This window comes from Pseudomonas sp. NPDC090755 (assembly GCF_044769005.1).
In the GTDB taxonomy this organism is placed as follows: Bacteria; Pseudomonadota; Gammaproteobacteria; order Pseudomonadales; family Pseudomonadaceae; genus Aquipseudomonas.
The window spans coordinates 1-55051 of record NZ_JBIVXC010000026.1 but is presented as its reverse complement, the minus strand read 5'-3'; the positions used below and the strand labels follow the sequence as shown (position 1 = coordinate 55051).

At 64.8% G+C, this 55051-nt stretch carries 44 protein-coding genes and 1 tRNA gene; 29 read left to right on the top strand and 16 right to left on the bottom strand.

Features of this window, described 5'->3' with window-relative positions; genetic code table 11:
- Window positions 1-280: 280 nt before the first annotated feature.
- From ACIQUS_RS25245 to paaN, 6 genes are all read right to left on the bottom strand, one after another.
- Window positions 281-1768, bottom strand: coding sequence for an aldehyde dehydrogenase family protein (locus ACIQUS_RS25245; RefSeq protein ID WP_403053235.1), 1488 nt, complete (start codon window positions 1766-1768; stop codon window positions 281-283).
- Between the two features lie 35 nt (window positions 1769-1803).
- Window positions 1804-2199: a c-type cytochrome gene (locus ACIQUS_RS25240; protein WP_403053232.1), complete on the bottom strand. Its 396-nt coding sequence runs from the start codon at window positions 2197-2199 to the stop codon at window positions 1804-1806.
- 248 nt (window positions 2200-2447) lie between these two features.
- Entirely contained in the window at window positions 2448-3365 is a 918-nt protein-coding gene (gene feaR, locus ACIQUS_RS25235) for a transcriptional regulator FeaR (RefSeq protein ID WP_403053228.1), read from the bottom strand.
- Between the two features lie 77 nt (window positions 3366-3442).
- The gene (gene paaX, locus ACIQUS_RS25230; protein ID WP_403053225.1) at window positions 3443-4366 is read right to left on the bottom strand and encodes a phenylacetic acid degradation operon negative regulatory protein PaaX; all 924 of its coding nucleotides are present in this window, start codon (window positions 4364-4366) and stop codon (window positions 3443-3445) included.
- 83 nt (window positions 4367-4449) lie between these two features.
- Window positions 4450-5046 (bottom strand): phenylacetic acid degradation protein PaaY, encoded by a 597-nt coding sequence (gene paaY, locus ACIQUS_RS25225; protein ID WP_403053222.1) that lies wholly within the window; start codon window positions 5044-5046, stop codon window positions 4450-4452.
- A 19-nt stretch (window positions 5047-5065) separates the two neighbouring features.
- The gene (paaN, locus tag ACIQUS_RS25220) at window positions 5066-6751 is read right to left on the bottom strand and encodes a phenylacetic acid degradation protein PaaN (protein ID WP_403053219.1); all 1686 of its coding nucleotides are present in this window, start codon (window positions 6749-6751) and stop codon (window positions 5066-5068) included.
- A gap of 391 nt (window positions 6752-7142) precedes the next feature.
- Here paaN and paaF point away from each other — a divergent pair, with 391 nt between their 5' ends.
- The 15 genes from paaF to paaZ all read left to right on the top strand — a co-directional run bounded on the left by paaF (window position 7143) and on the right by paaZ (window position 22689).
- Complete coding sequence (gene paaF, locus ACIQUS_RS25215; RefSeq protein WP_403053216.1) at window positions 7143-7916, top strand: 2,3-dehydroadipyl-CoA hydratase PaaF; 774 nt, start codon at window positions 7143-7145, stop codon at window positions 7914-7916.
- Window positions 7917-7959: 43 nt separating this feature from the next.
- Window positions 7960-8751, top strand: a complete 792-nt coding sequence (paaG, locus tag ACIQUS_RS25210) for a 2-(1,2-epoxy-1,2-dihydrophenyl)acetyl-CoA isomerase PaaG (RefSeq protein ID WP_403053213.1) — start codon at window positions 7960-7962, stop codon at window positions 8749-8751.
- A 3-nt stretch (window positions 8752-8754) separates the two neighbouring features.
- Window positions 8755-10272 carry a 3-hydroxyacyl-CoA dehydrogenase PaaH gene (gene paaH, locus ACIQUS_RS25205; protein WP_403053210.1) on the top strand — a complete coding sequence of 506 codons (1518 nt, stop codon included), beginning with the start codon at window positions 8755-8757 and terminating at the stop codon, window positions 10270-10272.
- Window positions 10265-10714: a hydroxyphenylacetyl-CoA thioesterase PaaI gene (paaI, locus tag ACIQUS_RS25200; protein WP_403053207.1), complete on the top strand. Its 450-nt coding sequence runs from the start codon at window positions 10265-10267 to the stop codon at window positions 10712-10714. The genes paaH and paaI overlap by 8 nt, the downstream gene beginning before the upstream one ends.
- Window positions 10707-11912, top strand: coding sequence for a 3-oxoadipyl-CoA thiolase (pcaF, locus tag ACIQUS_RS25195; protein WP_403053204.1), 1206 nt, complete (start codon window positions 10707-10709; stop codon window positions 11910-11912). Before paaI ends, pcaF begins: the two co-directional genes overlap by 8 nt.
- An 86-nt stretch (window positions 11913-11998) precedes the next feature.
- Window positions 11999-13312 (top strand): phenylacetate--CoA ligase PaaK, encoded by a 1314-nt coding sequence (paaK, locus tag ACIQUS_RS25190; protein WP_403053201.1) that lies wholly within the window; start codon window positions 11999-12001, stop codon window positions 13310-13312.
- Between the two features lie 253 nt (window positions 13313-13565).
- Complete coding sequence (gene paaA, locus ACIQUS_RS25185; protein WP_403053198.1) at window positions 13566-14558, top strand: 1,2-phenylacetyl-CoA epoxidase subunit PaaA; 993 nt, start codon at window positions 13566-13568, stop codon at window positions 14556-14558.
- Window positions 14559-14585: 27 nt separating this feature from the next.
- Complete coding sequence (paaB, locus tag ACIQUS_RS25180; RefSeq protein ID WP_128324817.1) at window positions 14586-14867, top strand: 1,2-phenylacetyl-CoA epoxidase subunit PaaB; 282 nt, start codon at window positions 14586-14588, stop codon at window positions 14865-14867.
- Between the two features lie 10 nt (window positions 14868-14877).
- A complete protein-coding gene (paaC, locus tag ACIQUS_RS25175; protein ID WP_403053193.1) occupies window positions 14878-15639 on the top strand; it encodes a 1,2-phenylacetyl-CoA epoxidase subunit PaaC in 762 nt (253 codons plus the stop codon).
- Window positions 15626-16159, top strand: coding sequence for a 1,2-phenylacetyl-CoA epoxidase subunit PaaD (paaD, locus tag ACIQUS_RS25170; RefSeq protein ID WP_403053190.1), 534 nt, complete (start codon window positions 15626-15628; stop codon window positions 16157-16159). Before paaC ends, paaD begins: the two co-directional genes overlap by 14 nt.
- Before the next feature lie 25 nt (window positions 16160-16184).
- Window positions 16185-17261: a 1,2-phenylacetyl-CoA epoxidase subunit PaaE gene (gene paaE / locus ACIQUS_RS25165; protein ID WP_403053187.1), complete on the top strand. Its 1077-nt coding sequence runs from the start codon at window positions 16185-16187 to the stop codon at window positions 17259-17261.
- Window positions 17262-17368: 107 nt separating this feature from the next.
- Complete coding sequence (locus tag ACIQUS_RS25160; protein WP_403053184.1) at window positions 17369-17677, top strand: DUF485 domain-containing protein; 309 nt, start codon at window positions 17369-17371, stop codon at window positions 17675-17677.
- Window positions 17674-19320, top strand: a complete 1647-nt coding sequence (locus ACIQUS_RS25155) for a cation acetate symporter (RefSeq protein ID WP_403053181.1) — start codon at window positions 17674-17676, stop codon at window positions 19318-19320. Before ACIQUS_RS25160 ends, ACIQUS_RS25155 begins: the two co-directional genes overlap by 4 nt.
- 21 nt (window positions 19321-19341) lie before the next feature.
- A complete protein-coding gene (locus ACIQUS_RS25150) occupies window positions 19342-20577 on the top strand; it encodes an OprD family porin (RefSeq protein ID WP_403053178.1) in 1236 nt (411 codons plus the stop codon).
- A 57-nt stretch (window positions 20578-20634) separates the two neighbouring features.
- Entirely contained in the window at window positions 20635-22689 is a 2055-nt protein-coding gene (gene paaZ, locus ACIQUS_RS25145) for a phenylacetic acid degradation bifunctional protein PaaZ (RefSeq protein WP_403053175.1), read from the top strand.
- Between the two features lie 112 nt (window positions 22690-22801).
- Here paaZ and ACIQUS_RS25140 read toward each other — a convergent pair whose 3' ends face one another.
- A complete protein-coding gene (locus tag ACIQUS_RS25140) occupies window positions 22802-23230 on the bottom strand; it encodes a hypothetical protein (RefSeq protein ID WP_403053172.1) in 429 nt (142 codons plus the stop codon).
- A 177-nt stretch (window positions 23231-23407) separates the two neighbouring features.
- Window positions 23408-23484, bottom strand: a tRNA-Val gene (locus ACIQUS_RS25135).
- Window positions 23485-23671: 187 nt separating this feature from the next.
- Here ACIQUS_RS25135 and ACIQUS_RS25130 point away from each other — a divergent pair.
- Entirely contained in the window at window positions 23672-24955 is a 1284-nt protein-coding gene (locus ACIQUS_RS25130; RefSeq protein WP_403053169.1) for an NAD(P)/FAD-dependent oxidoreductase, read from the top strand.
- 21 nt (window positions 24956-24976) lie between these two features.
- Here ACIQUS_RS25130 and ACIQUS_RS25125 read toward each other — a convergent pair whose 3' ends face one another.
- Window positions 24977-25711 carry a peptidase C39 family protein gene (locus ACIQUS_RS25125; RefSeq protein ID WP_403053166.1) on the bottom strand — a complete coding sequence of 245 codons (735 nt, stop codon included), beginning with the start codon at window positions 25709-25711 and terminating at the stop codon, window positions 24977-24979.
- Window positions 25712-25872: 161 nt separating this feature from the next.
- Here ACIQUS_RS25125 and ACIQUS_RS25120 point away from each other — a divergent pair, with 161 nt between their 5' ends.
- Entirely contained in the window at window positions 25873-26049 is a 177-nt protein-coding gene (locus tag ACIQUS_RS25120) for a hypothetical protein (protein WP_403053163.1), read from the top strand.
- Window positions 26050-26121: 72 nt separating this feature from the next.
- Here ACIQUS_RS25120 and ACIQUS_RS25115 read toward each other — a convergent pair whose 3' ends face one another.
- Both ACIQUS_RS25115 and ACIQUS_RS25110 read right to left on the bottom strand, forming a co-directional pair.
- Window positions 26122-26871, bottom strand: coding sequence for a TerC family protein (locus ACIQUS_RS25115; RefSeq protein ID WP_403053160.1), 750 nt, complete (start codon window positions 26869-26871; stop codon window positions 26122-26124).
- Window positions 26872-26901: 30 nt separating this feature from the next.
- Window positions 26902-27144: a hypothetical protein gene (locus ACIQUS_RS25110; protein WP_403053157.1), complete on the bottom strand. Its 243-nt coding sequence runs from the start codon at window positions 27142-27144 to the stop codon at window positions 26902-26904.
- A gap of 135 nt (window positions 27145-27279) precedes the next feature.
- Between ACIQUS_RS25110 and nhaR the strand changes: the two genes are divergently transcribed.
- Window positions 27280-28176 carry a transcriptional activator NhaR gene (gene nhaR, locus ACIQUS_RS25105; protein ID WP_403053154.1) on the top strand — a complete coding sequence of 299 codons (897 nt, stop codon included), beginning with the start codon at window positions 27280-27282 and terminating at the stop codon, window positions 28174-28176.
- Here the strand turns inward: nhaR and ACIQUS_RS25100 are convergent.
- Entirely contained in the window at window positions 28139-29305 is a 1167-nt protein-coding gene (locus ACIQUS_RS25100; RefSeq protein WP_403053151.1) for an MFS transporter, read from the bottom strand. The two genes, nhaR and ACIQUS_RS25100, sit on opposite strands and share 38 nt — an antisense overlap.
- A 217-nt stretch (window positions 29306-29522) precedes the next feature.
- Here ACIQUS_RS25100 and sstT point away from each other — a divergent pair, with 217 nt between their 5' ends.
- Window positions 29523-30734 carry a serine/threonine transporter SstT gene (gene sstT, locus ACIQUS_RS25095; protein WP_403053148.1) on the top strand — a complete coding sequence of 404 codons (1212 nt, stop codon included), beginning with the start codon at window positions 29523-29525 and terminating at the stop codon, window positions 30732-30734.
- A 96-nt stretch (window positions 30735-30830) separates the two neighbouring features.
- Window positions 30831-31475 carry a YceH family protein gene (locus tag ACIQUS_RS25090; RefSeq protein ID WP_403053145.1) on the top strand — a complete coding sequence of 215 codons (645 nt, stop codon included), beginning with the start codon at window positions 30831-30833 and terminating at the stop codon, window positions 31473-31475.
- Between the two features lie 90 nt (window positions 31476-31565).
- On the opposite strand, the gene ACIQUS_RS25085 is transcribed toward ACIQUS_RS25090, so the two are convergent.
- On the bottom strand, window positions 31566-32384 hold the full coding sequence (locus ACIQUS_RS25085) for a shikimate 5-dehydrogenase (protein WP_403053142.1): 819 nt from the start codon (window positions 32382-32384) through the stop codon (window positions 31566-31568).
- A 160-nt stretch (window positions 32385-32544) separates the two neighbouring features.
- On the opposite strand from ACIQUS_RS25085, the gene ACIQUS_RS25080 reads away from it, so the two are divergent.
- Entirely contained in the window at window positions 32545-32907 is a 363-nt protein-coding gene (locus tag ACIQUS_RS25080) for a hypothetical protein (RefSeq protein ID WP_403053139.1), read from the top strand.
- A 99-nt stretch (window positions 32908-33006) separates the two neighbouring features.
- A complete protein-coding gene (locus ACIQUS_RS25075) occupies window positions 33007-33189 on the top strand; it encodes a hypothetical protein (protein WP_403053136.1) in 183 nt (60 codons plus the stop codon).
- Window positions 33190-33310: 121 nt separating this feature from the next.
- Here the strand turns inward: ACIQUS_RS25075 and ACIQUS_RS25070 are convergent, their stop codons facing one another.
- A complete protein-coding gene (locus tag ACIQUS_RS25070) occupies window positions 33311-34246 on the bottom strand; it encodes a universal stress protein (protein ID WP_403053133.1) in 936 nt (311 codons plus the stop codon).
- 717 nt (window positions 34247-34963) lie between these two features.
- Between ACIQUS_RS25070 and pbpG the strand changes: the two genes are divergently transcribed.
- Entirely contained in the window at window positions 34964-35887 is a 924-nt protein-coding gene (gene pbpG / locus ACIQUS_RS25065) for a D-alanyl-D-alanine endopeptidase (RefSeq protein WP_403053130.1), read from the top strand.
- Between the two features lie 36 nt (window positions 35888-35923).
- Here the strand turns inward: pbpG and ACIQUS_RS25060 are convergent, their stop codons facing one another.
- Window positions 35924-36439 (bottom strand): hypothetical protein, encoded by a 516-nt coding sequence (locus tag ACIQUS_RS25060; protein ID WP_403053127.1) that lies wholly within the window; start codon window positions 36437-36439, stop codon window positions 35924-35926.
- A 718-nt stretch (window positions 36440-37157) separates the two neighbouring features.
- Here ACIQUS_RS25060 and pvdM point away from each other — a divergent pair.
- From pvdM to ACIQUS_RS25030, 6 genes are all read left to right on the top strand, one after another.
- Window positions 37158-38513 carry a pyoverdine-tailoring dipeptidase-like protein PvdM gene (gene pvdM / locus ACIQUS_RS25055; protein ID WP_403053124.1) on the top strand — a complete coding sequence of 452 codons (1356 nt, stop codon included), beginning with the start codon at window positions 37158-37160 and terminating at the stop codon, window positions 38511-38513.
- Between the two features lie 18 nt (window positions 38514-38531).
- Window positions 38532-39806 carry an aminotransferase class V-fold PLP-dependent enzyme gene (locus tag ACIQUS_RS25050; RefSeq protein WP_403053121.1) on the top strand — a complete coding sequence of 425 codons (1275 nt, stop codon included), beginning with the start codon at window positions 38532-38534 and terminating at the stop codon, window positions 39804-39806.
- Window positions 39807-39912: 106 nt separating this feature from the next.
- Entirely contained in the window at window positions 39913-41253 is a 1341-nt protein-coding gene (locus ACIQUS_RS25045) for a lysine N(6)-hydroxylase/L-ornithine N(5)-oxygenase family protein (RefSeq protein WP_403053118.1), read from the top strand.
- The gene (locus ACIQUS_RS25040; protein WP_403053115.1) at window positions 41250-42899 is read left to right on the top strand and encodes a cyclic peptide export ABC transporter; all 1650 of its coding nucleotides are present in this window, start codon (window positions 41250-41252) and stop codon (window positions 42897-42899) included. The genes ACIQUS_RS25045 and ACIQUS_RS25040 overlap by 4 nt, the downstream gene beginning before the upstream one ends.
- A gap of 15 nt (window positions 42900-42914) precedes the next feature.
- Window positions 42915-43766, top strand: a complete 852-nt coding sequence (locus tag ACIQUS_RS25035) for a formylglycine-generating enzyme family protein (RefSeq protein WP_403053112.1) — start codon at window positions 42915-42917, stop codon at window positions 43764-43766.
- Window positions 43767-43874: 108 nt separating this feature from the next.
- On the top strand, window positions 43875-51962 hold the full coding sequence (locus ACIQUS_RS25030) for an amino acid adenylation domain-containing protein (RefSeq protein ID WP_403053109.1): 8088 nt from the start codon (window positions 43875-43877) through the stop codon (window positions 51960-51962).
- 233 nt (window positions 51963-52195) lie between these two features.
- Here the strand turns inward: ACIQUS_RS25030 and ACIQUS_RS25025 are convergent, their stop codons facing one another.
- Window positions 52196-54661: a TonB-dependent siderophore receptor gene (locus tag ACIQUS_RS25025; protein WP_403053106.1), complete on the bottom strand. Its 2466-nt coding sequence runs from the start codon at window positions 54659-54661 to the stop codon at window positions 52196-52198.
- Window positions 54662-55051: the final 390 nt, after the last annotated feature.

The following is a 55051-nucleotide window of genomic DNA, read 5'->3' as shown; positions in this document are numbered from 1 at the left end:
TGCGTAGCACCTTCGGCGTAGCCGAAGAGCGCGAGCCGTAGACTTGGCGAAGCAAGTCGTAGGCCGCGTGGCCCCGGAAGACACCGGAGCGAAGGAACCCGAAGCGAAGCGTAGGGCCGTATGTAGGAGCAGGCGGTTTTGCCTACTTTTTCCAAGAAAAAAGTAGGCCGCCGTAAAGGCGGAAGGCGCCGGCAGCGTCGCTGCAAGAAATGGATAAGCACACAGCCTCACCCCCCAAAAAAAGGCAGACCCGAGGCCTGCCAAGAGGAGCAAAAAACGATCAGTGGGCAATACACACCGACTTGATTTCGGTATACGCCTCGACCACCGCACGCCCAAACTCACGCCCCATGCCAGATTGCTTGACCCCACCGAACGGCATGTTCGGGTCCAGCAACACATGAGCGTTGACCCACACCGTACCGGCCTCGATACGCGGCACCAGGTTCATCGCCTTGGTCAGGTCATTGGTCCACAGACTGGCAGCCAGGCCGTATTCACTGTCGTTGGCCATGGCGATCGCCTGATCCTCGTCGTCGAAGACAATGACCGAAAGCACCGGACCGAAGACCTCGGCACGGGCCACCGCCATGCTGTGGTCGACATCGGCAAGCACCGTCGGCTGCACGTAGAAACCGGCACTCTCCACCAGCTCCCCCCCCGTGACCACGCGAGCGCCTTCCTGCTTGGCCGTCTCGATATGCTTGAGCACACTCTGCTGCTGCTTGCGCGACACCAGCGGATTGACCGCCGCAGTGGTGTCCATGCCCGCACCGATCGACATGCCGGAAACCGCCGCAGCGAGGCCAGCAACGAAATCATCGTAACGCGAGCGGTGCACATAGAAGCGCGAGGCCGCGGCGCACACCTGGCCGTTGTTGAGCAGCCCGCCCAGCAGCGCACCCTGCACGGCTTTGTCGATATCGGCATCGGCGAGGATGATCATCGGGTTCTTGCCACCCAGCTCAAGCGCGAAGCGGGTCATGTTCTGCACGGCGACGCCGCCGACGATCTTGCCCACCGCCGTCGAACCGGTGAACGACACCTTGTCGATCTTCTTGTGCGAGGCGAGCGCCTGGCCGACATTGCCAGCCCCGGTCACCAGGTTGAACACCCCGGCGGGAATGCCCGCCTCGATCGCCAGCTCAGCCAGGCGCAGGGCGGTCAGCGGCGTTTCCGGCGATGGCTTGATCACTACCGTGCAGCCGGTGGCCAGCGCCGGCATCAGCTTCCAGGCAGTGATCATCAACGGGAAGTTCCACGGCACGATGCCGGCGACCACGCCGACCGGTTCACGGCGGGCAAACGCCGTATAACGCGCCCCTTCCGGCAGCGGGATGGACACATCGAGGGTCTGCCCTTCGATCTTGGTCGCCCAGCCGGACATATAGCGCATGAACTCAACGGTGGCGCCGACATCCAGCATCCGCGCCATGTTGATCGATTTACCCTGGCACAGGGTTTCCAGCTGCGCCAGCTCCTCGCCGTGCGCTTGCACCAGGGCCGTGAAACGCAACAGGATGCGCTCGCGATCCGCCGGGCGCAGCCCCGACCAGACTCGCTCCTCGTGCGCCTTGCGCGCCGACAACACAGCACGTTCGACCAACTCCATACTGGCGTCGGCCACCTGGGCGATGGTTTCGCCGGTCGCCGGGTTCAGCACCGGCGAGGTGGACCCTTGCGGCACAACCCACTGGCCATCGATGAAGCAGCCGTGCCGACGCTGCAGAAAAGCGGCCACCTGGGGCAGTACATCAACCTTGCTCATTCTCTTTCCTCATCATTGATGGAGTCGACCCGGGCTCACTGCTGGCTCAGGAAGCAGGCAACCGCCGCGCTGTCTGCAGCGGCCATGCCCATGTAGGGCATGTAGGTGCCCGGCACGAAGGCCTGCGGCTGGGTAATGAAGGCCTGGAGGTTTTCGGTCTTCCAGGGCACGGCCTTGTCCTTCATCGCCTGGGAATAGCTGAAACCCGGGAACGTGCCCGAGGTGCGACCGGCCACCCCGTGCAGGTTGACCCCCATCATGCCCTTCACGTCTTTCTGTACGGTGTGGCACACCGAGCATTCCTGGGCGAACAACTGGCTACCCTTCTCCACCGACGCGGGTACACAGGCTGCGGCCTGCACCTGGGTGACCGCAAGCAATGCCAGCAGCGAGCAACCGGCCAGGCACTGGCGAATCTTGTTGTTATGCATGGAGCTGAAACCTCTGACCTGGGCATCCGCACTGCCCGCTGAAACTCCTACCCTGGGGAGACCATCGACCGCACAGCACGGACGATGGCCTTTGACAGGTCGATTTAAACCGCTGTGGCCGAAGACCGTTTTTTTCTGCATGCCAGTCGTATTGGCCGTTCTGCCAATTCGACGGGCATTGATGGGCAAGGCGCACTATTGGCGCTTGCGGGGAGACAACCCGTCACGCGGGTTGTGCCAGGTGGGAATCAGTGCTGGTAACGCTTGCGGTATTCGCCCGGCGATACGCCAAAACGGGCTTTGAAGGCGGTGGAGAAATAGCTGGCATCGGAGAACCCCCAGGAATAACCCAGGGCCGACAGTTTCTGCTGCTCTGCACTGTGGCGCAACGACTCGGCGCAGAAGTCCAGACGACGGTTCTTGATGTACTGGGCCACCACCAGGCCCTTCTTCGAGAACATCCGGTACAAGCCCCGAACCGACACACCGACTTCACGGGCCAGCAGTTCCGGACACAGCTCTTCACTGCGAATGTGTTCATCAATGAAGGCAATGGTCTTGCGAAACAGCCGTTCATGCACATCCGGATCCGCCTCGGCATTGCCGATGACCGGGCGCAACAAACTGACGATAGCCTCCAGGGTCGCTTCGCTCTCCTGCAGGCTGAGCGTGTCCTGGTGGGTCGCTTCCACGACCAGTCGATGGGTCAACATCGCAATGGGCGAGCGGCCGTCGATGCGCTGGGCGCAGCGGATCGTGCTGAAGCGCTGGCTGTGCTCGACCACATGACGAGGCAGGATCAATGACAGCTGGCGTGAGTTGTCGCTGTAGGTGAAATCGCTGGGCAAGGTCGCATCGATCAGCGTGATATCGCCAGGACCAAGTGCGGCCCGCTTGCCGTCCTGTTCCATTGCAGCCTGACCTTGCAACTGGAACACCGCGAAGAAATGCCTGCTTTCGCTCTGCTCGACCTCACGCCCGGTGCGATAGAGACGGGCTTGAGCGACATCCACGAAACTCAGCTTGATCGCACCGGCCTTGTGTTCCCTTACCGCGCCGGAAAACTCAGGCCCCAGGGTCTTGGCGCAAAAACGGCCGCAGGCCTGGTTGATACTCTCCAGCCATTCATCAAAACGGTCTGCCCTGAGTGCACTTGCAGTCATCATGATGTTACCGGCCTCACTGCTATTTTTATTATTGGCCAGGCACAGAGCGCCTCTGTGCCCGGATTACCGCATAACGACTACTTCAGTCCGCCGAAGCGCAGGTAGAAACTTTCCCCGACCTCCGGCAACGGACCGTCGGCAGTTTCCAGCGCGCTGCTCAGGTACTCTTCGCCTTTGGCATGGACCAGACGGTAGATGTTGCGGCACAGCTGACGGGCCGCCCGCCCTTCCCAGTCGCCGGGGAGCAGCTCGTCGGGCAACTGCGGGTCGCGCAACAGCAGTTTGCGGTATTCATGGATCAGCAGCGTGCGGGCCAGGAAACAGTCCATCGGCTGCAACTCATCCTGCTCGCGCAGCGCTTGCCACAACGGACGGAACAGCTGGATGAACTCGCTGTACTGCCCGGCCAATGCCTCGATGTTCCAGCTCTCGCGCACCTGCATGCGTAGCGCCTTGGAGGCCAGCACATCCTGCGCGGTGGTTTCGAAGAGAATGGTGTCTTCCAGTACCTCAAGATCCTGCAGGGTGGCCACCACATCGGCGCGCTCACAGCGCGGGCACGCCAGCATCACCGGCGAAATCGCGCCGAAACCTTGCCACTCCAGTTCCTCGCGCACCTGTTTGCGCTTGTCCTGGGGCAATTGCGAAAGCAGGACCAGGGTCCAGGAACCATCCCAGGCCGGCAGCGCAGAACTGTAGACGCGCTTGAACGCCTTCTCGAAACGTCGACGACCGGTCCCCGTCAAGCTGTAGTAGCTGCGGCGGCCGACCTTCTCGGCGCTCAACCAGCCTTCCTTGGTCAGGCGGAAAATAGAAGTACGGATCAACCGCTCGTTGATGCCGATGGGTTCGAGCAACTGGATCAGGCTACCGAGCCAGACCGTTCCACCATGCGGTTCGATGGCATCACCGTAGAGGGTGATGATCAGCGAGCTGGCACGCAGCGGCGTCTGCTGCTGGAAACGGGTAATCAACTGATTGAGGGGAGCAAGGGACGTCATGGGAGAACCGGGCAGGAGGTTACTGCGAAATATACCCGCTGAGCGCCCGTCATGACCATTGGCGGGCACCTTGGCCGCACTGCTCATTGCCCCTCCCCTTTGGGCCGCAAGGTGCTGGCACTGATCCGCGGGCGAGCCGCCTCGACCTCGCTCAGCGGCTCGCAAGCGACCATCCCCTGGATGCAGCGCTGGGCAAGGCGCTGGTACTCCGCCGTGCCCGCCTGTTTCCAGGCCACCTCCTCATCACTGAGGCGACGCTTGACCGCCGCCGGAGCACCGAGCACCAGCGACTGCGCATCGCAGCGAAAGCCCGCCTTGACGAAAGTCGTGGCCGCAATGAACGAGCGCGGGCCGATCTCGGCGTTGTCCATGACCACGGCGTTCATGCCGACCAGCACGTCCTCGCCGATGCGGCAGCCGTGCAGTACCGCGCCATGGCCGATGTGGCCGTTGCGCCCCACCACCGTGTCGCTCTCGGGAAAGCCGTGCATCACGCAGGTGTCCTGGATATTGGCACCCTCTTCCAGGACGATGCGTCCGAAGTCGCCGCGCAGGCTGGCCAACGGGCCGACATAGCAGCCGGCACCGATGATCACGTCGCCGATCAGCACCGCGCTGGGGTGCACATAGGCGCTGGGGTGTACGACCGGGGTCAGGCCGTCGAGGCTGTAGCACGTCATGGCAATGTCCTCGTTGTTCTTAGTGGGCCGCGTGGCGGCGACTCTGGACGATGACGAAGCGTCGGCTGACGAAAGCAGCGTCGCTGATCGAGGCATTCGCCGCCGGATTGGCGCCAGTGGCATGGAAGTCGCTGAAGGCCGCCGACTGGTTGACGAACACGCCGCCGTCGAGGTTCACCGACAACGCCACAGCGACATCCTGGGCCAGCGCCTGGGCCTGGTCGATAAAGCGCTCGTCGGTGGAGTACACACCAAGGGTCATGGCGCCCTTGGCGGCGATCACCTCGCGGGCGACCTGCAGGCTGTGCGCGCTGTCGTCGGTGGCAATGATGAAGGCGATGGGGCCAAAGCGTTCCTGGGTATAAGCGTCGCGCTGGGCCGCGTCGACCTTCAGCAGCAGCGGCGTGCATACCCGCGCGCCAGGGAACTGCGGATGCTCGCGCACTTCGCTGTCGAGCAGTACTTCGCCAAGCCCGCGGCAGGCGTCGATACGTGCAACCGTCGCCGGCGACTGGATGGCGCCAAGCACGGCGCAGGCGCGATCATTGTCGCAGAGCAAACCGTTGATGGCAGCGGCCAGGGCATCGGCAACCTGGGCGAAGCTGAGCTGTTCGTCACCGTTGCGAATGCCGCCGCGTGGCACATAAATGGCCTGGGTGGTGGTGCACATCTGCCCGGAATAGAGGCTGAGGGAGAACGCCAGGTTCTTCGCCACCGCCTTGAGATCGCGGGTGCTGTCGATGATCACGGTGTTGATGCCGGCCTTCTCGGTGAACACCTGGGCCTGCAGTGCGTGGCGCTCCAGCCACTCGCCGAAGGCATTGGAGCCGGTGAAATCGACCAGCTTGACCCGCGGATCGAGCGCCAGTTGCTGCGCCACCGGTGCCTCTGGCGTATCGACCACCAGGCTGACCAGCGCCGGGTCGAAGCCCAGCTCGGCGAGCACCTCTTGTGCCACCTTGACGCTCATCGCCACCGGCAGGATCGCCCCCGGGTGCGCCTTGACCAGCACCGGGTTGCCGGTGGCCAGGCTGGCGAACAGGCCCGGGTAGGTGTTCCAGGTCGGGAAGGTCGAACAGGCGACCACCAGCGACAGGCCGCGCGGCACGATGTGCCAGCGCTTGTCCAGTTGCAGCGGGTCGAGCTTGCCTTGCGGCTTGACCCACTGCGCCGCCTGCGGCACCTCGGCCATTGCCCGCCAGGCATAGGCCACGGCTTCCAGACCACGATCCTGGGCATGCGCGCCGCCAGCCTGGAAGGCCATCATGAAGGCCTGGCCAGTGGTGTGCATCACCGCATGGGCCAGGGTCGGGCTCAGCGCATTGAGGCGGCTGAGGATTTCCAGGCAGGCGCCGACCCGCGCCTGCGGGCCGGCATCGCGCCAGGCCGGCAGCGCCTGCTGCTGGCGCGCAAGCAACTGTTCGGCGTCGTACCGATCGTAGCTGACCCCGAGGTCGAAGCCGTAGGGCGAACGCTCGGCACCGACGCGCCCCACCGCGGCCGGACCCTGCAGCGCGAACGGCCGGTTGAGCAGCGCCTCGAAGGCGGCTTGCGCGCCCTCTACCGCTGCTGCCGGGTACTGCTTGAGCTGCTCGCTGTAGGGCGACCAGTAGCCGCGTTCGGCAATGGCCTGCAGCGCGCGGTCGAGCGTGGCGCGGTGGTGGTCGAACAGTTCCAGGGCAGCGCGGGTGGCGGTGGACGGCATGGCGTATTTCCTCGAGAAACCGGCGGCAAGGGCACAAAGCTACGAAAAGCGATGCGTCATTCGATATTTTTTGTATCACAACGCTTTTTGACAGATAAGTAAAGAGATCTGTATCGGAATGTCATGACCGAGCAGCAGGCCATCCCTGCCGTCAGCCGGCTAGCACGCGTATCCGCGCTATATTTGGCAGCCATAATCCCAAGACAAGGGCCGGAAGAGCACCAAAACATAAGACACAAAATAATTATTTTGCATTGTTGTTTTGTATCACTTTGTGCGTATACTCGAAAAAAGTCGGCCCGCCAGGCGCCCTCGTCGGTGCCCGTCCAAACGCCGCAACATCCAAAACCTGCCGGCCACCAAGCCGCGCGTGCAGCCAGAGGAGCGCTCGATGCCTCGCACCCTTGCCGTTCTTGCCCCCGAAGCGGGCGTACGCCTGATCACCCTGCAGCGCCCGCAAGCGCTGAACGCCCTGAACACCGAGTTGCTCGGTGAGCTGGCAGCCGAACTGGAGCAGGCCGAACGCGATCCCGACACCCGCGCCGTGGTCATCACCGGCAGCCGCAAGGCGTTCGCAGCCGGCGCCGACATCAAGGAAATGGCCGAACGCGACCTGGTCGGCATCCTCAACGATCCGCGCGTCGCCCACTGGCAGCGCATCGCCGCCTTCTCCAAACCGCTGATCGCCGCGGTCAACGGCTTTTGCCTGGGCGGCGGCTGCGAACTGGCCATGCACGCCGACATCCTCATCGCCGGCGAAGACGCCCGCTTCGGCCAGCCGGAAATCAACCTCGGCATCATGCCCGGCGCCGGCGGCACCCAACGCCTGCTGCGCGCGGTCGGCAAGTCGCTGGCCATGCAGATGGTGCTCACCGGCGAGGCCATCGATGCGCGCTTCGCCCAGCGTGCCGGCCTGGTCAGTGAAGTGACCCAGCCCGAGTTCACCGTCGATCGCGCCATCGCCATCGCCCGCGTGATCGCGCAGAAAGCGCCGTTGGCGGTACGCCTGGCCAAGGAAGCACTGCTCAAGGCCCAGGACACGGACCTGGCCAGCGGCCTGCGCTTCGAGCGCCATGCCTTCACCGTGCTGGCCGGCACCGCCGACCGCAATGAAGGTATCGCCGCCTTCCAGGCCAAGCGCCGCCCTGAATTCACCGGCCAGTAAGCCTGGCTGCCCCTTCCCTGTTTATCCCTGGAGCGCCCCTTCGATGAATTTCCAGCACATCCTGTTTGCCATTGAGGACGGCGTCGCCACCCTCAGCCTCAATCGCCCGGATCAACTCAACAGCTTCAACGCACTGATGCACACGGAAGTGCGCGAAGCACTCAAACAGGTGCGGCAGAACCCCGAGGTGCGTGTCCTGTTGCTCTGTGGCGAAGGCCGTGGCTTTTGCGCAGGCCAGGACCTTGGCGACCGCAATGTCGCCCCCGGCGCCGCCGCGCCAGACCTGGGCGAGTCCATCGAGCAGTTCTACAACCCACTGATCCGCGCCCTGCGCGATCTGCCGTTGCCGGTGATCTGCGCGGTCAACGGCGTTGCCGCCGGCGCCGGGGCGAACATTCCGCTGGCGTGCGACCTGGTCCTGGCGGCCCGCTCGGCAAGCTTTATCCAGGCGTTCTGCAAGATCGGCCTGATCCCCGATTCCGGCGGCACCTGGACCCTGCCGCGCCTGGTCGGCACCGCCCGCGCCAAGGCCCTGATGCTGCTCGGCGAGCGCCTGAGCGCCGAGCAGGCCGAGCAGTGGGGGCTGATCTACCGGGTGGTCGACGACGCCGAGCTGCGCGATGAAGCGCTCAAGCTGGCGCGCCACCTGGCCAGCCAGCCGACCTACGGCCTGGCGCTGATCAAGCGCAGCCTGAACGCCAGCCTGAACAACAGTTTCGACGAACAACTGGACCTTGAGCGCGACCTGCAGCGCCTGGCCGGTCGCAGCGAGGACTACCGCGAAGGCGTCAGTGCCTTCATGGCCAAACGCACCCCAACCTTCAAGGGACGCTGAGTGATGAGCGCACTGAACCAGAGCACCGTCGTCGCCGTGATCGGCGCCGGCGCCATGGGGGCCGGCATCGCCCAGGTGGCGGCGCAGGCCGGCCATCCGGTGAAACTGCACGACACCCGTCCCGGCGCCGCCGCCCAGGCCATCGACGGCATCGACCGGCAGCTCGGCAAGCTGGTGGAAAAAGGCAAGCTCAGCGCCGAGGCGCGCGCCGCCACCGTGGCCCGCCTGCAACCGGCCGACGCCATCGAGGCGCTGGCCGATGCGGGCCTGGTGATCGAGGCGATCGTCGAGAACCTTGAGGTCAAGCGTGGCCTGCTGCGTCAGCTGGAGGCGCTGTGCAGCGCCGACTGTATCCTCGCCAGCAACACCTCGTCGCTGTCGATCACAAGCCTTGCCGCGGGTCTGGCCCACCCCGAGCGGGTGATCGGCATGCATTTCTTCAACCCGGCGCCGCTGATGGCCCTGGTCGAGATCGTTTCCGGCCTGGCCACGCCACGGGTGCTGGCCGAGCAGCTGTACGCCACGGCGAGCGCCTGGGGCAAGCAGCCGGTGCACACCCAGTCGACTCCCGGCTTCATCGTCAACCGCGTGGCCCGGCCGTTCTATGCCGAAAGCCTGCGCCTGCTGCAGGAAGGCGCCGCCGACTGCGCGACCCTCGACGCCCTGCTGCGCGACGCCGGCGGCTTTCGCATGGGCGCCTTCGAGCTCACCGACCTGATCGGCCATGACGTCAACTACGCGGTGACCTGCTCGGTGTTCGCCGCCTATTACGGCGACTTCCGCTTCCAGCCGTCGCTGATCCAGAAAGAGCTGGTCGACGCTGGCCGCCTCGGACGCAAGAGCGGCCACGGCTTCTACAACTACGCCGAAGGCGCCGAGCGCCCGCAGCCGGTAGAACTGACCAGCGCCGCCCACGTCGACAGTTGCGTGGTGGAGGGCGATCTGGGCGTGGCCGAACCCCTGGTCCAACGCCTGCAGGACGCCGGCGTGCAGGTGGTACGGCGTGATGGCAGCGGCCTGCTGCGCGTCGGCGATGCACTGCTGGCCCTGTCCGACGGACGCCTGGCCAGCCAGCGCGCCCAGGACGACGGCCTGCGCAACCTGGTGCTGTTCGACCTGGCGCTGGACTATGCCAAGGCCGGCCGCCTGGCCATCGCCTGCGCCGCCGACACCCGCGACAGCGCCCGCGACCAGGCCGTGGCCCTGCTACAACGTGCCGGTCTCAAGGTCAGCCAGCTTGCCGACCTGCCTGGCCTGGCCGTGCTGCGCAGCGTGACGATGCTCGCCAACGAAGGCGCCGACGCGGTACTGCAAGGGGTCGGCAGTGCCGCCGATATCGACCTGGCCATGCGCGCCGGGGTCAATTATCCGCAGGGTCCGCTGGCCTGGGCCGACGCCATCGGCCTGCCGGGCGTGCTGCGCACCCTGGAGCACCTGCAGGCAAGCTATGGCGAGGAACGCTATCGCCCTTCCCTGCTGCTGCGCCGCCGGGTCGCCGAAGGGAGGTGCCTGCATGACTAACCACGACGCCTTGTCGCTTGCCACCCGCTGCGCCGAGGAAATGTTCGAGCGCGATACCGCCAGCCAGCGGCTGGGCATGCGCCTGCTCTCGGTCGCGCCGGGCCGGACGATGATCGGCATGAGCGTGCGCGAAGACATGATCCAGGGCCACGGCACCTGCCATGGCGGCTACCTGTTCGCCCTCGCCGACTCGGCGTTCGCCTTCGCCTGCAACAGCTACAACGACGCCTGCGTGGCGATCGGCTGCAGCATTGACTACGTCGCCCCGGCACGCCTGGGCGACACCCTGACGGCCCACGCCAGTGAGCTGAGCCGCAGCGGTCGCACCGGCAACTACGACGTACGCATCGAAAACCAGCACGGTCAGTTGATCGCCCTGTTCCGTGGCAAGTCCTACAAAGTGCGCGGCACCGTGCTGGCGCAGGAGACCCCGAATGAATGACGCCCTGATCATCGACGCCATCCGTACCCCCATCGGCCGTTACGCCGGCGCCCTGTCCAGCGTGCGCGCCGACGATCTCGGCGCGATCCCGCTCAAGGCCCTGCAGCAGCGCCACCCGCAGCTGGACTGGAGCACCATCGACGACGTGATCTACGGCTGCGCCAACCAGGCCGGCGAAGACAACCGCAACGTCGCGCACATGGCCTCGCTGCTCGCCGGCCTGCCCGTCAGCGTGCCGGGCACCACGCTGAACCGCCTGTGCGGCTCCGGCCTGGACGCCATCGGCTTCGCTGCACGCGCCATCCGCTGCGGCGAAGCCGGGCTGATGATCGCCGGCGGCGTCGAGTCGATGTCGCGTGCGCCGTTCGTCATGGGCAAGTCCGAGCAAGCCTTCGGTCGTAGCGCGGAGATCTTCGACACCACCATCGGCTGGCGCTTCATCAACCCGCTGATGCAGGCGCAGTTTGGCACCGACTCGATGCCGGAGACCGCGGAGAACGTCGCCGCGCAGTTCAATGTCTCGCGCGCCGACCAGGACGCCTTCGCCCTGCGCAGTCAGCACAAGGCGGCCGCCGCCCAGGCCAGCGGTCGCCTGGCCAAGGAGATCGTGGCGGTAGAGATCCCTCAGCGCAAAGGCCCGGCCAAACGGGTCGAGCACGACGAACACCCACGCGGTGACACCACCCTGGAGCAACTGGCCAGGCTCGGCACGCCGTTTCGCCAGGGAGGCAGTGTCACCGCCGGCAACGCCTCGGGGGTCAACGATGGCGCCTGCGCGCTGCTGCTGGCCAGCCCGCAAGCGGCTGCGCGGCATGGCCTCAAGGCCCGTGGCCGGGTGGTGGCGATGGCCAGCGCCGGCGTCGAACCGCGCCTGATGGGCATCGGCCCGGTACCCGCTACCCACAAGGTGCTGGAACTGGCGGGCCTGAGCCTGGCCGACATGGACGTCATCGAACTCAACGAAGCCTTCGCCGCCCAGGGCCTGGCCGTATTGCGTGAACTGGGCCTGGCCGACGACGACGCACGGGTCAACCCGAACGGCGGCGCCATCGCCCTCGGCCACCCGCTGGGCATGAGCGGTGCGCGCCTGGTCACCACCGCGCTGCACGAACTGGAAGAACGCCAGGGCCGCTACGCACTCTGCACCATGTGCATCGGCGTCGGCCAGGGCATCGCACTGATCATCGAGCGGCTCTGACACGTCGGTCGCCGAGGGTTATTCTGCTTATCAGCACTCAAAGGCCTGCGTGCGGGCCTATGCACAAAAACAATTCGAGTGAAACCATGAACATGTCTGTTAACACGAACCTGCTTGATCCGATGGAAACCGCCAGCATCGACCAGTTGCGCCAGCACCAGCTGGAGCGCCTGCGCTGGAGCCTCAACCACGCCTACCACAACGTGCCGCTCTACAAGCAGCGTTTCGACAGCCTGGGCGTTCACCCCGACGACCTGAAATCGCTGGACGACCTGGCCAAGTTCCCGTTCACCGGCAAGAACGACCTGCGCGACAACTATCCCTACGGCATGTTCGCCGTGCCGATGCACGATATCGTGCGCCTGCATGCCTCCAGCGGCACCACCGGCAAGCCGACCGTGGTCGCCTACACGCAAAATGACATCGACACCTGGGCCAACGTGGTCGCCCGTTCGATCCGCGCGGCCGGTGGCCGGCGTGGCGACAAGGTGCAGATCTCCTACGGCTACGGCCTGTTCACCGGCGGCCTGGGCGCGCACTACGGTGCCGAGCGCCTGGGCTGCACGGTGATCCCGATGTCCGGCGGCCAGACCGAGAAGCAGGTCCAGCTGATCCGTGACTTCCAGCCGGACATCATCATGGTCACCCCCTCGTACATGCTCAACATCGCCGACGAGATCGAGCGTCAGGGCATCGATCCGCACAAGCTGGCGCTGCGCCTGGGCATCTTTGGCGCCGAGCCCTGGACCGCCGAGCTGCGCCGCGCGGTCGAGGAGCGCATGGGCATCACCGCCCTGGACATCTATGGCCTGTCGGAAATCATGGGCCCGGGCGTGGCCATGGAATGTGCCGAGACCAAAGACGGCCCGACCGTCTGGGAAGACCACTTCTACCCGGAAATCATCGACCCGGTGACCGGCGCAGTACTGCCAGACGGCGAATACGGTGAGCTGGTGTTCACTTCGCTGAGCAAGGAAGCGCTGCCGATGATCCGCTACCGCACCCGCGACCTGACGCGCCTGCTGCCAGGCACCGCACGGCCGATGCGTCGCATCGACAAGATCACCGGGCGCAGCGACGACATGCTGATCATCCGCGGGGTCAACGTGTTCCCGACGCAGATCGAGGAGCAGGTACTAAAAATAAAACAGCTTTCAGAGAATTATGAGATACATCTGTATCGCAATGGAAACCTCGACGGCATGGACGTGCACGTGGAGCTCAAGCATGAACTGCAAGGCCTGGACGGCGACCAGCAAAAGCTGATCGGCAACGAACTGAGCAAGCAGATCAAGAACCATATCGGCATCAGCGCACGCGTGCTGATCCAGCCCTCGCACAGCCTGAAACGCTCGGAAGGAAAGGCCTGCCACGTATTCGACAAGCGCAAGCTGGGCTGATCCCCGCCTTTCTCGACCCCGCTTCGGCGGGGTTTTTTTTGCCCTGTAGGAGCGGGCTTGCCCCGCGAAGCGATGTAGCCGCCAGCCGACAATCGCGGGGCAAGCCCGCTCCTACCGAAGGGCCGATCGTCGATGTGATACAAAAAATATATACGACACACAATTTAGTGTTTGATATTTATTTTTGTATCATTTAAAAATACAGCCATGGCCAAGGCCTCCCGAGAAACCTTTACAAGGCTGGAGACGCAGCATGTACGCACAACTGGTTGAGACCGGCGTTAAGCGGGTCAAAGCGCTGGACGAAATGTCCCCCGAGGAGCGCGCCTTCCAAGAGAAGATCGACGCCGAGATCAAGATCGAGGCCAAGAACTGGATGCCGGATGCCTATCGGCAGACCTTGATCCGCCAGATCTCCCAGCACGCCCACTCAGAGATCGTCGGCATGCTGCCGGAAGGCAACTGGGTGACCCGCGCCCCAACCCTCAAGCGCAAGCTGCAACTGATGGCCAAGATCCAGGACGAAGCCGGTCACGGCCTGTACCTGTACAGCGCGATGGAAACCCTGGGCGCCGACCGCGACGAGGAGATCGCCAAGCTGCACAGCGGAAAGGCCAAGTACTCGAGCATCTTCAACTACCCGACCCTGAGCTGGGCCGACATGGGCGCGGTCGGCTGGCTGGTCGACGGCGCGGCGATCGTCAACCAGGTGGTGCTGCAGCGCACCTCCTACGGCCCCTACTCGCGGGCGATGATCCGTATCTGCAAGGAAGAGAGCTTCCACCAGCGCCAGGGCTACCAACTGCTGCTGACCATGATGAAAGAAGGCACCCAGGCGCAGAAGGACATGGTCCAGGACGCGATCAACCGCTTGTGGTGGCCGGCCCTGATGATGTTCGGCCCCAGCGACGAGCACTCGCCGAACAGCGCCCAGTCGATGGCCTGGAAGATCAAGCGCCAGGGCAACGATGAGCTGCGCCAGCGTTTCGTCGACCAGACCATCCCGCAACTGGAACTGCTCGGCTGCACCGTGCCGGATCCGGACCTGAAGTGGAACGAAGCGCGCGGCCACTACGACTTCGGCGAAATCCAGTGGGAGGAGTTCTACGACGTGCTCAAGGGCAATGGCCCGTGCAACGCCGAGCGCATCGCCACCCGCCGCAAGGCCATCGAGGACGGTGCCTGGGTTCGCGAAGCCGCCGTCGCCCACGCCCGAAAAAAACAATCCAAGCGCAACGCCGCTTGATCAAGCCCTGATCTGGAGAACCCCGCCATGTCCGAATGGACCCTGTTCGAAGTTTTCGTGCGCAGCAAGCACGGCCTCAACCACAAGCATGTCGGCAGCGTGCACGCCGCCGACGCGGCGATGGCCATCGAGAACGCGCGCGAGCTGTACACCCGCCGCAACGAGGGCGTGAGCCTGTGGGTGGTGCCCTCGGCGCTGATCACCGCCTCGTCCCCGGACGAGAAAGACCCGCTGTTCGTGCCCTCGGAAGACAAGGTCTACCGCCACGCCAGCTTCTACGAGCTGCCGGCCGAAGTCGGCCACATGTGAGGTCAGCGCCATGAACCAACGTGAAGACCTCATCCAATACCTGCTGCGCCTGGGCGACAGCGCCCTGATCCAGGGCCAGCGCCTGTGCGAATGGTGCGGCAAGGCGCCGGCACTGGAAGAAGAACTGGCGCTGATGAACGTCGGCCTCGACCTGGTCGGCCAGGCACGCAACTGGCTGGACTACGCCGCCGAGCTGCTGGCCGACGGCCGCGACGCCGACCACCTGGCGTTTCGCCGCGACGAGCGCGCCTACCGCAACCTGCTGCTGGTCGAACAACCCAACGGCGACTACGCGGTGACCATTGTCAAACAGTTCCTCTTCGATGCCTGGCACTTCCAGGTATTGAGCGCCCTGAGCACCTCCAGCGATGAGCGCATCGCCGGTATCGCCGCCAAGGCGCTCAAGGAAGTCACCTACCACCTGCGCCGCTCCGGCGAGTGGGTCGAGCGCCTGGGCGACGGTACCGAGGAAAGCCACCGGCGCATGCTGGCGGCGATCGAGCAGGTCTGGCGCTTCACCGTCGAGCTGGTCAACGGCGACGACACCGAGCAACGCCTGGCCGAGGCTGGTATCGCGCCACAGCCGCAAACCATCGCCAGCGCCTGGCGCGCCAAGGTCGATGAAGTGTTCACCTGGGCCACCCTGCCAGTACCGGCGGCGGCCAGCCACTTCTACCTGAGCGGACGCCGCGGCGTGCACAGCGAGCACCTGGGCATCCTGCTGGCCGAAATGCAGTTCTTGCCGCGAGCCTATCCCGATGCGACCTGGTGAGCTGATCGCCAGCGACCTCGGCGCGCGCCCCCTCCAGGCCAACGACCTGGAGCAGGCCTGGGCCGTGCTCGGCGCCGTGATGGACCCGGAGGTCCCGGTCGTCAGCGTGGTCGATCTGGGCATCGTGCGCGACCTGGACTGGCAAGGCGGCCACCTGCACGTGGTGGTCACCCCGACCTACTCCGGCTGCCCGGCCACCGAGGTGATCGAGCAGGACATCGCCGACGCCCTGCAACAGGCCGGCTTCGCCGCGCCGCAACTGGAGCGCCGGCTGACCCCGGCATGGACCACCGACTGGATCACCGCCAGCGGCCGCGAGCGCCTGCGCGCCTACGGCATTGCCCCGCCGGCCGGCAGCACCAGCAAGCGCAGCCTGCTCGGCGAGTGCGACCCGGTGTGCTGCCCGCAATGCGGCAGCGCGCACACCGAACGCCTCAGCGAATTCGGCTCGACCGCCTGCAAGGCGCTGTACCGCTGCATCGAGTGCCGCGAGCCTTTCGACTACTTCAAGTGCATCTGAGCAGCGTGCTGCCGGAGACAATAAAATGAGCAAGTTCCACAGCCTGAAGATTAAAGAAGTGCGCCCGGAGACCCGCGACGCGGTGTCGATCGCCTTCGACGTACCGGCCGAGCTGGCCGACGATTTCTCCTTCACCCAGGGCCAGCACCTGGTGATGCGTACCCACCTCGATGGCCAGGAAGTACGCCGCTCCTACTCGATCTGCACCGGGGTCAACGACGGTGAGTTGCGCGTGGCGATCAAGCGCGTGCCCGGCGGGCTGTTCTCCGCCCATGCCAACGATAGCCTCAAGGCCGGGCAGCACCTGGACGTGATGCCGCCATCCGGGCACTTCTACGTGCCACTGGATGCCGCGCGCCACGGCCATTACCTGGCGGTGGCTGCCGGCAGCGGCATCACGCCGATCCTGTCGATCATCAAGACCACCCTGGAGCGCGAGCCGCACAGCAGCTTCACCCTGCTCTACGGCAACCGTTCGAGCAACTCCGCACTGTTTCGCGAACAGCTCGAGGACCTGAAGAACCGCTACCTGCAGCGTCTCAACCTGATCTTCGTGTTCAGCCGCGAGCAACAGGACGTCGACCTCTACAACGGCCGCATCGACGCCGACAAGTGCGGCCAGCTGTTCAGCCGCTGGCTCGACGTCAAGGCCCTGGACGCGGCCTTTATCTGCGGCCCGCAGGCCATGACCGAAACCGTGCGTGACCAGCTCAAGGCCAACGGCATGCCCGCCGAGCGCATCCACTTCGAACTGTTCGCCGCCGTGGGCAGCACGCAGAAACGCGAAGCGCGCCAGGCCGCCGCCCAGGTCGACAGCGCCAAGAGCCAGATCACCGTGATCAGCGACGGTCGCGAGCTGTCCTTCGAGCTGGCACGCAACAGCGCCAGCGTACTCGACGCCGGCAACGAGCACGGCGCCGAGCTGCCCTACTCGTGCAAGGCCGGGGTGTGCTCGACCTGCAAGTGCAAGGTGATCGAAGGCGAGGTGGAGATGGACAGCAACTTCGCCCTCGAGGACTACGAGGTGGCGGCCGGCTATGTGCTGTCCTGCCAGGCCTTCCCGCTCAGCGACAAGGTGGTACTGGACTTCGACCAGCTCTGAGCGCCCCACCCTCTGCCGGCCTTACCCAAGTGGTGCCGGCAAGGCCAGGGCCTTGCCGTACCCCTGAAAACACCGACTCGACAATCACAACAAGAGAGCGCGCAACCATGATCCAACAAGACCCCGAACATCTGCGGCAACACCCGGACTTCATCCAGCTGGTGCGGCGCAAGCAGCGCCTGACCTGGTCGCTGACCCTTTTGATGCTGACGATCTATTTCGGCTTCGTGCTGGTAATGGCCTTCACCCCCCAGGTACTGGCCCAGCCGCTCAACGGCGGCGCCACCAGTATCGGCATTCCCGTGGCAGTGGTAGTGATCCTGCTCTCGTTCACCCTCACCGCCTTCTACGTACAGCAGACCAACCAGGTGCTCGACCCGCTCGTCGCGAAACTGGACCAGGAGGTTCAACAATGAAGACTTCCCACCTGCTGTTGCTGTGCACCGGCCTGTTGTCGAGCGGCGCCGCCCTGGCCGGCGAAGCCGCCACGCGGCCGCTGAACTGGAACGCCATCGGCATGTTCCTGGTCTTCGTCCTGTTCACCCTTGGCATTACGCGCTGGGCTGCCTTGCGCACCCGCTCGGCCAGCGACTTCTACACCGCCGGCGGCGGCATCAGCGGCCTGCAGAACGGCCTGGCGATCGCCGGCGACATGATCAGCGCGGCATCGTTCCTGGGCATTTCGGCGATGATCTTCATGGCCGGCTACGATGGCCTGCTCTACTCCCTGGGCGTCGTGGCGGCCTGGCCGATCATCCTGTTCCTGATCGCCGAACGGCTGCGCAACCTCGGCAAGTACACCTTCGCCGACGTGGTGTCCTACCGCCTGGAGCAGTCCCCCATCCGCATCGTCGCCGCCGTCGGCACCCTGATCGTGGCGCTGATGTACCTGACGGCGCAGATGGTCGGTGCCGGCAAGCTGATCGAACTGCTGTTCGGCATCAGCTACCTGCAGGCGGTACTGCTGGTTGGCGTGCTGATCGTCTTCTATGTGACTTTCGGCGGCATGCTCGCCACCACCTGGGTGCAGATCATCAAGGCGGTGATGCTGTTGTCCGGCGCCACCTTCATGGCCTACACGGTGCTCAAGCACTTCGGCTTCAGCACCGAGGCGATGTTCGCCGGCGCTGCCGCCGTGCACGCCAAGGGGCAGGCGATCATGTCCCCCGGCGGCCTGTTGGGCAACCCGATCGACACCATTTCGCTCGCGGTCGGCATGATGTTCGGGACCGCCGGCCTGCCCCACATCCTGATGCGCTTCTTCACCGTCAAGGATGCCCGTGAAGCGCGCAAGAGCGTGCTCTACGCCACCGGCTTCATCGGTTATTTCTATGTACTGCTGATTGCCATCGGCTTCGGCGCCATCGTCATCGTCGGCACTGACCCGGCGTTCCGCGATGCCAACGGCGCGATTGTCGGTGGCGGCAACATGGTTGCGGTGCACCTGGCCCAGGCAGTGGGCGGCAGCCTGTTCCTCGGCTTCATCTCGGCGGTGGCCTTCGCCACCATCCTCGCCGTGGTCGCCGGTCTTGCGCTGTCCGGCGCCTCGGCGGTGGCCCACGACCTGTACGCCTGCGTGATCCGCAAGGGCCAGGCCAGCGAACGTGAGGAAATGCGCATGTCGCGCGTGGCCACGCTGGTCATCGGCGTGCTGGCGGTGATCCTCGGCCTGCTGTTCGAGACGCAGAACATTGCCTTCCTGTCCGGCCTGGTGCTGGCCATTGCCGCCTCGGTTAACTTCCCGGTGCTGTTCCTCTCCATGTTCTGGAAAGGCCTGACCACCCGTGGCGCGGTCGCCGGCAGCCTGGTTGGCCTGACCTCCGCCGTCGCCCTGCTGGTGCTCAGCCCCGTGGTCTGGGTCGGCGTGTTGCACCACGAGCATGCGCTGTTCCCCTACTCGAACCCGGCGCTGTTCTCCATGACCCTGGCGTTCCTGGGTGCCTGGGTGTTCTCGGTAACCGACCGCTCACCCCGTGCGCACACCGAGCGCGGCCGCTACCTGGCCCAGTTCATCCGCTCCATGACCGGCATCGGCGCAGCTGCCGCCAGTCGTCACTGACCCAACGGAAGCCTAATAACAATGACTCATTTCCGTGTTCCCGCGCCGCTGCTGGCGGCGCTCGGCCTGGCCCTGTCACCTGCGGCCATGGCGGGTTTCATCGAGGACAGCAAAGGCAGCCTGGAGCTGCGCAACTTCTACCTCAACCGCGACTTCCGCCAGAGCAATGCGCCCCAGGCCAAGGCCGAGGAATGGGCCCAGGGCTTCACCGCGCGCCTGGAATCCGGCTTCACCGAAGGCCCTGTCGGCGTTGGCCTGGACGCCATCGGCGAACTGGGCATCAAGCTGGACTCCAGCCGCGACCGACGCGGCACCGGCCTGCTGCCCTTCGGCCCGACCAGCCAGGAGCCGGTGGACGACTACAGCGAGCTGGGCCTGACCGGCAAACTGCGCGCCTCCAAGAGCACGCTACGGCTGGGCACCCTGCAGCCGTTGCTGCCGGTGGTCACCTATAACGACACCCGCCTGCTGTCGGCCACCTTCCAGGGCGGCATGCTGACCTCCCAGGAAATCGACGGGCTGACCCTGAACGGCGGTCGCCTGACCCGCGCCAACCTGCGCGACTCGTCCAGCCGCGACGACATCGGCTTCGGTGCGGCCAGCAGCGACGCCTTCGATTTCGCCGGCGGCAGCTACGCGATCAATCCACAACTCGCCGTCAGCTACTACTACGGCAAGCTGGAGGACATCTACCGCCAGCACTTCGTCGGGCTGATCCACACGCTGCCCCTGGGTGGCGGCTTCAGCCTGCGCAGCGACCTGCGCTACTTCGACAGCAGCGAGGACGGCCAGCAGCGTGCGGGCGTGATCGATAACCGCAACTTCAACGGCATGCTCAGCCTCAGCCACGGCGGCCACCGCGTCAGCACGGCCTGGCAGCGCATGTCCGGCGACAGCGCCTTTCCCTTCCTCAACGGCGGCGATCCCTACTCGGTGAACCTGGTGACCTTCAACACCTTCACCCGCGCCGAGGAAGACGCCTGGCAGCTGCGCTACGACTACGACTTCGCCGCCCTCGGCGTACCCGGCCTGAGCTTCATGACCCGCTACGTCGACGGCCGCAACGCCAGGACCGTAACGGGCGATCACGGCGAGGAATGGGAACGCGACAGCGACCTTGCCTACGTGGTGCAGAGCGGCCCGCTCAAGAACCTGAGCCTGCGCTGGCGCAACGTCACCTTCCGCTCCGGCAACGGGCTGACCACCGACGTCGACGAGAACCGCCTGATCCTCGGCTACACCCTGGCCCTCTGGTAAGCCTTGCGGCCGGCCCACACAGGCGCCGGCCGCCCCCGACACCCTGGAGAATTCCTGATGAGCAACACCCCTACCCTGCAAAGCTTCATTGGCGGCCGCTGGATCGGCCAGCACGGCGCCCAGTCCCTGCGCAGCGCCATCAATGGCCAGCCCCTGGCGTGCACCCATGAAGAAGTGCTGGATTTTGCCGAAGCCGTCGCCCATGCCCGCCAGCGCGGCATCGCCGAACTGATGGCCATGGACTTCCAGCAGCGCGCCGCGCGCCTCAAGGCCCTGGGCAAGTACCTGCTCGAACGCAAGGAGCAGCTCTACGCGCTGTCCCACCACAGCGGCGCAACCCGCGCCGACAGCTGGATCGACATCGAAGGCGGTGCCGGCACCCTGTTCACCTACGCAAGCCTGGGCAGCCGCGAGCTGCCGTCCGGCAATGTGGTGCATGAAGGCCCGGCCATTGCGCTGGGCAAGAACAACACCTTCGCCGGCAGTCACATCCTGGTGCCGCGCGGCGGCCTCGCCGTGCATATCAACGCCTTCAACTTCCCGATCTGGGGCATGCTCGAGAAGTTCGCCCCCAGCTTCCTGGCCGGCATGCCGTGTATCGTCAAGCCAGCCACCGCCACTAGCTACCTGACCGAAGCCACCGTACGCCTGATGGACGAATCCGGTCTGCTGCCGGCCGGCAGCCTGCAGTTGATCATCGGCGGCACGGGCGATCTGCTCGACCGCCTGCAAGGCCAGGACGTGGTGACCTTCACCGGTTCCGCCGACACCGCCGCCAAGCTGCGCGTCAACGCCAACCTGGTGCGCAACTCGATCCCGTTCAACGCCGAGGCCGACTCGCTGAACTGCGCGATCCTCGCCCCGGAAGTCACCCCGGACGACGAGGAATTCGACCTGTTCGTCAAGGAAGTCGCCCGCGAGATGACCACCAAGGCCGGACAGAAGTGCACTGCGATTCGCCGCGCCATCGTTCCAGCCAAGCACATCGACGCGGTCGCCGAGCGTCTGCGCGAGCGCCTGGCCAAGGTCGTGGTCGGTGATCCGTCGGTGGAAGGCGTGAAGATGGGTGCGCTGGCCTCACATGCCCAGCAGGCCGACGTCGCCGAGCGCGTCGCCGCGCTGCTGCAATCGAGCGACCTGCTGTTCGGCGCCAGGGACGGCTTCGCCCCGCGTGGCGATGGCGTCAACGAAGGCGCGTTCTTCGCTCCGACCCTGCTGCGCAGCCGCGATCCGCACGCCGAAGGCGGTGCCCACGATATTGAAGCCTTCGGTCCGGTTAGCACCCTGATGGCCTACGATGACCTCGACGAAGCCATCGCCCTGGCCGCCCGCGGCAAAGGCAGCCTGGTCGCGAGCCTGATCACCAAAGACCCACGCGTTGCTGCCAAGGTGGTACCCGCGGCAGCCGCGCTGCATGGTCGCCTGCACATCCTCGACCGCGAATCGGCTGCCGAGTCCACCGGCCACGGTTCACCGCTGCCGCAGCTCAAGCACGGCGGCCCGGGCCGTGCCGGCGGTGGCGAGGAGCTCGGTGGCCTGCGTGCGGTCAAGCACTACCTGCAGCGCGCTGCGGTACAGGGTTCGCCGAGCATGCTGATGGCGGTGGCCGGCGAGTACGTACGCGGCGCCAAGGTCTACGAGAGCGAGGTGCACCCGTTCCGCCGCCACTTCGAGGACCTGCAGATCGGCGAATCGCTGCTGACCCACCGGCGCACCGTCACCGAGTCGGACCTGGTCAACTTCGGCTGCTTGTCGGGCGATCACTTCTACATGCACTTCGACGACATCGCCGCCAAGGACTCGCAGTTCGGCAAGCGCATCGCCCACGGCTACTTCGTACTGTCGGCGGCGGCTGGCCTGTTCGTCTCCCCCGGCGTCGGGCCGGTACTGGCCAACTACGGCCTGGACACCCTGCGCTTCATCACCCCGGTGGGCATTGGCGACACGATCCAGGCGCGCCTGACCTGCAAGCGCAAGATCGACCAGGGCAAGGTCAGCCCGAAAGGCGAGCCACAAGGCGTGGTGGCCTGGGACGTCGAGGTGACCAACCAGAACGGTGAGCTGTGCGCCAGCTACGACATCCTCACCCTGGTGGTCAAACGCAACGCTTGATAGCAATCAGTGAGCGGTTCTGCCTTCCACTGGCTAGCTGTAGGAGCGGATTCACCGGACCGGTGAATCCGCTCCTACGAAAAGGCAATGGCTGGCACCGAATCGCCCTTCGCTAGATGACATTGGCACAGAACAGATCGTGATTGCCGTCCGCAGCACTGCCGCGCACCACCAGGGCATAGTTGCCCGAGCGCAGGCTATCAAGTGACATCGGTGCGACTTTCACCAGCGCCATACCAGACCCAAGGCGATCCGAACTCACGGTTTCATTCATCGAGTAAGCCGGCTTGCCACTCAGGCCGCCGCACGCCCCCGTGTAAAGGTAGGTGTAGAGACGAGCAGGTAGTGTCGTTGAATCGGGTACACCACTGACAGCGATCCAGATTTGGGTCTCACTGCCCATCGATACCAGGCTGGCATGGGCGACACGCCCGGCGTTGTAGTGGGTTGCATTCATTGGGACGCCGACTACCTGATGATCAGGCGCTGTAGCGCAACCTGACACTGCTGCAACAAGCACCAACGCAGATAGGATCTTCATCGCAGGACTCCTTACAAGCAGGACGCATGAAAGTTATCCCCCCGTTAATTCTAGCGTTGCTGTCTATTCAGGCTTTTCTTCGGATAGTCGGTCACCGGCAGGACGGCGCGCAGAAAGCAAAAAAGGCGACCCTTTCGGATCGCCTTTTTTGTACCGCCAGCAGGGGCGGATTTGATGTGGTAGGCACAATTGGACTCGAACCAACGACCCCCACCATGTCAAGGTGGTGCTCTAACCAACTGAGCTATGTGCCTGCTGTGAGGCGGCATTCTACGGAATCGACAGACAGTGTCAACTCTTTTTTTCACGCTAAGCCACTGAATCTTAAAAATATTTGTAAAAGCAGGGGGTAAAGGATTTTCAACACACGACTAGCGGGTGTTTATTATTATTGATAGCATCGGTACAGTCGTAAAAAATATAAAACAGAGGTTTCGCAGCATGGCTAACACCCCCTACCCACAGTCCTACTACGCCGCATCGGCCAATCCGGTTCCGCCGCGCCCGGCGCTGCAGGAAGAGGTACAGACCGATGTCTGCGTGATCGGTGCCGGCTACACCGGCTTGTCCAGCGCCCTGTTCCTGCTGGAGAACGGCTTCAGCGTGACCGTGCTGGAAGCCGCCAAGGTCGGTTTCGGCGCCTCGGGTCGCAACGGCGGCCAGATCGTCAACAGCTACAGCCGTGACATCGACGTCATCGAACGCACCGTCGGCCCCAAGCAGGCGCAACTGCTCGGCCAGATGGCCTTTGAAGGCGGGCGTATCATCCGTGAGCGCGTGGCCAAGTACAACATCCAGTGCGACCTGAAGGACGGTGGCGTGTTCGCCGCCCTGACGCCCAAGCAAATGGGCCACCTGGAATCGCAAAAGCGCCTGTGGGAACGCTTCGGCCACACCCAGCTGGAGCTGATGGACCAGAAGCGCATCCGTGAAGTGGTCGACTGCGACCAGTACATTGGCGGCATGCTCGACATGAGCGGCGGCCACATCCACCCGCTGAACCTGGCCCTGGGCGAAGCCGCCGCGGTCGAGTCGCTGGGTGGCAAGATCTATGAACAGTCCCCGGCCGTGCGCATCGACCGTGGCGCCAACCCGGTAGTACACACCCCGCAAGGTAAAGTGCGGGCCAAGTTCGTCATCGTCGCCGGCAACGCCTACCTGGGCGGCCTGGTGCCGGAGCTGGCCGCCAAGTCCATGCCGTGCGGCACCCAGGTGATCACCACCGAGCCACTGGGCGAAGAACTGGCGCGCAGCCTGCTGCCCCAGGACTACTGCGTCGAAGACTGCAACTACCTGCTCGACTACTACCGCCTGACCGGCGACAAGCGCCTGATCTTCGGCGGTGGCGTGGTCTACGGTGCCCGTGACCCGGCGAACATCGAAGCGATCATCCGTCCGAAGATGCTCAAGGCCTTCCCGCAGCTCAAGGACGTGAAGATCGACTACGCCTGGACCGGCAACTTCCTGCTGACCCTGTCGCGCCTGCCTCAGGTCGGCCGCCTGGGCGACAACATCTACTACTCCCAGGGTTGCAGCGGCCACGGCGTCACCTACACCCACCTGGCGGGCAAGGTACTGGCCGAGGCCCTGCGTGGCCAGGCCGAGCGCTTCGACGCTTTCGCCGAACTGCCGCACTACCCGTTCCCGGGTGGCCAGATGCTGCGTGTGCCGTTCAGCGCCCTCGGCGCCTGGTACTACAGCCTGCGTGATCGCCTGGGCTTCTAAGCCCCCTGCCCGCCTGCGCCGTCACTGCCCCAGGGCTTTGACGGCCTGGCGGGCCGCTTGTTCCTGGCCTGCCTGGGCCAGGTCATTGGCCGCCTTCAGCCAGCGCTGACGGTCAACCTGGGCCGGCAACTGGCCCGGTTGCTGCACCAGCACCGCCCAATTCCCTTCCTTGTTCCACGCCGAGCTGAAATCGTCGAAGCCCATCAAGCGACGCCGGTTCATCCCTGCGCGCAACAGCACCCGCTGCTTGTAGCTGTCGTAGCCGACCAGCAAGGCATAGCGCGGCTCAGCCCAGAACGCCGAGCCCTCGGCGAAACGCAGCAGCACCGGGTTGCCGGCGGCCACCTGGGCCAGCAAGGCTTCGAGTTTCGGCTCCAGTGGGTAGACCACCATGCCGTACTGGCGGGCGACGTTCTGTACCGAGTCCTGCAACTTGTCCACGCCCTGGGGCAGGCCCAGCGGCTGGTCGAGCAGGCCTGGGGTGATGCGCACGCCCTGCTGCGAGAGGATCGCGGCCAGGGCCATGGCGGCGCTCTGGTTGGCATTGCCGCGGTAGAACGGCACCGAGCCGATCTCGACCCGCTGGGGCAGCCCCTTGATCGGCGCCGGCGTGCTGGCGCAACCGGCCAGGGCAAGGGCCACCGCGCAGGCCGCCAACAGGCGCCGCGGGGTGGTGAATGAAGAAGACAGTGGCAGCATGAACACTCGCTTGTGCTGATGCCCGGCAGACAGCGCCCGGCCCTGGATGGCGATCATAGGCCGACCGGCAGTTCGGGTATAGCCTGGGGAGCATTTAGCACAAAGCGGCCCAAGGGCCTGGACCATCGGTCAATGGCCTGCAATGCGCCTTGGGCTAGACTACAGGGGTGTCTGCTGGGCAAGCATGGAAGGCTGGCCCGGGATTCCTGGAGGTAGCAATGAGCCTGACAATGGCAATTCTGATGTTGGTCGGCGCCTGGCTGAGTGTCGCCGCCGCCATGCTCTGGGGTGTCATGCGCATTGCGCGCCGCCACCACCCGCACCCTACCCTGCCTAAACAATCCAGCGAGGCTGTGCCAGCACGACGTAGTCGTCGGCATGCCAATGCACATTGATTCCTGAAACGCATCGCGGGACAAGCCCGCTCCTACCGATTGTGCAGGAGCGGGCTCGCCCCGTGATTTGCATCAGCCCTCAGCGGCTTCGCGTTTGATCCGCGCCCGGCGCGACATGATGTTCAGCACTTCGATCGCGGTGGAGAACGCCATCGCCGCATACACGTAGCCTTTCGGTACATGGGCGCCGAAACCTTCGGCGATCAGGGTCATGCCGATCATGATCAGGAAGCCCAGGGCCAGCATCACCACGGTCGGGTTGTCGTTGATGAACTTGGCCAGCGGGTCGGCAGCCACCAGCATCACGATCACGGCGCTGATCACGGCGATGATCATGATCGGCAGGTGCTCGGTCATGCCCACGGCGGTGATGATGCTGTCGATCGAGAAGACGATGTCCAGCACCAGGATCTGGCCGATCGCGGCAGCAAAGCCCAGGGTGATGGTCGAGGACGCCTTGGCTTCAGCCTGGGCGCGCGGGTCGACGCTCTCGTGGATTTCCTTGGTCGCCTTCCACAGCAGGAACAGGCCACCGGCGATCAGGATCATGTCCTTCCAGGAGAAGGTATGGCCGAACACATCGACCACAGGCTCGGTCAGCTGGACGATCCAGGCCACGGTGCTGAGCAAGCCCAGGCGCATGACCAGGGCCATGCTGATACCGATGCGGCGCGCCTTGGAGCGGTACGCCTCGGGCAACTTGTTGGTAAGGATGGAGATGAAGATCAGGTTATCGATGCCCAGCACGATCTCCATGGCCACCAGGGTGGCCAGGGCTACCCAGGCGGTCGGGCTTGCAGCGAGTTCCAACAAGTATTCCATGAATCAATCCTGAATCGAGGTAAGGGGTGGTCAGATTTCTTTGGCGCTGTCGTCGCGCTCAGGCTTGGCGGCTTTGTCAGCGCCCTGGGAGCCAGTGGCTTCGCTCAGGGCCTGCTGGGCCGCTTCGTTGGTTTTATCGATGGCCTCCTTGGCCGATTCAGCTGCCTGGTTGAGCATCTGCTGGGCTGACTTTTCCGCCTGCTCGCAGCCGCTCATGGCGAACAGGGCCAGCAGCAACACCAGGGGTGTACCGATGGATTTGAGTTGCAGCATCTGTGTTTCTCCATGTCAGTGATCGGCGCCCACTCAGTGGCACCGTGATGGCTGGGAATTCTAAATATCTCGATACATCAGGAAAATTCGTATTTTCAGCGGTTATACTTCGGTTTTTCCGAATCGGCAGCCTCCATGCTCAATTACCGACAGCTGCATTACTTCTGGGTCGTGGCCCGTACCGGCAGCATCGTGCGTGCCGGCGAGCAACTGAACCTGACGCCGCAGACCATCAGCGGCCAGATCACCCTGCTGGAGCAGACCTACGGCATCGAACTGTTTCGGCGGGTCGGCCGGCAACTGGAGCTGACCGAGAGCGGCCGCCAGACCCTGGCCTACGCCGAGCAGATGTTCCAGATCGGCGGGGAGCTCGAGGCCATGCTGCGCGCACGTCCTGACGAACAGCAGATCCTGTTCAGGGTGGGGGTGGCCGATGTGGTGCCCAAGTCCATCGTCTATCGTCTGCTGGCGCCGACCATGGACATGGAAGACGCCCTGCGCCTGAGCTGCCGTGAGGACAAGCTCGAACGCCTGCTGGCCGACCTGGCGATCCAGCGCCTGGACCTGGTGATTTCCGACAGCCCCATGCCCAGCCACCTGGACATCAAGGGCTACAGCCAGAAACTGGGTGAGTGCGGCATCAGTTTCTTTGCCACCCCTGCCCTGGCGGCGGAGCTGGGCGAAGGCTTCCCCGCCTGCCTGCAACACGCGCCCCTGTTGATTCCTGGCCAGGAAACCGTGGTGCGCAGCCGTTTACTGCGCTGGCTGGCCGAACAGCAATTGCAGCCCAGGATCGTCGGCGAGTTCGACGACAGTGCCTTGATGCAGGCGTTCGGCCAGTCCGGCAGCGGCATTTTCATCGGCCCCAGCGTGATTGCCGATGAAGTCTGCAAGCAATATGGCGTCGAGCTGATCGGCCAGACCGACGCGGTGATCGAGTCGTTCTACGCCATCTCGGTGGAGCGCAAGGTCAAGCACCCGGGCATTGTCGCCATTACCGAGGGGGCTCGCCGGCAGCTTTTCCATTGGTAGCCCGTGCAAGCGCAAGCGCCAACAGCACCGAAACGCCGATCAGCACGGCGGCGGCATAGCCGAGACTGGCCAGGCCCAGGTGGTCGATCACCCGGCCACCGATCATCGCGCCCAGGCCGATGCCCAGGTTGCCCCCGGCGATGTTCAGCGAGGCGGCGAAGGCCGGCGCCTGGGGCGCGGCCTTGATCAAGCGCACATGGCTGACCAGGAACAACGCCGCCTGGGTGGCGCCCCAGATGGCCAGCGCCACGATCAGGCCCCAGCTGGAATGGATGCTCGGCACCAGGGCAATCAAGCCCACCAGCATCAGCGCGCAAAAACCGGCAGAGGCCAAAAGCGCATGGCGATCCACCGCCCGGCCGCCCAGGCTATTGCCGATCATGCCCACCGCGCCGAAGCCCATCAGGTACCAACCGACCCGCGTACCGTCGAAACCGGCCAGGCGTTCGAGGATGTCGGCCAGGTAGGTATAGGCGGTGAACATGCCGCTGAACACCAGCACCGACAGCAGCACATGACCTTGCAGCAGGGGGCTGCGCAGGATGCCGAACTGGCTGCGCAAGGAGGTGGCCTGGTTGTGGCGAGGGGTATGGGGCAGATACAGGTACAGCAGCAATGCCTTGGCCAGCGCCAGCAACGCCAGCAGGGCGAAGGCCGCACGCCAGCCCAGGGCATCACCGACCAGGGTACCGACCGGGATGCCGAACACCGTGGCGCAGACCACGCCGAAGCTGATCTTGGCGATGGCCCGTCCGGCATAGGCCGGGCCGACGATGTCCACCGCCGTTTCGCTGGCCAGCGCCCAGAACACCGGCAAACCCAGTGCCGGCAGCAGGCGCGCCAGGCCCATCACATAGATGTTCGGGGCCAGGGCCGCCAGGGCGTTGCAGGCGGCGAACAGCACGAGGATGCCGACAAACAGGCGCTTGCGCTCCCAGCGGGCGCACCAGGCGGTCAGGAACGGCCCGACGCACGCCACGGTGAAGGCGAACAAGGTCACCAGCAAGCCCGCCTGCGGCACCGTCACGGCGAGGTCCCGGGCAATACCCGGCAACAGGCCGACAATCACGAATTCGGTGGTCAGTACAGTGAAGCCGGCCGCGGCCAGCAACAGAATCGGCAGTAACATCTACACTCCAGCCAGCTAAACATCCACGGCCCGCAGCCGTTTCAAAGGGGCGCGCATACTACACGCCCGTCCTATCGCCTGACACAGGGCAATCACCAAATGTGACCCGCTGTGCTAAAGTCGCGCCCCTTTCACGCACCTGACCGCCTGGCGCCCCCCGTATTGCTGGCGTCGCGACAGGTCCGCTGCCCTCGTACAAGACAGAGAAACACCCGACATGACACCTGTTCTAAAGCTGTTGAACCGTACCAGCCTGGTACTACAGATCATGATCGGCCTGGTGGCCGGTATCGCACTGGCCCTGATCGCCCCGGACATCGCCCTGAGCCTGGCGTTCATCGGCAAGGTGTTCGTCTCCGCCCTCAAGGCCGTGGCGCCGATCCTGGTGTTTATCCTGGTCATGGCCTCGATCGCCAACCACCGTCACGGCACCGAGACCCATATCCGCCCGATCCTGGTGCTGTACCTGTTCGGCACCTTCGCCGCCGCCGTGGTCGCGGTGATCGCCAGCATGATGTTCCCCTCCTCCCTGGCCCTGAGCACTTCGGATGCGGCCCTGAGTGCTCCCGGCGGCATCACCGAAGTGTTGCAAAGCCTGCTGCTGAGCGTGGTCGACAACCCGATCAGTGCCCTGATGAACGCCAACTTCATCGGCATCCTGGCCTGGGCCATCGGTCTGGGCGTGGCGATCCGTCACGCAGGACAAACCACCCGCACCGTGGTCGAAGACCTGTCCAACGGCGTGACCCTGATCGTGCGCGTGGTCATCCGCTTCGCCCCGCTGGGCATTTTCGGCCTGGTCGCCTCGACCCTGGCGCAGTCGGGCCTTGACGCGCTGCTGGGCTACCTGCACCTGCTGGCCGTGCTGATCGGCTGCATGCTGTTCGTGGCCCTGGTGGTCAACCCGCTGATCGTAGGCTGGAAGATCCGTCGCAACCCGTTCCCGCTGGTGCTGCTGTGCCTGCGCGAAAGCGGCATCACCGCCTTCTTCACCCGCAGTTCGGCGGCCAACATTCCGGTCAACCTGGCCCTGAGCGAGCGCCTGGGCCTGCATGAAGACACCTACTCGGTATCGATCCCGCTGGGTGCGACCATCAACATGGCCGGCGCTGCGATCACCATCACCGTGCTGACCCTGGCTGCCGTGCACACCCTGGGCATCGCCGTCGACATCCCTACCGCCATTCTCCTGAGCGTGGTCGCGGCCATTTGCGCCTGTGGCGCCTCGGGCGTGGCCGGTGGCTCGCTGCTGCTGATCCCGCTGGCCTGCAGCCTGTTCGGCATTCCCAGCGAAGTGGCCATGCAAGTGGTGGCCGTGGGCTTCATCATCGGCGTGCTGCAGGACTCGGCGGAAACCGCGCTGAACTCCTCCACCGACGTACTGTTCACCGCCGCGGCCTGCATGGCCGAGGAGCGCCAGGCCGCCTGAGCCTGACCGCCAGCCGGTGCGCCTTGCACCGGCTGCTTGTGTTTTACCCTGTCGCGCACCTAGGCTAGAGACCTTTCTTCGCATAGAGACAGGGCCATGTCCGCCGAACACGAATCCGCTTCCGAAGCCCGTTTCACCAGCACCGAGATCCGCGTTCTCGGCTCGTTGATCGAGAAACAGGCCACCAGCCCGGAAACCTACCCCCTGACCTTGAACGCCCTGGTCCTGGCCTGCAACCAGAAGACCAGCCGTGAGCCGGTGATGAACCTCAGCCAGGGCCAGGTCGGCCAGGCCCTGCGCGCGCTCGAAGGCCAGGGCCTGACCCGCCTGCAGATGGGCAGCCGCGCCGACCGCTGGGAGCAGCGGGTGGACAAGGCCCTGGAACTGGTACCGGCCCAGGTCACCCTGCTGGGCCTGATGTTCCTGCGTGGGCCGCAGACCGTCAACGAGCTGCTGACCCGCAGCAGCCGCATGCACGAATTCGAAGACGCCGAGCAGGTGCTGCACCAGCTGGAACGCCTGATCGCCCGGGGCTTTGCCTTGCACCTGCCGCGTCAGGCCGGGCAGCGTGAAGATCGCTACACCCATGCCCTGGGCGATCCGGCCGAGATCGAGGCGATCCTTGCTGCGCGCCAGCAGGGGCCGGAGCGCAGTGCCGGCGGCGTAGTGTCGCTGGAGCGGATCGAGGCGCTTGAGGCGCGAATTGCGGCGCTGGAAGAGCGCCTGGCAGCCCTGGAGTAAGTGCCTCGTCGCAGGCTTCGCCAGCTCCCACAGTGCCTTGGGCTGCCCCGCCCCTGTGGGAGCCGGCAGCGCCGGCGATAGGGCCCACCCTCAGCCTCGGGCGTAGGCCACCGCCTGCGCCACCTGCTCCGCCGTCGGCCGCACCCCGGTGTACAGCACAAACTGCTCCAGAGCCTGCAAGGCAATCACCTCAAGCCCGGTGATCACCGGTTTGCCCAAGCGCTGGGCCTCGACGATCAACGGCGTCTGCGCCGGCATCGCCACCACATCGAACACCTGTTGGGCCGCCGCAATCGCCTCGGGCGAGAACGCCAACTGGTCAGCCTCGACCCCTCCAGCCATGCCGATCGGCGTGACATTCACCAGCATCGGCGGGCACAAGTCGCCCAGCTCCGCCTGCCAGCGATAGCCACAGCTGTCTGCCAGCTGGCGACCGGCCTGTTCGTTGCGGGCAACGATGATGCCTTGAAGGAAACCAGCGTCACGCAAGGCGCATGCCACCGCCTTGGCCATGCCACCGCTGCCGCGCAGGGCAAAGGCAGTGGACGGATCCACCCGATGCTGCTCAAGCAACTGACGCACGGCCAGGTAATCCGTGTTGTAGGCCTTCAGGTGGCCGTTGCAGTTGACGATAGTGTTGATCGAGTCGATGGCCGCCGCCGACGGGTCGATTTCATCGACCAGGGCCATACAGGCTTCCTTGTAGGGCATCGACACGCCACAACCGCGAATGCCCAGGGCACGGATACCGCCCACCGCGGCCGGCAGGTCCTGGGTGGTCATGGCCTTGTAGTAATAATCCAGGCCCAGTTGCTGGTACAGGTGATTGTGAAAGCGCACGCCGAAGGTGCCGGGACGACCGGCCAGGGAGATGCACAGGACGGTGTCTTTGCCAGGAACAAGGGCCATTTGATACTCCTTTGCGATCGATCTGGCATCATGCACGGCGGCGGTCCCGACCGTTGATCGGCGCTTACAAAACCTTTACTCAGACCCGCTGTGCAGCGCCCGGTTCCCGCTGTCTTATAGAGGTATCCCCGGCATCGGGGTTGCTCTGTGAGGTGTCCGTATGAACCGTCATGTTCCCGAGATCGCCCTGCTGATTGGCGCCCTGGCCGCCAGCGGGCAGGTAGCCGCCCATGGCGGTGGTCATGGTGGCGGCCATGGCTGGTATGGACCGGGCGCGGTGGTCGGTGCGGCCGTGGTCGGTGCAGTGGTCGGTTCGGCCCTGTATGGCCCCCGCGAGCGCACGGTATATGTCGAACGCCAGCCGATCTACTACAGCCCTCCACCGGTGTATTACCAGGGGCCGCCCCCGGTGTATTACCAGCAGTATCGGGTGATCGAGCGCTATGGTCCGGCGCCACCCCCCTACTACCGCGAGCGCTACTACGGCCCACCGCCGGTGTACTACGGCCCGCCGCGCTGGTGAGGCTGTGTCGATGGCAGTGATGACGACTATCGAGCCGGTTGATTTCAACCGGCCTGCGGTAGCGCGTAAGGTGGGGCCATGAATCGCAGGAGAACCCCCATGGCCCCTATCAGCATCATGTCCGTCATCGGCAGCGCCGTTCCCGCCTCGCTCAGGGAGCTTGGCTTGCTGGCCTGCTGGTACGTGGTCCGCGAGGGCGAACCGGTTTCCGGGCCCTTTACCTCGCTGCCCGCCGCGAAGGCCCTGGCCGACCACCTGGAAAATCCCGGCCTGTGCGCCTGAGGATCGAAACCCTTTTATCGTGCGTTGCTCCGCACAGCCCCTTGCCCCGCCCTTTGGCGGGGTTTTTTATGGGGGTGCGATGGCGTGCCGGGCGCTGTAGCACGAACCTGGCCACCTGGGGTCAGGTTCGGTGGTGATGATGGTTGTGGTGGTTGTAAGGCCAGGCGGATGCGGCGATTTCGTCCGGCGAAGTCAGTGGCGGCGCGGCGAGTTCTTCCAGGTGCAGGATGATGTCGTTCGGTTTGAGCACCAACACGTCGGTGTCCAGAGCGTCCAGAATCATCTCGGCGGTGTTGCCGATCAAGGCGCCGCTCAACCCGGTACGGGCCACACTGCCAATCACTGTGAGCACTGCTTCGAGCTTGTGCGCCAGGTACGGAATCAGCACATCGGGCGGTCCTTCTTCCAGATGCAGGCATTCGTCGCTGATGTGGAACTCGGCCTGGAACCGGCTGCACTGGTCGCGATAAAAGCCCTGGATGCTCTCCTTGAGCTGAAAGACCGGATCACTCGCCGAGAGCATGGGATAGGGATGGGCGCTCATCATGTGCAGCGTACCGCCTGCCAGCTTGGCCACGTCGTAGCCGTGGCTGACGATGCCCGACTGCAGGACGCGATGCTCCACGTCACTGCTGCCGGCATCCACTGCCGCGAGAATGGTGCCGCCGGTCCAGTCCCTGTCCGTTTTCACCATGAGCACCGGGCTTGGACAGTAGCGCATCAGCTTCCAGTCCTCAGGGGTGATCAGGGCCTTGACCACCGGGTTGTCAGTCACGTGCTGTTTGATCACCAGGCCGCAACCCTGTGCCTGTTGCACGGCGATAATGGTCTTGTACGTACTTCCATGCCAGGCCTGCTGGGCACTGACGCTATACCCCTCCTGCTCCAGGGCGCCTTGCAGGTCGTTCAAATAGGCGCCGTGATGGTTGCCCTTGGTACACGCCAGCAGGTGCAGGTGTGATCGGGTCGCGCTGGCAATCATTTTCGCTCGGTGCAGGATCAGGTCCCCGGGCTGCTGCGAGTCCACCACCACCAAGGTGTTGCGAACGGTGTGCATGAGCGTCTTCCTGTGCGTGAATAGCGTTTTGGAAACGGCTGTTGATCGCTCTTACCACTGCGCAAACTGACGCTCCAGTGCTGCCGCTGGTGTTTCACTGTATTTACTTGGAGAGGTGTTAGTTGTAACGCGGCAGATACACTTGCTGCTGGAAGTTCCGCGTTACTTGCGCCCGAATCGCCACGGATATTGAAGCGAATCAGCCGCTGCGTGGCCGCCCCGCGCAAGCGGGCGCCCTGCCCTGGTGGCACGCATCGAATGGCTCCCCAACGAATGAACCGCACCCTGCGTTCAAAGGGCGCTTATTAAGATGCATCAATGTGACTGGCCGTTACACAGCTTGTCGGCCGAGTTAGTTGATTTATACCTAATAAAGTACCGGGCAAACCGTATTCGATCTTATGACGCCATACAGTTTCCGCTGTTCGTTATTCCCGACGCAGGCGCACTTTTCGATAGGTGCTGCGCCGGACATGCCGGCCTCGCAGCCCTGAGCCCTTGCCCGGCGACTGGATCCAATCAACCACTGGTCGGCGCGAGCAGATTTGAATGCCGGCTGATCGGTATGGAATGGGTACAGGATTAAATTTCGTTCATATTTGGCCCGGCAAATACAGGGCAATCGACAGCCGTTGAGCCATACTCCAGAATGCAGCGGTTTTTTGGGGGAAAACCCTTGCACAGCCAACAACATACCAATATCTAGTGAGCCTCGACGTGAAAACCTCCCTATCGATACTAAGCCTGCTGCTGTTGCTCACAGGTACCGCGACTGTCACCCCAGTCGCCGCTGCGCAACCCCCGGTCCAGGAGCAACGTGACCCCTCCAAACTGCGCCTGGCCTCCGGCGCCGCCCTGTTGATCGATTTGCAGACCAACAAGGTGCTTTACGCCAACAACGCGGACCGGGTGGTGCCTATCGCCTCGGTGACCAAGCTGATGACCGGCATGGTGGTGCTCGACGCCAAGCAGAACATGGACGAGATGCTGACCATGACCATCGCCCAGAACAAGGAAATGAAAGGGGTGTATTCACGGGTACGGTTGGGCAGCCAGCTCAGTCGCCGCGAGACGTTGCTGATTACCCTGATGTCATCGGAAAACCGCGCCGCATCCACCCTGGCGCATAACTACCCGGGCGGCTACAACGCATTCATCAAGGCGATGAACGCCAAGGCCAGGGCCCTGGGGATGACCCACACCCGGTACGTGGAGCCCACCGGGTTGTCGAGCCTCAACGTTTCCACCGCCCGTGACCTGGGCAAGCTGCTGCTGGCGTCGCGCAACTATCCGTTGCTGAGCGAACTGAGCACCACCCGCGAGAAGACCGTGTCGTTCCGCAAGCCCAACTACAGCCTGGGCTTTCGCAACACCGATCACCTGGTCAACAAGAGCAATTGGGATATCAGGCTGACCAAGACCGGCTTCACCAACGATGCCGGGCACTGTCTGGTGCTGCTGACGAAGATGGACAACCGTCCGGTGGCCATGGTGATTCTCGATGCCTACGGCAAGTACACCCACTTCGCCGATGCCTCCCGCATGCGCCAGTGGATGGAGACCGGCAGCACCAAGCCGGCACCGGCGGTGGCCATGCGCTACAAGTCCGAGCGTAGTCAGAACCGGCCGGTGGCCGACTGAGGCCTGCACTGCATGATGGCAGGCCTGCCAGGAGGCTCAGGCGCTGGTGCTGACCAGCGAACCTGAGCCACCGCCACCGTTTTCGGTCAGCGCGCGGACCAGTGCGGCGGTGGCCGACGCGAGCGCCCCCATGGTGCTGCTGACCGCCGCTTGGGCCGCGGCAACGGCCGCCATTTTTTCGGTCTCCTCCATCTTGCTGTTCATCACCTGCTGCAACTGCTTCTGCTGTTGCTCCAGCTGCTTTTGCAACTTCTCGATCATTTTGCGCAGTTGCTGGACGTGGGGCGGTTCGCTGTCCGAACTGACTTCGGCGCTGGGCTTGCTGTTATTGCGCATCGCCGATGGATCGATCACCACCTTGCCGTCCTCCGCAGGCTGTGCGGCGCCCTCGGCGCTGGCGTTGATCCGCAGGCCACCGCCCGTGGTACTCGATACAGGGTTCCCGTTCAACACTACGGCACTGATTGCCATGTACTTATCATCCTGATGGGGGCTTGGGTTAACGTCTTTATCGGCCTTTGCACCTAAACCTTGAATCTCACCTGCCGCCATAAATTTGGTTCTTCCCGAAATTTTGGGGGGGATGTTGAGGCTGTGTGCTTATCCATTTCTTGCGGCGAGGCTGCCGGCGCCTTCCGCCTTTACGGCGGCCTACTTTTTTCTTGGTGTATGGGCCGGAGACATGGTTGACACATTATCGCTTGCCATCCGGGTTGTTGAAGTCGATTGTTCTCAGCTTGGAAGCGTGTCTTGCCGCAGCGAATATCCACTACACAATCAACTTTCGAAGATAAAGCCATTCCAGGCGCCGCCCGTAACTTTGCGACTTCAGGAGGCTGAGTGGAGGTGTCTGTAGGGGCCGGTGCGTAGCACCTTCGGCGTAGCCGAAGAGCGCGAGCCGTAGACTTGGCGAAGCAAGTCGTAGGCCGCGTGGCCCCGGAAGACACCGGAGCGAAGGGACCCGAAGCGAAGCGTAGGGCCGTATGTAGGAGCAGGCGGTTTTGCCTACTTTTTCCAAGAAAAAAGTAGGCCGCCGTAAGGGCGGAAGGGGCCGGCAGCCTCGCTGCATTGAATGGATAAGCTCGCATCCTCAACACCCAAGCCCAAGCCCAAGCCCAAGCCCAAGCCCAAAGACTATACCTCCCGGAATTCCGTGAAGGACCATAAATTCACCCCCTCGCCATTCGTCCCTCCTGATACCCGCGCTTTGTCCAGCGACCCGCCTGCGAGCCGCGAAAGCCGTTCCGATCAGCCCAGCAACGAGATGGCAATGACCAAGACCCGTTCCCGCAAAGCCCTGTACATCGGCCTGCCCCTTGCCCTGGCGGTGGCCCTGGGCGCCGCCGCTGCCGGTTACCTCTACTACCAGAAAAACGCCGGCTACCCGCGCCAGATCGTCGAACAGGCCAATGCCCTGCACGAGCACATGCTCTCGTTCGACAGCCATATCACCGTGCCGCTGAAGTTCGGTGGCGAAGGCCAGGAAGTCGACAAGGACGGGCCCGGCCAGTTCGACCTGGTCAAGGCCGGCAAGGGCCGCCTGTCTGGCGCGGCGCTGACCATCTTCGGCTGGCCGGAGCTGTGGAACGGCCCCAACGCCCCGCATCGCCCGACCCCCGGCTTTATCGACGAGGCCCGGCACCAGCAGGAAGTGCGCTACAAGATCATCAGCAACATGGTCCGCGACTTCCCCAACCAGGTCGGCATCGCCTACACCCCGCAGGACTTCCGGCGCCTGAACGGCGAAGGCAAGTTCGCCATATTCATCAGCATGCTCAATGCCTACCCCCTGGGACGCGACCTCGACCAACTGGACCTGTGGGCCAGTCGCGGCATGCGCATGTTCGGTTTCAGCTACGTGGCCAACAACGACTGGGCCGACTCCTCGCGCCCGCTGCCGTTCTTCAATGACACCCCCGATGCCCTCGGCGGCCTGTCGCCCCTGGGCGAGCAGGCGGTCAAGCGCCTCAACGACCTGGGCGTGATCATCGATGTGTCGCAGATGTCCACCCTGGCCCTGGAAGACGTCGCGCGCCTCTCCCGCACGCCGATGGTGGCCTCGCACTCGGCGCCGCGGGCGCTGGTGGACATTCCGCGCAACCTCAGCGACAAGGAAATGCAGCTGATCAAGAACAGCGGCGGCGTGCTCCAGGTGGTGGCCTTCGGCACCTACCTCAAGCCGCTGAGCAAGCCGAGCCTGGACAAGCTCGAAGCCCTGCGCACACGCTTCGATCTGCAACCCCTGCAGGGCCTGGCCAACGCCCTGATGCCGGGCGACGCGGTGATCGCCATCTGGCCCGAATCACGCTTCGGCGACTATGCCGGCAGCCTCTACGACATCGTCGACCAGGAGCCCAAGGCGTCGCTCAAGGACTATGGCGACGCCATCGACTACGCGGTGAAGAAGATGGGCATCGACCACGTCGGCATCAGCTCGGACTTCAACGACGGTGGCGGCCTGAACGGCTGGAAGGATGTCAGCGAGATTCGCAACGTCACCGCCGAGCTGCTCAGCCGTGGTTACTCCGAGGCCGACATCGCCAAGCTCTGGAGCGGCAATTTCCTGCGGGTCTGGGAGCAGGTGCAAAAGGCCGCACGCCCTGTCGCCAGCATTTCCACTCCTTGAACCAGGCAGCCTTCGACCATGACTGACCGTCGTACCTTTCTCAAACAGGCCGGCCTGCTCGCCGCCAGCCTGCCCTTGCTGCCACAGGCCCTGGCGGCGGCAGCACCCGACTTCAGCGGCAAGGACAAATGGCAGCAACTGCGCCAGCTGTTCCCGCTGGACCCCAGCTACGCCCACTTTGCCAACTTCCTGGTCACCGCCCACCCACGCCCGGTGCAGGAGGCCATCGACTACTACCGCGCCGAGATCGACCGCAATCCGGCGCGCTGGGTCGACTGGGAAACCGAGATCGAATGGCAGCGCGAAGGCGAAGTGCGCGAGTGGGCGGCCCGCTACCTGAACGTGCGCCCCCGCCAGATCGCCCTGACCGGCAGCACCACCGAAGGCCTGGGAATGATCTACGGCCGGCTCAAGGTCGCCGCCGACCAGGAGATCCTCACCACCGAACACGAGCACTATGCCACCCGCAAGACCCTGGAGTTCCGCCAGCGCCAGGAAGGCACCCGGGTGCGCAAGCTGCGCCTGTTCCAGCAGCCACGCGATGTTTCCACCGACCAGGTACTGGGTACGATCGACAAGGCCATCAACGCCAACACCCGGGTGCTGGGCATGACCTGGGTGCACTCGGGCAGCGGGGTCAAGCTGCCGATCGGCCAGATCGGCGAGCTGGTGCGCCAGCACAACCGCAACCGCGACGAAGACCGGCGCATTCTCTATGTGGTCGACGGGGTACACGGCTTTGGCGTGGAGAACGCCAACTTTGCCGATTTCAACTGCGACTACTTCATCTCCGGCACACACAAATGGATGTTCGGCCCGCGTGGCACCGGGATCATCTGCGCCGCCTCCGAGTCGATGCAAAACCTGGTGCCGACCTTCGCCACCTTCTCCGAAGACAAGGACTTCGCCACCATCATGACCCCCGGCGGCTATCACGCCTTCGAGCATCGCTGGGCGGCGGGCAAGGCCTTCGAGCTGCACCTGCAGCTGGGCAAGGCCGAGGTCCAGGCGCGCATCCACCAGCTCAACGATTACCTCAAGCAACACCTGCTCGAACACCCGGCCATCGAACTGGTGACGCCGCGCAACCCCGACTACTCGGCCGGCTTCACTTTCTTCCGGGTCAAGGGCCAGGACCCCGACGCCCTGGCCAACTACCTGGTCGAGAACCGTATCGTCGTCGACGCCGTGGACCGCGATGCGGGGCCTGTGCTGCGCATGGCGCCGGGGCTGCTCAACGACGAGGCGCAGGTCGACCGGGCAATGGCCTTGCTGCGCAAGAAGATCGGCTGAGCACAGCAGTAAATTCTGCCACGGACGGCTCGTTCTATCGGTGTACTTGCGCAGGACCAGGGGCGCTTTGCCAAGCCCCCTCCCGACCATCCAAGGAACCGTCCCCATGAGCCAGTCCCCCTCCTTCGACACTATCCACGACCTGATCGGCGTCGGTTTCGGCCCTTCCAACCTGGCCCTGGCCATTGCCCTGGAAGAACTGGCCGAAACCAACGGCCATGCCCTCGACGCCCTGTTCATCGACAAACAGAGCGACTACCGCTGGCACGGCAACACCCTGGCCACCCAGAGCGAACTGCAGATCTCCTTCCTCAAGGACCTGGTGTCCCTGCGCAACCCCACCAGCCCCTACAGCTTCGTCAACTACCTGCACCAGAAGCAGCGTCTGGTCGACTTCATCAACCTGGGCACCTTCTACCCGTGCCGGCTGGAGTACAACGACTACCTCAAGTGGGCCGCCGAGCATTTCGCCACCCAGGCCGTCTATGGCGAAGAAGTACTGCGTATCGAGCCGGTACTGGACAAGGGCGAGGTCGAGCACCTGCGCGTGATCTGCCGCGACCCGCATGGCCGCGAGCACAGCCGCCTGGCCCGCTCGGTGGTGGTCGGCAGTGGTGGCACGCCGAAGATCCCCGAGGCCTTCGGCGCCTTGCGCGATGACCCGCGGGTGTTCCACCACTCGCGCTACCTGGCGGCCCTGGAGCAACTGCCCTGCGCCCAGGGCAAACCCATGCGCATCGCCATCATCGGCTCCGGCCAGAGCGCGGCGGAGGCCTTCATCGACCTCAACGACAGCTTCCCGTCGGTCAAGGTCGACATGATCCTGCGCGGCTCGGCGCTCAAGCCTGCCGACGACAGCCCGTTCGTCAACGAAGTGTTCACCCCCGACTACACCGACCTGGTGTTCAACCAGCCTTCCGGCGAGCGGGCCAAGCTGATCGAGGAATACCACAACACCAACTACTCGGTGGTCGACATCGACCTGATCGAGCGCATCTACGGCATCCTCTACCGGCAGAAGGTCGCCCACCAGTTCCGCCATGCCGTGCTGTGCCGCCGCCAGGTCGAAACCGTCACCAGCAACACCCTGGGCATCGAGCTGACCCTGCGCGACCTGGCGACCCGGCAGACGCAGACCCACCGCTACGATGCGGTGATCCTCGCCACCGGCTACGAGCGCCGCTCGCACCAGAACCTGCTGGCGCCGCTGGCCGATCACCTGCAGGCCTTTGCGGTCGACCGCGACTACCAGTGCCTGGCCAACGAAGGCTTCAAGGCCGCTGTGTACCTGCAGGGTTTCTGCGAGGCCAGCCACGGCCTGAGCGACACCCTGCTGTCGGTGCTGCCGATCCGCGCCCGGGAAATCGGTGAGTCGCTGTACCAGGCCCTGGGCAAACCGGCCGCCCGGCCCGTGATCACTGCACACACCCTCAAGGCGCTGGCATGAACACAAGCTCCCGCGGCGCGACCCGTGAACTCCTGCACCTGCTCAGGCCCTTCTGGCCGATCGTGCTGCTGTCGATTGTCCTGGGCATTATCGGCGGCGCCAGCGTCACCCTCCTGCTGGCCCACATCAACCAGGCCCTGCATGCCCCAGACGGCGTCGCCAGCGGCATGCTCTGGGCCTTCGCCGGCCTGTGCCTGCTGTCGCTGCTGTGCACCGGGTTGTCGGACATCGGCAGCAACTTCGTCGGCCAGAACATCATCCTCAAGCTGCGCAAGGAGCTGGGGGAAAAGGTGCTCTGCGCGCCGATCGACCAGATCGAGCGCTACAAGAGCCACCGGCTGATTCCGGTGCTGACCCACGACATCTACACCATCAGGGACTTCTCCTTCGCCTTCGCCCCGCTGACCATCGCTCTGACCGTCAGCCTCGGCTGCCTGGGCTACCTGGCGATGCTGTCGTGGCCGTTGTTCCTGCTGCTGGTCGGTGGCCTGGTGCTTGGCCTGGGCGCGCAACTGATCGCCCGGCGACGCGCTATCGAAGGCTTCGACAAGGCCCGCGAAGCCGAGGACGAGCTGCAGAAGCAGTACCACGCCATCGCCGAAGGCGCCAAGGAACTGCGCATGCACCGGCCACGGCGCAACCGCCTGTTCAACCAGCGCATCCTGCGCACTGCCGACGCCATCTGCCAGACACAGATTCGCGCGATGAACACCTTCATCGTCGCCAAGAGTTTTGGTTCCACCCTGTTCTTCGTGGTGATCGGCCTGGCCCTGGTGATCGAACGCCTGCTGCCGGGCATGGACAAGGCGGCCATGAGCGGTTTCGTGCTGGTGCTGTTGTACCTGAAGGGGCCGCTGGATCAACTGGTCAGCGTGCTGCCGATCGTCAGCCGGGCGCAGATTGCCTTCCGCCGCATCGCCGACCTGTCCCGGCAGTTCTCCTCCCCCGAGCCACACCTGTTGCTCAACGATCCGAACGTGGCACCGCTGCCGTTCGCCAGCCTGGAACTGCGCAACGTCGGCTATACCTTCGCCCCCAGCCCCGGTGTCGCGCCGTTCAGCCTGGGCCCGGTGAACCTCAAGGTGCAGCGTGGCGAGATCGTCTTCATCGTCGGCGAGAACGGCGGCGGCAAGACCACGCTGATCAAGTTGCTGCTCGGTCTCTATGCCCCGCAACGGGGCGAACTGCGCCTCAACGGCCAGGTTGTGGGCCCCGAGGCGCGCGACGACTATCGCCAGTCGTTCACCACTATTTTTGCCGACTACTTCCTGTTCGACGACCTGGTGCAGGGCGATGCGCACGTTCCCCAGGAGGCCGAGCAGTACCTGCAGCGCCTGCAGATCGCCCACAAGGTCGGCATCGACAACGGCCGCTTCACCACCACCGACCTGTCCACCGGCCAACGCAAGCGCCTGGCCCTGGTCAGTGCCTGGCTGGAACAACGGCCGGTGCTGGTGTTCGACGAATGGGCGGCCGACCAGGACCCGGCGTTCCGGCACATTTTCTACACCGAGCTGCTGCCGGACCTCAAACGCCTGGGCAAGACCATCATTGTCATCTCCCACGACGACCGCTACTTCCACGTCGCCGACCAGTTGGTGCGGATGCACGCGGGCTGCGTCGCCAGCGCCCTGGAAACCGCCTGAGAAGGAACCTTTACGATGATCCACCCGCTCGTTCTCGCCGTAGGCCTCGGCCTGTTCAGTGCCAACGCGCACGCGGCAGCGCCCACCACGCCAGGATCGGTGTTCCAGGACTGCAAGGATTGCCCGCAGATGGTCGTGCTGCCCGCCGGGCAGTTCACCATGGGCGCCCCCGAGGGTGAACCGGGCCGCGAGGCCGATGAAGGCCCGCAGCATCAGGTCAGCTTTGCCCGACCTTTTGCCGTGGGCCGCTACGCGGTGACCGCCGGACAATGGCGCGCCTATGCCCGGGCCACCGGCGCCACCCCGCCCGACGGCGACACCCGCCCCGGTCGCGCCTGCAAGGCCGGACAACCCAGCTACCCGATGGGCCCCGAACAGCCCCAGGTGTGCATCAACTACCAGGACATGCAGGGTTATCTGGCCTGGCTGTCGAAAAAGACTGGCGCCACCTACCGCCTGCTCAGCGAAGCGGAATGGGAATACGCCGCCCGCGCCGGCTCCAGCGGCCCCTTCCCGTTCCCGTTCGACGAGGAAGGCGACTACCAGATCAGCAAACACGCCAACACCTACGGCCCGGCAGACGGTTTCAGCTACACCTCACCGTCCGGCAGCTACCCGGCCAATGCCTTCGGCCTCTACGACATGCATGGCAACGTCTATGAGCGGGTCGAAGACTGCTGGCACAAGAGCTACGAAGGCGCCCCCGGCGATGGCAGCGCCTGGACCGACCAGGGCTGCGAAACCCGCCAGATCCGTGGCAACGACTGGACCGAAGCGCCTATCTTCACCCGCTCCGGCAACCGCAACACCCGCGCGCCAGAAGTGCTCGGCGACTGGCTGGGCTTTCGGGTAGCCCGCGACCTCTGACCCCGCCCCCGCGCGGCAAGCCCGGCGGCTTGCCCGCGCCTAAATCGATCTCTCGATGCTTCGTTCCCTAAGCAGAACTTTTTCGCGAAGCCCGCTCGAGAATCGACCATGCACACCCTCGACCCCTGCCTTGAAGACGACCTGTTGGCCCTGCTCCTGGCCGAAGACGACCTCCCCCCCGCATTCGCCGCCGACAGCGCCCCGGGGCCGAGCGAGCCGTTGACGGGGCCGCTGCCCCTGTCGTTTGCCCAGCAGCGCTTGTGGTTCCTGCAGCAACTGGAGCCGGACAGCAGTGCCTACAACATGCCCAGGGTCCTGCGCCTGGAAGGTCCGCTGGAGGCGCAACGGTTGGAGCGGGCCCTGAACCGGGTGATCGAGCGTCACGCCATCTTGCGTACGCGCTTCGAAGCGGGCGACCTCGAGCCTCAGCAATTCATCGAACCTCATGCCTGCCTGACGCTGCACCGCGTGTCATTGACGCACCTGCAGGGCCAGGCACTGGACAGCGAGCTGCAACGGCAGATTGCCGAGCAGGCCGGCACGCCGTTCGACCTCAGTGTCGCCCCGCTGATCCGCGCCTCGCTGCTTGAGACTGGCGAGCACCAGCACTACCTGCTGCTGACCCTGCACCACATCGTCTGCGATGCCTGGTCCAACCCGCTGCTGGTCGCCGACCTGTCCCGGGCCTATGGCTTGCCCGCCGAACAGGGCCTGCCGGTGCCGGCGCAACAGTATGCCGACTACGCCCGCTGGCAACGCCACAGCTACCCGCAAAGCCCCCAATTCAGTGCCAGCAGCCGCTACTGGCGCGACTACCTGGGTGACGAGATCCCGCCGCTGGCCCTGCCCCTGGATCACCCGCGCCAGTCGGGCCAGCGTCATATCGCCGGCTATCACCTCGAACAGCTGGACCCGGGCACCTGCGCGCAGCTGCAGACACTGTGCCGCACGCACCGGCTGCAACCGATGGTGGTGCTGCTGGCGGCCTGGCAACTGCTGCTGGGACGCTACAGCGGGCAAAGCGATTTCACCGTCGGCATTCCCAGCGCGACCCGCACCCGCAGCGAGACCCAGGAACTGGTCGGCCTGTTCGTCACCAGCCAGGTGTACCGCGCCCGGCTATCTGCCGCCACCAGCGGCCTGGACCTGCTCAACCGCCTCAAGGCCGACAGCCTGGCGGCCCTTGAGCATGCCGACTATCCCGTCGAGCTGATCCTCGAATCCCTCGAACTGCACCGCAGCAGCCACGCCAACCCGCTGTTCCAGACCCTGTTCAACTGGCGCGTGAGCAGCCCCCAGGGCGCGGCCCTGAACCTCGGGGTGCTTGAGGTGAGCGTGCTTGAAGGTGGCCCGCGCCAGGCCAAGTTCGACCTGTCGCTGGAGGTGGACTATGCCCCGGATGCCATTGGCGTGAGCCTGGAGTACAGCACCGATCTGTTCAAGCCCGCCACCGTCGCCACCATGGCCCGGCACTGGCAGCACCTGCTGCGGGCATTGCTGGCCGAGCCCGAGCGGCGTGTCGATGAACTGCCGATGCTCAGCCACGCCGAGCAGGAGGCGATCCTGCGCGGCCTGAACCAGACCGAGGTGGTCTACCCTGGCGAGTTCCGCGTCCAGCGCCTGTTCGAGCAGCAGGCCTTGCGCAGCCCCGATGCCTGCGCCCTGGTGTTTGCCGATCGGCAACTGAGCTACCGCCAGCTCGATCAGCAGGCCAACCGGCTGGCCCACGCCCTGGTCCAGCGCGGAGTCGGTCCCGAGGTGCTGGTGGGCATCGCGGCCGAACGTTCGCTGGAGATGGTCATCGGCCTGCTGGCCATCCTCAAGGCCGGCGGTGCCTATGTGCCGCTCGATCCGGAGTACCCGGCCGAGCGCCTGGCCTATATGTTCGAAGACAGCGCCATCGGCCTGCTGCTGACCCAGCAGCACCTGCAGGACAGCCTGCCGCCCTTCGCCGGCCAGACCCTGCTGCTGGATGCCGACTACAGCCCGCTGCCCGATCATGCCCCGGCGGTCGAGATCGACGGCGAGCACCTGGCCTATGTCATCTATACCTCCGGCTCCACCGGCAAGCCCAAGGGCGCTGGCAACCGCCACCTGGCCCTGCACAACCGCCTGGCGTGGATGCAGCAGGCCTACCAGCTGACCGCGGCCGACACTGTGCTGCAAAAGACCCCGTTCAGTTTCGACGTATCGGTCTGGGAGTTCTTCTGGCCCTTGATCCAGGGCGCCCGCCTGGTGATTGCCGCCCCCGGCGAGCACCGTGAGCCGGACAAACTGATCGCCACCATCGAGCGCCACCAGGTCACCACCCTGCACTTCGTGCCGTCGATGCTGCAGGTGTTCATCCACGAGCCGGGGGTGGAGCGGTGCACTTCGCTGCGGCGCATCATCTGCTCCGGCGAAGCGCTGCAGGCCGATGCCCAGTACCAGGTGTTCGCCAGGCTCCCCGGCGCCGGCCTGTACAACCTGTACGGCCCGACTGAAGCGGCCATCGACGTCACCCACTGGACCTGCCGCGACGAAGGCCTGGACAGCGTGCCGATCGGTCATCCGATCGCCAACCTCTACACCCATGTCCTCGACCCCGGCTTCGGCCCGGTGCCCAACGGCACCCCGGGCGAGCTGCTGCTCGGCGGCTGCGGCCTGGCCCGCGGTTATCACCGTCGCCCGGCCCTCACCGCCGAGCGTTTCATTCCCGATCCGTTCAGCCCGACTCCGGGGGCGCGCTTGTATCGCACCGGCGACCTGGCCCGTTACCGTGCCGATGGCGCCATCGATTACTGCGGGCGCATCGACCATCAAGTGAAGATCCGTGGCCTGCGTATCGAACTCGGTGAGATCGAGGCACGACTGCTGGAGCAACCCGGCCTGCGTGAAGCCGCCGTGCTGGCCCAACCCGGCCCTACCGGCCTGCAACTGGTGGCCTATGTGGTCGGTGCCGTCGACATACAGGTCAGCGAACTGCAAGGCGCGCTGCGAAAGCAGTTGCCGGACTACATGGTGCCGGCGCATATCCTGCAACTCGAACACCTGCCGCTGAGCCCCAACGGCAAGCTCGACCGCCGCGCCCTGCCGTTGCCGCAGGCCAGCCAGGCTGAGTACGTCGCTCCACGCAATGAGCGTGAGGCGCAACTGGTGCAGCTCTGGCAGACGGTGCTGCGCCGCGAACCGATCGGCGTCACCGACAATTTCTTCGAGCTGGGCGGCGACTCGATCATCTCCATCCAGGTGGTCAGCCGCGCGCGCCGGCTGGGCCTGCAGCTCAATCCCAAGGACCTGTTCGAGCACCAGACCATCGAAAGCCTGGCCAGGGTCGTGGTGGAGATCGACCCGCGCTCGCTCAGTGGCAGCAGCCTGCTGCACGATCTGCAATCGCTCTATCAGCGCAGGCCCCATGGGATGGGTCACTTCAGCGAACGCCTGCAAGCGTTCGCCCGCAGCCCCCAAGGCCGCGCCGAGCTGGCTTACTGGCAAACACAACTGCAGGACGCTTGCGACGAACTGCCCGGTGCCCATGAGCCTTGCACCCATCATCAGATGACGCGCGTCCAGACCCGACTGGATCGGCACCAGACCCGGCGCTTGCTGCACGAGGCACCGCACGCCTACCGCACCTGGACCTGCGAACTGCTGCTGAGCGCACTGACCCGCACCCTGTGCCACGGGAACGACCAGGCGGATGTGCTGATCCAGCTTCAAGGGCCTGGCTGCGATGGCCTGTTCGATGCCATCGACCTGAGCCGCAGCCCGGGCAATTTCACCTGCCAGTTCCCGGTCAGGCTCAACGCTGCGCCGTCACTGGCGCAGACGATCAAGGGCATCAAGGCGCACCTGCGCGGCGTCCCCAACCACGGCCTTGGCTTCGGCGCCCTGCGCTACCTGGGTGATGCGGACAGCCGCGAGGCCCTGGCCGCCCTGCCCGTGCCACGGGTCACGTTCAACTATTGCGATCCGCTCGACAGCAGCGTCGGCGAGCCAGTGTTCCCCCTGGGCGATGAAGCGCCAGAAACCGAAGCGTCCCTGGACAACGGGCTGCACATCAGGGGCCAGGTGCAGGACGGTGAACTCACCCTCGCGTGGCATTTCAACCAGGCCCTGTTCAAGCCTGCGACGATCCAGACCCTGGCCGACGCCCTGGGCGAACAGCTGCACAGCCTGATCGAGCACTGCTGTGCCCCCGACCAGGGTGCCGTCACCCCCGAGGACGTGCCGCTGGCGCAGCTGTCCCAGGCCCAGCTTGACCGGCTGATCGACACCCCGCGCCAGCTCGAAGACCTCTACCCGCTGTCGCCGATGCAGCAAGGCATGTTGTTCCACGCCCAGCTCGACACCGACCAGGGCAATTACCTGCAACAACTGCAACTGGACGTCGCCGGCCTCGATATCGAGCGCTTCCAGCGCGCCTGGCAGGCCACCCTGGACAGCCACGAGATCCTGCGCAGCAGTTTCCACTGGGGCGATGGGCTGACGGTGCCGCTGCAACGGGTGGCCCGGCAACTGACCGCCGAGTTCACCTGCCACATCCAGGGCAGCCTCGACGCCCGGCAACTGGCCGACCAGGAACGCGAACGAGGCTTCGACCTCGGCAAGGCGCCCTTGCTGCGTTGGGCCGCGTTGCAACAAGGCAGCGACCACTGGCACCTGGTGTTCACCAGCCACCATATCCTGCTCGACGGCTGGAGCACCTCGCAGCTGTTCGCCCAACTGATGCAGCACTATCAAGGCATCCCGGTGCCGCCGCCCAGGGCGCGCTTCAGGGACTACATCGCCTGGCTGCAAGGGCGCGACCAGCAAGCCGACCTGGACTTCTGGCAACAATACCTGCAGGGGCAGGACGCCCCCACCCTGCTCGCCCCGCAGACCGCCAACGCCGCCCCGGGGCCGGTCGAGCATGGCTGCTGCGAGCGCGTCCTCGACGCCACCGGCACCCGGGCACTGGAACAGCTGGCACGTAGCGCCAGGGTCACCGTCAACACCCTGGTCCAGGCGGCCTGGGCCCTGCTGCTGCAGCAGTACAGCGCCCACGCCAGCGTCGCATTCGGGATAACCGTGGCAGGCCGGCCAGCCACCCTGGCCCATGCCGACGAGCAGATGGGCCTGTTCATCAACACCTTGCCGGTGATCGTCCAGCCCCGTCCGGAACAACCCCTGGGCCGTTGGTTGCAGGCCCTGCAGACCGACAACCTGCGCCTGCGCGAACATGAGCACAGCCCGCTGTTCGAGGTCCAGCGGCTGTTCGGTGGCGTGCTGTTCGACACCTTGCTGGTGTTCGAAAACTACCCGGTCGACGAGGCCCTGCAACAGCAGACCGACGACCAGTTGCAGATCGGCGTGGTCAGCGCCCATGGCCAGACCCATTACCCGGTCAGTGTCGCGGTCAGTCTTGGAAAGTGCCTGGACATCAAGCTGCACCATCGCCTTGACCTAGTGCCCCAGGCGCGTGCCGAGCAGATCAGCGACCACCTGCTGGCCTGGCTGCAGGCCTTGGGCCAGGCCCATGCAGGGCAAGCGCTCGGCGAACTGGCGATTGCCCACGCGTCACCCGCCCCGGCACTGCCCAGGGGGCCGGCCGTGTGCATCCACGAACTGTTCGAGCAACAGGTCCGACGCAATCCCGGGGCAATCGCCCTGGTCGATGACCACGGGCACCTGAGCTACGGCCAGTTGCAGCGCCAGGCCGAGCATATCGCCCGTTACCTGATCGAGCTTGGCCTGGCGCCCCAGGACCGCGTCGGCCTGGCCCTGAACCCGTCGTTCAACAGGATCGCCGCACTGCTGGGCATCCTCAAGGCCGGGGGCTGCTATGTGCCGCTCGACCCGAGCTACCCGGCAGAGCGCCTGCAGCACATCATCGACGACAGTGGCCTGACCTTGCTGGTGAGTGAGTCCGCCGTGCAGGACAGGCTGCCGCCCTTCGCCGGTGCGGTACTGGATATCGCCTCGGTCGATGCCACCGTCGCCAATGCCCTGCCGGCAGTCCAACGCCGCAGCCCGCCACAGCAACTGGCCTATATCATCTACACCTCCGGCTCCACCGGCCTGCCCAAGGGCGTTGCCGTCCCCCACCAGGCCGTGGCCCGGCATTGCCTCAGCGCGGCCGAGGCCTATGGCCTGGACGCCGGTGACCGCTGCCTGCAGTTCGCCTCGATCAGCTTCGATGCGGCCAGCGAACAGATCCTCATGCCGCTGCTTCACGGCGCCAGCCTGCTGGTCGGCGACACCCACCAGTGGACCAGCCAGGACCTGGCCGATGCCGTCGAACGCCACCGCGTGACCTGCCTGAACCTGCCGCCCTCGTACTTTTTCGAGACCGCCCGGGTGTTGCAGGGCCAGGGCCGCTGCCTGCAGGTCAAGACCTGCATCCTCGGCGGCGAAGGCTGGAGCCGCGAGCACTTCGACAAGCAGCAGGGCATCCGCTGCCAACGCCTGATCAATGCCTACGGGCCCACCGAGGCGGTGATTACCCCCCTGGCCTGGACCGTCCCCCTGGACGCCCCGGCCGAACGGCTGGCCATCGGCACGCCGCTGGGCGCACGCCAGGCCCATGTGCTGGACGCCATGCTCGGACAACTCCCCGAACACCTCACCGGCGAGCTGTACCTGGGCGGTGAACTGCTGGCCCAGGGTTACCTCAACCAGCCGGCATTGACCGCACAACGTTTCATTCCCGACCCCTTCGGCGCGGTGGGCGCTCGCCTGTACCGCACCGGTGACCTGGCCGAGCGTGGCGACGACGCGGCGCTGTACTACCACGGGCGCAGCGACCAGCAACTGAAAATCCGCGGCCTGCGCATGGAAGCCGGCGAGATTGAAGGCCGTCTGTGCGCCCTGCCCGGCATCCATCAGGCCCTGGTCATGCGCCATCCGCAGGCCGACAGCCTACTGGCCTATGTCAGTTTCAGCGACAGCGCGCAGCTCGAGGCGGCCGACCCTGCCGCCCTCAAGCGCCAGCTTGCCGGGCACTTGCCGGCCTATATGGTCCCGAGCGATATCGTGCTGCTGGAGCACTGGCCGCTGACCCACAACGGCAAGATCGACCGTCGCCGCCTGCCTATGCCCGAGCGTGTGCAGGTTGCCGTCGACAGCACGCCGGCCACGGCACTGGAGCAACGCATGATCGCGGTCTGGGCCCAGGTGCTGGAGCTGGCGCCTGAGCACATCGGGGTGCACGACAACTTCTTCGAACTGGGTGGCCATTCGCTGAAAGTGCTGGTGGCGGTGTCGGCGATCAAGGCCGGGCTGGGTGTGGAGCTGACCCTGCACGCGTTCATCCAGCAGCCTTCTCTGCGTGAGCTGTGCGCCTACCTCGAGGGCCAGGGCAGCCGGCGCAGCGCGATAATCGACCTGAACCGTTCACAACGGCCACGCACCCTGTACTGCCTGCACCCGGGCGGTGGATCGGCGCTGTGCTACTTCCCGTTGGCGGCGGCCCTGGCCGAGCACATCCGGGTCAAGGGCCTGATGTTCCACGACTACGTCAACGACCCGGCCACCCCGCGCCCGGACTGGCAGCAGATGGTCGATGACTACACCCGGCAGATCCTTGCCGACCAGCCCGAGGGCGACGTCCACCTGCTGGGCTGGTCACTGGGGGCGCCGCTGGCGATGCAGATCGCCCGCAACCTGGAAGACCAGGGGCGGACCGTGGGCTTTCTCGGCCTGCTCGACCCGACCGTCGAGCACAAGGGCTCACCGGCCGGTGGCGCTGTCAGCGCACCGGCCGACAGCGAGGGCCAGCCGCTACGGCTGCAGGCGCTGACCGGGTTCTTCTCGTTGCTGTTCGTCAAGCACGCCGAGACTGCCGGACGCTACTGTGAGGCACGGGGCAACCCGCTGCTCGATGACGCCGTGATCGAGGACTTCATCCAGTGGTCGGTGAGCATCGCCGACATCAGCGCCGATCAGGCCCGAGCGGTGTTCCTCAACGTCAGTACCGAACGCGAAGTGGCCCTGGGCAAGTCGGTGTATGCCTACCTGGAGAAGCTCTCCGAAGACCTGCATTACCCGTCATTGCACGTGCCTGCCCATTGCTGGTGGTCGGCGCTGGACACCCCTGACTTCGAGGCCCGCACCCAGGCATTGGGGCGCTTGAATGAACAGCGACGGGTTGCTTACTGCCGTGGCTTTGACGTGACCCATGCGACGCTGGCGTACTCGCCGCAGGTCATCGACGACATCTGCCGGGCCCTGGCCTGACCTGCTGGCCTCATCGCGGCAGCGGCTACACCCCGTAGCCGCTGCCGAGGTACGAGGCTGCGATCGGCTGCGCAGCAGTCGTGGACCCGAACATCCGGATGGGCCTGACCTATTGTGGCGACTGGCTTTGCAGCCTGGCGGCAGCGGCTACTCCCACCGCCACCGGTGCCCACAAACGACAAGGCCGGCAACCCTGTGAGGGTGCCGGCCTTGTTGTCGCGCTATCCGCTGACTCAGTACGTACCGCGCAGGGTCAGCATGAAGTTGCGCGGGTCGCCGTAGAAGTTGGCGTACTCGGCGGTACCGATGGTCGAGTAGTACTTCTTGTCGGCCAGGTTGTTGCCGTTGAGCGCCACGCTCCAGTGCTCGTTCAGGCGGTAATCGGCAAAGGCGTTGTACACCGCGTACCCCGGCTGGGAGAAGTCGAGATCGCCCTCGGACACATAGCTGGCGCTCTGTACGTTGACGCCGGCACCCACTCGCAGGTTCTCCAGCGCACCGGGCATGCGATAGGTCAGGAACGCCTTGCCCAGGTGCTTGGGCGTCAGGCTCAGGGTCGTGGTAGTGGTCGAGCCGGTATCCGTGGCGACGTTGTGGTTGTAGGTGTAGCCGAAGGTGCCTTCCAGGCGATCGGTGATCTGCCCGCTGATTTCGAACTCGATGCCCTTGCTGGTGACCGAGCCGTCATCCAGCCAGCAGCACGAGGCACCCTGGCCGGAGGTCGACGGCGGGAAGCGGGTGTCACGCACGGCTTCGCCGTCACGCTTGGTGTAGTACAACGCGGTGGTGGTGTTCAGGCGGCCCTCGAACAATTCACCCTTGATGCCCACTTCATAGCTGCGCCCTTCGATCGGGTCCAGCGGCGAGCTGCCAGGGTTGGGGCCCTTGAGGCTGCTGGCCTGGGACTTGTAGATCTCGGCGACGCTGGTGTAGGCGGTCCACTCATTGGTCAGGGCGTAGGTCAGGGCGGCAAACGGGGTGAATACGTTGTCGTCGCTGAACACTGTCTTGCTGTTCGAGGTCTGCACGCCGGCAGCATTGAAGCGAGTGGCCTCAAAGCTGTAGTAGTAGTCGTTGTAGCGACCCCCGAGGATCAGGTGCATCGGGTCGGTCAGCTGCAGGCGTACCGAACCGTAGAAGCCGTTCTGCTTGATGTAGGTCGGCAGCACCTGGCTCGGGTAGGCGTTATCCTTGCGCGATGGGTAGTTGTCCGGATCGAAGGCGAAAATGTCGCCAGCCGAAACCCGGCCGCCCGAGGCGAAGGCGTCGATGTCCTGCTTGGAGTTCTGCCAGGTGTAGCCCAGCACCGCATCGTGACGCCCGCCGAACAGGTCGAAGCCACCCTTGAGCGAGAAGTCGACCGCGCGATCGCGATAGGTTTCGTCCTGGGACGCCCAGACCGCAGTGGAACCGGTGTGGGTCACAGGATCGATGGAACCATAGAAGTTGTAGTAGTCGCGGTCCTGCTGGTTGTTGGCATAAACGGCATCGAGGGTGGCGGTCCAGTCTTCGCTCAGGCGCTGCTCGATCCGTGCATAGACGTTGTCGCCGCGACGGTTCTTGTAGTCGTGGTTGCCAGCCAGAAAGGTGCTGCGCGGCAGGTCCAGGTCATCACCATTGCTGTAGCGCGGCAGGCCGTAGGCCTGGTCGGACGAATTCAGGCGGTCATGGGTATAACCGACGGTGACCAGGGTGCTGTCGGTAATGTCGGCTTCGAGCACGCCGTGAAACAGCTGGCGGTCGGCATCGAACTTGTCGATGTAGGAGTTGCGGTCCTGGTAGACGATGACACTGCGCCCGCGCAGCCGGCCATCGAAGCCCAGCGGGCCGCTGACATCCAGTTCGGTACGGTAGTTGTCCCAACTGCCGACCGACTGGGTCACCGAGAACTGGTTGAAGGCGGTCGGCCGCTTGCGCACCAGGTTGACGCTACCACCCGGCTCGCCGTTGCCCGAGTACAGGCCGTCGGCACCGCGCAGGATTTCGACGTGGTCATAGATGGCCATGTCCAGGTCTTTCCAGGCGAAGGCACTGACCCCCACCGGGGCGCCACCGTCGAGGCGGAAGTTGGTGATTTCAAAGCCGCGTGCCAGGTAGCGGGAGTTGGTCATACTGCCCTGGTAGGCGGTCACCCCGGTGGTCTGGTTGAGCACGTCGTTCATGGTGGTCAGGTGCTGGTCGTCCATGCGCTGACGGGTGATGACGCTGACGCTTTGCGGGGTGTCCTTGATGGACTGCGGCATCTTGCCGATCGACACGGAACCGGTGGTGTAGGAGCCGGTGCCCTCGGTGGTGGCGCCGAAGCCTGCGCCGGTGACGCTGGTGGCGCCCAGTTCCAGGGCGGCGCTGTCGGGGGTGCCGAGCAGCAGTACGGTGCCGTTGTCGATCTGGTAACGCAGGCCGCTACCGCGCAGCAGCTGCGACAGGGCGTCGACCGATTCCATCTCGCCGTTGACGGCGGCAGCGCGTTTGCCTTCGACCAGGCTCGGTTCGTACAGCACCTGCAGGCCCGACTGTTCGCCGAACTCGCGCAGGGCGCCGGCCAGGCTCTGGGCTGGGATGTGGACGTTTACCGGTGCTGCCTCGGCCAGCGAGGCGAAGCCCAATACGCCCAGCAGTACCCAGGACGCAGACCGGGCACGCTCCATCCTGGAGAGCGGCGACACCAATGAACACAAACGACGTGCTGCAAGACCCATGACGACCCCATTTAAACAAGAATGATTCTGTTTTATTTAAGTGTTTTCAATTAGACGCAGTCGCGTTTGCAAACCGGAAAACTTTTTCTCGATTTATTTTTTTTTGGGGTGGTGTGATGGCCAAATTGATTCTTCGCGGAGTTGCGGGGGTATGGTCCTTGGGCTTTTAGTAGGCGGGCTTATCCATTTGATGCAGTGAGGCTGCTGGCCCCTTCCGCCTTTACGGCGGCCTACTTTTTTCTTGGAAAAAGTAGGCAAAACCGCTTGCTCCTGCATACGGCCCTACGCTGCGCTTCGGGTCCCCTCGCTTCGGCGTCTTCCGGGGCCACGCGGCACTACGACTTGCTTCGCAAGTCTACGGCTCGCGTTCTTCGGCTGCGCCGAAGGTGC

What these genes read in the sequence shown, in the direction of transcription:
- ACIQUS_RS25245 (WP_403053235.1), bottom strand. Translation starts at nt 1,768, where the DNA reads ATGAGCAAGGTTGATGTACTGCCCCAGGTGGCCGCTTTTCTGCAGCGT.
- ACIQUS_RS25240 (WP_403053232.1), bottom strand. Translation starts at nt 2,199, where the DNA reads ATGCATAACAACAAGATTCGCCAGTGCCTGGCCGGTTGCTCGCTGCTG.
- feaR (WP_403053228.1), bottom strand. Translation starts at nt 3,365, where the DNA reads ATGATGACTGCAAGTGCACTCAGGGCAGACCGTTTTGATGAATGGCTG.
- paaX (WP_403053225.1), bottom strand. Translation starts at nt 4,366, where the DNA reads ATGACGTCCCTTGCTCCCCTCAATCAGTTGATTACCCGTTTCCAGCAG.
- paaY (WP_403053222.1), bottom strand. Translation starts at nt 5,046, where the DNA reads ATGACGTGCTACAGCCTCGACGGCCTGACCCCGGTCGTACACCCCAGC.
- paaN (WP_403053219.1), bottom strand. Translation starts at nt 6,751, where the DNA reads ATGCCGTCCACCGCCACCCGCGCTGCCCTGGAACTGTTCGACCACCAC.
- paaF (WP_403053216.1), top strand. Translation starts at nt 7,143, where the DNA reads ATGCCTCGCACCCTTGCCGTTCTTGCCCCCGAAGCGGGCGTACGCCTG.
- paaG (WP_403053213.1), top strand. Translation starts at nt 7,960, where the DNA reads ATGAATTTCCAGCACATCCTGTTTGCCATTGAGGACGGCGTCGCCACC.
- paaH (WP_403053210.1), top strand. Translation starts at nt 8,755, where the DNA reads ATGAGCGCACTGAACCAGAGCACCGTCGTCGCCGTGATCGGCGCCGGC.
- paaI (WP_403053207.1), top strand. Translation starts at nt 10,265, where the DNA reads ATGACTAACCACGACGCCTTGTCGCTTGCCACCCGCTGCGCCGAGGAA.
- pcaF (WP_403053204.1), top strand. Translation starts at nt 10,707, where the DNA reads ATGAATGACGCCCTGATCATCGACGCCATCCGTACCCCCATCGGCCGT.
- paaK (WP_403053201.1), top strand. Translation starts at nt 11,999, where the DNA reads ATGAACATGTCTGTTAACACGAACCTGCTTGATCCGATGGAAACCGCC.
- paaA (WP_403053198.1), top strand. Translation starts at nt 13,566, where the DNA reads ATGTACGCACAACTGGTTGAGACCGGCGTTAAGCGGGTCAAAGCGCTG.
- paaB (WP_128324817.1), top strand. Translation starts at nt 14,586, where the DNA reads ATGTCCGAATGGACCCTGTTCGAAGTTTTCGTGCGCAGCAAGCACGGC.
- paaC (WP_403053193.1), top strand. Translation starts at nt 14,878, where the DNA reads ATGAACCAACGTGAAGACCTCATCCAATACCTGCTGCGCCTGGGCGAC.
- paaD (WP_403053190.1), top strand. Translation starts at nt 15,626, where the DNA reads ATGCGACCTGGTGAGCTGATCGCCAGCGACCTCGGCGCGCGCCCCCTC.
- paaE (WP_403053187.1), top strand. Translation starts at nt 16,185, where the DNA reads ATGAGCAAGTTCCACAGCCTGAAGATTAAAGAAGTGCGCCCGGAGACC.
- ACIQUS_RS25160 (WP_403053184.1), top strand. Translation starts at nt 17,369, where the DNA reads ATGATCCAACAAGACCCCGAACATCTGCGGCAACACCCGGACTTCATC.
- ACIQUS_RS25155 (WP_403053181.1), top strand. Translation starts at nt 17,674, where the DNA reads ATGAAGACTTCCCACCTGCTGTTGCTGTGCACCGGCCTGTTGTCGAGC.
- ACIQUS_RS25150 (WP_403053178.1), top strand. Translation starts at nt 19,342, where the DNA reads ATGACTCATTTCCGTGTTCCCGCGCCGCTGCTGGCGGCGCTCGGCCTG.
- paaZ (WP_403053175.1), top strand. Translation starts at nt 20,635, where the DNA reads ATGAGCAACACCCCTACCCTGCAAAGCTTCATTGGCGGCCGCTGGATC.
- ACIQUS_RS25140 (WP_403053172.1), bottom strand. Translation starts at nt 23,230, where the DNA reads ATGAAGATCCTATCTGCGTTGGTGCTTGTTGCAGCAGTGTCAGGTTGC.
- ACIQUS_RS25130 (WP_403053169.1), top strand. Translation starts at nt 23,672, where the DNA reads ATGGCTAACACCCCCTACCCACAGTCCTACTACGCCGCATCGGCCAAT.
- ACIQUS_RS25125 (WP_403053166.1), bottom strand. Translation starts at nt 25,711, where the DNA reads ATGATCGCCATCCAGGGCCGGGCGCTGTCTGCCGGGCATCAGCACAAG.
- ACIQUS_RS25120 (WP_403053163.1), top strand. Translation starts at nt 25,873, where the DNA reads ATGAGCCTGACAATGGCAATTCTGATGTTGGTCGGCGCCTGGCTGAGT.
- ACIQUS_RS25115 (WP_403053160.1), bottom strand. Translation starts at nt 26,871, where the DNA reads ATGGAATACTTGTTGGAACTCGCTGCAAGCCCGACCGCCTGGGTAGCC.
- ACIQUS_RS25110 (WP_403053157.1), bottom strand. Translation starts at nt 27,144, where the DNA reads ATGCTGCAACTCAAATCCATCGGTACACCCCTGGTGTTGCTGCTGGCC.
- nhaR (WP_403053154.1), top strand. Translation starts at nt 27,280, where the DNA reads ATGCTCAATTACCGACAGCTGCATTACTTCTGGGTCGTGGCCCGTACC.
- ACIQUS_RS25100 (WP_403053151.1), bottom strand. Translation starts at nt 29,305, where the DNA reads ATGTTACTGCCGATTCTGTTGCTGGCCGCGGCCGGCTTCACTGTACTG.
- sstT (WP_403053148.1), top strand. Translation starts at nt 29,523, where the DNA reads ATGACACCTGTTCTAAAGCTGTTGAACCGTACCAGCCTGGTACTACAG.
- ACIQUS_RS25090 (WP_403053145.1), top strand. Translation starts at nt 30,831, where the DNA reads ATGTCCGCCGAACACGAATCCGCTTCCGAAGCCCGTTTCACCAGCACC.
- ACIQUS_RS25085 (WP_403053142.1), bottom strand. Translation starts at nt 32,384, where the DNA reads ATGGCCCTTGTTCCTGGCAAAGACACCGTCCTGTGCATCTCCCTGGCC.
- ACIQUS_RS25080 (WP_403053139.1), top strand. Translation starts at nt 32,545, where the DNA reads ATGAACCGTCATGTTCCCGAGATCGCCCTGCTGATTGGCGCCCTGGCC.
- ACIQUS_RS25075 (WP_403053136.1), top strand. Translation starts at nt 33,007, where the DNA reads ATGGCCCCTATCAGCATCATGTCCGTCATCGGCAGCGCCGTTCCCGCC.
- ACIQUS_RS25070 (WP_403053133.1), bottom strand. Translation starts at nt 34,246, where the DNA reads ATGCACACCGTTCGCAACACCTTGGTGGTGGTGGACTCGCAGCAGCCC.
- ACIQUS_RS25060 (WP_403053127.1), bottom strand. Translation starts at nt 36,439, where the DNA reads ATGGCGGCAGGTGAGATTCAAGGTTTAGGTGCAAAGGCCGATAAAGAC.
- pvdM (WP_403053124.1), top strand. Translation starts at nt 37,158, where the DNA reads ATGACCAAGACCCGTTCCCGCAAAGCCCTGTACATCGGCCTGCCCCTT.
- ACIQUS_RS25050 (WP_403053121.1), top strand. Translation starts at nt 38,532, where the DNA reads ATGACTGACCGTCGTACCTTTCTCAAACAGGCCGGCCTGCTCGCCGCC.
- ACIQUS_RS25045 (WP_403053118.1), top strand. Translation starts at nt 39,913, where the DNA reads ATGAGCCAGTCCCCCTCCTTCGACACTATCCACGACCTGATCGGCGTC.
- ACIQUS_RS25040 (WP_403053115.1), top strand. Translation starts at nt 41,250, where the DNA reads ATGAACACAAGCTCCCGCGGCGCGACCCGTGAACTCCTGCACCTGCTC.
- ACIQUS_RS25035 (WP_403053112.1), top strand. Translation starts at nt 42,915, where the DNA reads ATGATCCACCCGCTCGTTCTCGCCGTAGGCCTCGGCCTGTTCAGTGCC.
- ACIQUS_RS25030 (WP_403053109.1), top strand. Translation starts at nt 43,875, where the DNA reads ATGCACACCCTCGACCCCTGCCTTGAAGACGACCTGTTGGCCCTGCTC.
- ACIQUS_RS25025 (WP_403053106.1), bottom strand. Translation starts at nt 54,661, where the DNA reads ATGGGTCTTGCAGCACGTCGTTTGTGTTCATTGGTGTCGCCGCTCTCC.